This is a genomic window from Streptococcus suis (assembly GCF_002960445.1).
Classification (GTDB): Bacteria; Bacillota; Bacilli; order Lactobacillales; family Streptococcaceae; genus Streptococcus; species Streptococcus hyiners.
The window spans coordinates 1-57,671 of record NZ_POJD01000075.1 but is presented as its reverse complement, the minus strand read 5'-3'; the positions used below and the strand labels follow the sequence as shown (position 1 = coordinate 57,671).

The following is a 57,671-nucleotide window of genomic DNA, read 5'->3' as shown; positions in this document are numbered from 1 at the left end:
AATTGCATCAAGGATTGGCTAGTTTTAGGATCAAGAGCGGCAGTATGCTCGTCCAAGAGCAAGAGCTCTGGCTGCTTCAAGCTAGCCATTAACAAACTCAAGGCCTGTCTTTGCCCACCTGATAAAAGCCCTGCTGGTGTGTCCAAATGCTTTTCCAAACCATTTCCCACTCTCGGCAAGAGCTGGGCAAATTCTTCCCTTTCTTGGACCAATCTACGTGGCACCAAGCCCCGCCCCTCACCACGATACTTGGCGATAAGCATGTTTTCTGCCACTGTCATCCGCGGAGCAGTTCCCATTTTAGGATCTTGGAAGACACGAGCCAGATACTTGGCCCGTTTTTCAGCAGGCCAGTTGGTCACATCCTCACCAAGTATGTGGACCGAACCACTGGTCAAGGGCAGGGTACCAGCAATGACATTGAAGAGGGTTGATTTCCCAGCACCATTGCCACCTAAAATAGTAATAAAATCCCCTTGGTAGATGGTCAAATTGACATTGTCCAAAATCACGCGCTCTTCATCAAAACCGTTGGTCACCACCTTGGTGGCATTTTTTAATTCAACAATTGCTTTCATCGTGACAGGCTGGCTCCTTTCAAGACTTTATTTTTCAACTCAGGAACCATGAGGCAGACTGCCAAAATCATGGCTGAGAAGATACGGAGGTAGCTGGTATTGATACCGAGGGAAATAACCACCAAAATCAAGAACTGATAGAAGATGGCACCCACTGCAATGGCCAAGAACCGTTCCAACATGGTCAAATTTCCATACAAGACCTCACCGATAATCAAGCTAGCCATCCCAACTACGATGACCCCGATACCACGGGATACATCCGCATAACCTTCTTGTTGAGCAATCAAGGCACCCGCAAGAGCAATAATCCCATTGGAAAGAATCAACCCAAGCAGCTCCATTCTGCTGGTATTGATACCAAAACTGCGAGCCATATCTGGATTGTCCCCCGTCGCGATAAAGGCTTGACCCAGGCGAGTATAGAGGAAGAACATCAAGGCTCCAATGACTAGGGCAACACTTCCCAAACCAAGCAAAAGACCATTTACTTGCTCGGAAAATGGAAGCAAGTCCTGTAAGCGACTGGTATTTAACAAACCCAAATTTGCCCGACCCATGATAAATAGAATAATGGAGTGACAGGAAGACATGACCAGAATACCAGCTAAAAGTGTAGGGATTTTCCCCTTTGTATAGAGCAAGCCTGTGACCAAGCCTGCCAAACAGCCTGCCAAAACGGCTGCCAGGGTAGCCAAGACAGGATGAACTCCCTGTGTCAGTAAGGTCACTGCAACTGCGCCACCAAGCGGAAAAGAGCCCTCTGTCGTCATATCCGGGAAATTCAAAATCCGAAAGGTAACGAATATTCCCATTCCTAGTACAGCCCATAAAAGAGCCTGTGATACTGTTGATACAATCATAACTTTCCTTTGTTTTATTCGATAACCTTGCTTGCCTTATTGATAATCTCTTCTGACAAGCTGATACCTAATTCTTTTGCAACTTTCTGGTTAACAACGACCGTACCTTCATTGAAGATTTGGACTGGTGTATCCCCAGGATTTGCACCGTCTAAGATTTTCGCAGCCATTTTACCAGTTGCCACACCCAAATCATATTGGCTGAGGGTTACAGATGCAATACCTCCACCTTCGACCATGTCTTCTACACTGGTGAAAATCGGAGTTTTGGTTTTATTTGCCACAGATACGACAGTTGAAAATGCTGATGCGACTGTGTTATCAACTGGTGTGAAAAGAACATCTGCTTTGCTGGTTGCCACTTCTACTGTAGCTGCCAATTCATTGCTTGAAGCAACTGCATATTCAAGGACAGTATAGCCTGCTTCTTCCGCTGCAGCCTTAAATTCTGCTACTTGAATTTTTGAATTGTCTTCGTTAGAAGAGTAGAGCACACCGATTGTTTTTGCCTCTGGTGTGATTTCCTTGATGAGGGAAACAGCGTCTGCTACAGGTGTCTGGTCAGACACACCGGTGATATTGCCACCAGGATTTTTCAAGTCTTTGACCAAGTTGGCACCAACTGGGTCTGTTACCGCACCCATGATAATAGGCAATTCAGTCGTTGCGTTTGCCAAACCTTGTGCAGCTGGTGTCGCGATACCGATCAAGAGTTCATTGCCATTGTCCACCAATTTTTTACTCATGGTCTGAACTTGTGACTGGTCTGCCTCAGCATTCATAAAATCAATGTCCAAATTATCCGTCGTTGAATAGCCTCCCTCTTCCAGTCCAGCCTTTATCCCCTTGTAAATCTCATCTAATGAATCATGGGTTACAAACTGAAGAACCCCAATCTTAACTTTCTCTGTTGATGTAGGTGAATCGCTCTGCTCTTTTTGCGTCATAAACAGAGCAGCAACCACCATAACAGTAAGAGCAACAATTGTAGCTAGTAAATTTTTATTTTTCAACATATTCATTCTCCTCGTAAAATACATAATATCCAATTTCTACGTCATCAAAATTTTATTCCACCATCGCCATCGTTTCATCATGATTACCTCGTCATTTCTATCATTGTCAAAGTAGAATGTAATGATCAGTATTTCATTTTTCATTTGAACGCCAATCTACCAAGACAATGGAAAAGCCCCCGCAGGAAAAAACATCCTGCGAGGGCGTCAATGACACGGTGCCACCTCACTTATGGGAATTGTCTAGAATCCTCCCATATCTCATCTCCTCTAACAAGGAGTTGCACTGTAAGGTGTGCCAACCGAACTATCATTGTTTTAAGTTCATTTGCGTGACTGTTTTGGCTGAAACCTTCGTTAGCTCTCCTTGCTATACCGCCAGTATAAGCTGCGTCGACCTGCCTCGTACTCAGCCAAAACAGTCTACGCAAAGTATATTACACCAAACAATCCTTGTGAATTTAGGTCATAAAATAGACATAAATGCACATCAGCCCATTTCATAAAACTCCGCCACCCGTTCTCAGTACCACAGGCTCCCTGAAGACTTCTGCTTTACTACTTCTTCTGATTACAGACGATTATACGGCATCCCAAAGACTTTGTCAAGACTTTTGATTAAATTTTCTGAAAATTTTTCTACTCCCATTCTGCAACTCTCATCAAAAAATCAACGAAGTGTGATATACTAGACAGAGTTAGACCAGTTAGAAAGAGGAACACCATGTCTTTTGACGGATTTTTTTTACATCACATGACAGCTGAATTAAAGGCCAACCTAGAGGGCGGGCGGATTCAGAAAATCAACCAGCCCTTTGAACAGGAGATTGTCCTCAACATCCGCAGCAACCGCCAGAGCCATAAGTTGCTCCTGTCTGCCCACTCAGTTTTCGGACGGGTTCAGCTGACCCAGTCGGATTTTACCAATCCCAAGGTGCCTAATACCTTTACCATGATTTTACGAAAATACTTGCAGGGTGCTATTATCGAGGATATTCGCCAACTGGACAATGACCGCATTTTAGAATTTTCGGTGTCCAACAAGGACGAGATTGGCGACCATATCCAAGCAACCTTAATTGTGGAAATCATGGGCAAGCACAGCAATATCATCTTGGTTGATAAGTCTGAACAACGGATTATCGAGGCTATCAAGCACGTTGGTTTCTCGCAAAATTCCTACCGGACCATCCTGCCAGGTTCCACCTACATTCGTCCACCGGAAACACATTCTCTCAATCCTTACACAGTGTCTGACGAGAAATTGTTTGAAATCTTATCGACTCAGGAACTGAGTCCGAAAAATCTCCAACAGACCTTTCAAGGTTTGGGTCGGGATACAGCTTCTGAACTGGCCAGTCACTTACAGACAGACCGCCTCAAGAACTTTCGTGCCTTTTTTGACCAGGCTACACAGCCTAGCCTAACGGACAAGTCCTATGCTGCTCTGCCATTTGCCAATAGCCCTGAAAACCAGCCACACTTTGAGAGCCTGAGCAGTCTGCTGGACTTCTACTATCAGGACAAGGCGGAGCGGGACCGAGTGGCCCAACAGGCCAATGAGCTGATCAAGCGGGTGGCCAGTGAGCTGGAGAAAAATCGCAAAAAGTTGGTCAAACAGGAGCAGGAATTGGCGGATACAGAAGGTGCGGAGTTGGTGCGGCAAAAGGGTGAGCTCTTGACCACCTATCTGCATCAGGTGCCCAATGACCAGGCTAGTGTGACCTTAGACAACTACTATACGGGCCAGGAGTTGGAGATTGAGTTGGATGTGGCTCTTACTCCTAGCCAGAATGCCCAACGTTATTTCAAGAAATACCAGAAACTCAAGGAGGCGGTCAAGCACTTGACCAGCTTGATTGAGGAAACCAAGGCGACCATTGTCTATCTGGAGTCCGTTGACACCATGTTGGGACAGGCTAGTCTGGCAGAAATCGACGAAATCCGTGAGGAGTTGATTGAAACAGGCTACCTCAAGCGTCGCCACCGTGAGAAAATCCATAAGCGTCAGAAACCTGAACGCTATTTGGCGACGGACGGGAAGACTATTATTCTGGTAGGAAAAAATAACCTGCAAAATGATGAATTGACCTTCAAAATGGCCAAGAAAGGCGAACTTTGGTTCCATGCCAAAGACATTCCAGGCAGCCATGTGGTCATCACAGATAACTTGGACCCAAGCGACGAGGTCAAGACAGACGCAGCTGAGTTAGCCGCCTATTTCTCCAAGGCAAGGCATTCTAACTTGGTTCAAGTTGATATGATTGAGGCCAAGAAACTCCATAAGCCAACAGGTGGCAAACCAGGATTTGTGACCTACCGCGGTCAGAAAACCCTCCGTGTCACCCCAACTGAAGACAAAATAAAATCCATGAAAATCTAGTTCATGGATTTTTTTGCTACTTATAACTACTCCGCCTTATCAATATCTTCCCTGACTTCCTTGGCATTGAACTTAGCAAACAGATACTGGCGGTCCTGAACTGGAAAGCGTTGATCCAGCTGATCGACTGGGCCAACCTCGATATTTCCTTGTGAAATGATATAGTCCATGACATGGCCCCCAAAGGTCAAATCGTCTGAGATAAAATGCAAATGGTAACCTGCCACACTGACCCCATGAAAAATCTCTGGTGTCCAAATACCAACAATGGTTCCAGAAATATTCTCAGCGGTATACTCAGGCTGGCGACTAGCCACTTCCGCAAATCGAACATCCGAAGCCGATTTAGGAATCATACGAACATGCATACGCGAAAACATCCCTTTGATTTTGATAGAACGAAAAAGATTTTCTCCATCATAATAGGATTCAATCCGCTGGTGCAATTCATCGCTGGTCATTTCAAAGCGTTGTTTGAAAATCACTTCTGCCTCATGGAAAATAACCGCTGCATAGGGAACCTTCATATCAGCAGGAACCTCCACCACTTCTGGTTTCTCCCCAGCCCCCTTGGCCTGATAGGCCTTTCCATCCAAGACAATCAGCTCACCATCAATAGAATCCAGTGTACCTAAACCCAAATCACCATGTTCCAGCAATTCGCCCACCGTCAAAGAACCGTCATATAAACCTGCCATCAAGGCACCGAGTGTATTGTATTGAAATAATCGATTTACTTGCATAACCTACTCTTCATTCAAAAATTCTTGCATGGCTAAGTCATCTGGCACCAATTGGATATAACGGCTAGCTTGCTCTTTTGCCTCCTCCAAACGACCAAGTTGACGTAATAACCCTACATAATCAGCCAAAAATTCAGGATTTTCCGCCAATTCACCAGCTAATTCAGCGTAAAGCTCACTTGCTTCCTCATCTCTTTCCAGAGCTTGATAGGCCTTAGCTACATTCCAACGCGCCAAGACATTGTCCAGCTCCTCGTCAAAGAGGGCCACAACCTCATCAAACCGCTCCTGCTCCAAATAGAGATTGGACAAGCGGAGGGCTAATTCATTGCTGTCATCTGCCACTTCCCTTGCTTTGAGAAGATAGTCTTCAGCAGCTGCCTCATCGTGCATTTCATAGGCATACTGAGAAGCTTGAAGCAAGAGATTGGCATCAAAATCATTTTTGGCCAAGCCCTTTTCTGTCATTGCCAAGGCTTCTTCAATCTTATGTTCGGCATGAAGGGATTGGGCGTAGGCATATTCATAGCCCTCAAAATCAGGATTGATGGTATCCAGCTGCTTGAAGTAGAGATTGGCCTTTTGGTATTCTTCGCTTTCAAATAGCAGAGCAGCTAACTCAAAAACAGTCTGGTCATCGTATTCCAACTCGACAGCTTTTTCAAGAAATTCAATGGCCGCTTCAAATTTCCCCAAACTTGCATAGGCCAGACCAATTCGCTGGTAGGTCGATACCCCTGTCAACTCGAAGATTTCACGATTATCCAGCTGGGCATAGTAAGAGATGGCTTCATTAAAAAATTCCAACTCCATATCCAACTCTGCTAAGCCAAAGAGAATAATGGGTTCATCAGATATATGACTAGCTTCTAACAATTTTTCACGCGCCACATCTGACAATCCTTCTACCTGATACAAATCTGCCTTGACCAACAAGGCTTCTAGATAGGCAGGACTGTCTTCTGAAATTTCCTCCAAGTATCCGAAAGCTTCTTCTACCAGACCATCCTCAAAAGCAATCTGAGCTAGTTGCAAGGCTAACTCAGGAAAGTCAGGTAAGAGCTTGATATAGATATCCCGTGCCTGATGAAAGAAACCAATACTTTCCAGATAAGTGGCCAAGGATAAGAGCGTGTCGCTGTCATCTTCTGCCAAGGCACGTTTGAAATACTTATCTGCCTTCTGTAAATCCTGCTCTTGCAGGCAAATCAACATTTTTTCACTATTATTCATCTCGAACCGTCTGTTCCCTTTCCTCAACATATAAACCGCTATACTCTCTATACCAGTCAAAAGCCGCCTTGACCACTACCTTAATAGAGGCATAAATTGGAATTCCTAACAAGACCCCTAACACACCATACATCTGACCAGCAGTCAACAAGACGAACAAAATGGTAATGGGGTGAATACTCAAAGAGCTACCAATAATAAGTGGAGTTACAAAACGACCTTCAATGGTCTGCTCCAACATGAAAACAATCAAAACCTTGACCAACATGACAGGTCCAGCAATCAACCCTAACACTACTGCAGGAATCATAGCCAAAAATGAACCCAAGTAGGGTATCAGATTAAGGAAACCAGCCATAACCCCCAAGGTTACAGGATAACTAAGTCCAATCACTGAAAACATGACAGAAAACATGAGTGCAACAATAATAGCGACCGTCACCTGACCACGAACATAGTTAGACAACTGAGCATTGACATCTGTCAAAACCTTGCTGACGGATGAACGCCATTTTGTCGGCAAGTACTGGGTGACATGACGATTTAAATGCTGACCATCTCGTAATAGATAGAAGAGAATAAAGGGCATAATCAAAATAGCCACGATAATCTGCGATGCCGTTGAAATCAAGCTACTAGCCCAGTTTACCGCACTGGATGAAAATTTCTGCGCATAGGAAACAATTTGGTCATTGACCTTATTCAAAATTTCCAAGGCAGTTGGACGGAACTGTTCAAATTGTTCATTTTCCAATAAGGTCGTCACTTGACTTTCAATCTTTTGAATATTAGACGGCAGATTTTGTGCGAAAGAAACGACCTGCCCTTGAATACTTGGAATAACAACAGCCAAGCCCCAGACCAAAAGCATGCCAATCAATACAAATAAGACCGAAATAGCAGCTGTCCGTGTAATCTTATATTTCTCTAACCAATCCACAATAGGATTTAAAAGATAATACAACAAACCAGTCAATAACATAGGTAGGAGAATAATTTCAATAAAACTCCCAATCGGCTTCAGCAAAAAGCTGACCTTAGTAAAAACAAAAATAGTTAATAGAACCAATAAGGTTACTAGAAAAAAGGTAACAGCCTGATTGTTTACAAACCACTTAAAAAACCAGGACATTCTAAATCGTTGCTGCTGCTCATCCATCTCGCTCACTCCTCATTCTTTTTCTCTATTGTATCATGTAATGGAGTATTTTAGACAAATAAACCATAGGCTTTCTCAGACTTTACAGGAGAAATATGGTATAATTTTAGCAATCATTTTCAAAGGAGATAAGCATGGCTGTCTATTTCGGTACTTACACCAAACGTGAATCAAAAGGTATTTATAAGGCACAATTTAATAGCGAAACTGGGCAACTCAGTAACTTAGAATTGGTTGCTGAAGAACCAAACCCAACCTATCTTGCTTTTGATAAGGCTGGACGACTTTATTCAGTCGGAGCTGAGAATGAGCAGGGGGGAATCGTAGCTTTCGATACAGATTTCAGCTTACTAAACCATGTGGTTAGCGAGGGGGCCCCGCATTGCTATATAGCCGTAGATGACGAACGAAATCTAGTTTATGCTGCCAATTACCATAAGGGGCAAGTTCTGGTCTATAAACGACTAGAAAATGGCTCCCTAGAACTTGCTGATATTGCTCAGCACCAAGGTTCTGGTCCACATGAAAATCAAGCATCCGCCCATGTTCACTTTTCTGATTTGACACCAGATAAGTTCTTGGTGACCTGTGATTTAGGTGCTGACCAGGTTGTGACCTACAAGGTTTCAGACCAAGGAAAAATAGAGAAACTTGCGACCTATCAGGCCGCTGCTGGAAGTGGTCCGCGCCACATCGTTTTCCATCCGGTCGCGAAAATTGCCTATCTCATCTGCGAACTTAATTCAACTATTGAAGTCCTTATTTACGATGGCTGGGGAGAGTTCGAACACCTACAAACTATCTCTACACTTCCACAAGACCATACAGGCTTCAATGGCACAGCTGCTATTCGTATCACCAAAGATGGAAAATTTGTCTACGGTTCTAACCGTGGTAACGACTCAATCGCCGTCTACAAAACACTTGGTGATGCCAGTCTTGAATTGGTCCAAATCGTGTCAACCCATGGCAAGACACCCCGTGACTTTACCCTAAGCCCAGACGAGAAACACCTAATCGCCGTCCATCAAGACTCTGATAATGCGACTGTTTTTTCAAGAGATATAGAAACAGGTCGACTGACGGAACTTTCTCATGATTTTTACCTACCAGAAGCTGTATGTGTCACGTTTTTTGAAGACTAATCAGTTGTGAAATCGCTCTATTTTTGGTTTAATATTTGTATAGGAGGTGAATTACATGAATCCAGTAGATCTTTTCAACGAAGTTAAAGACTTAATCGCAAACAAAGACTTTGACGGAGCTAAACAATTTATCGAAGAAAACAAAGACAACTTCGGCGAATACTTGGAGCAAGCAAAAGGCTTGTTGTCAGGTTCTGAAGGCGTAAGCGGTCTTTTGGACAAGGTTAAAGGCTTGTTCTAATACATGTAAAAAACTAGGCTGAGAATGTTCAGTCTAGTTTTTTTGTTTCTTCAAAAATATTTGTTATCTCTTGCAATGAAGTAATTACCCAATCACTCTTCAATCTTTCATTTTCACTTGCTCTTACTATAGCCCTCGCTATACTAGCTCGGGGATAAAACAGTCCCCCAGACATTGAAAAACAAGTCCGAATATTTTCGGACTTGTTCTTACTATATCCCTCGCTATGCTAGCTCGGGGATAAATTAGTACACTGTACTACGAAAAACAAGTCTGGAAATTTCCAGACTTGTCCTTATTATGACCCTCGCTATGCTAGCTCGGGGATAAAACAGTCTCCCAGACTGTTTTATTTTTTCAAGTTGTAGAATGAGTTCAAGCCTTTGTAGACTGCAACTTCACCAAGTTGATCTTCGATACGAAGCAATTGGTTGTATTTAGCGATACGGTCTGTACGTGACAATGAACCAGTCTTGATTTGGCCAGCGTTAGTTGCAACTGCGATGTCAGCGATTGTTGAATCTTCAGTTTCACCTGAACGGTGTGATACAACTGCAGTGTAGCCAGCTTCTTTAGCCATTTCGATAGCTTCGAATGTTTCAGTAAGAGTACCGATTTGGTTAACTTTGATAAGGATTGAGTTAGCTGCACCTTCTTTGATACCTTTTTCAAGGTAAGAAGTGTTTGTTACGAAGAAGTCGTCACCAACCAATTGAACGCGTTTGCCAAGACGCTCAGTAAGAGCTTTCCAGCCATCCCAGTCGTTCTCATCCATACCATCTTCGATAGTGATGATTGGGTATTTGTTAACCAATTCTTCAAGGTAGTCGATTTGCTCTGCAGATGTACGAACAGCAGCGCCTTCGCCTTCGAATTTAGTGTAGTCATAAACTTTACGCTCTTTGTCGTAGAACTCAGATGACGCACAGTCGAAACCGATCATGATGCCGTTTTCGCCAGCTTCGTAACCAGCAGCTTCGATAGCTTCGATGATTGTTTCAACACCGTCTTCAGTTCCTTCGAACTTAGGAGCGAAACCACCTTCGTCACCAACAGCTGTTACCAAACCACGAGCTTTCAAGATTTTCTTCAAAGCGTGGAATACTTCAGCACCCCAACGAAGACCTTCTTTGAATGAAGGAGCGCCAACTGGCAAGATCATGAATTCTTGGAAAGCGATAGGAGCGTCTGAGTGAGAACCACCGTTGATGATGTTCATCATTGGAGTTGGCAATACTTTAGTGTTGAATCCGCCAAGGTAAGTGTAAAGTGGCACTTCAAGGTAGTCAGCAGCTGCACGTGCAACAGCGATAGAAACACCAAGGATTGCGTTTGCACCCAATTTACCTTTGTTAGGAGTACCGTCAAGAGCGATCATAGCACGGTCGATAGCTTGTTGATCACGAACGTCGAAACCGATGATAGCGTCAGCAATCACGTTATTTACGTTGTCAACAGCTTTTTGAGTACCAAGACCAAGGTAACGAGATTTGTCACCGTCGCGAAGCTCAACTGCTTCGTGCTCACCAGTAGAAGCTCCTGAAGGAACCATACCACGTCCGAAAGCACCTGATTCAGTATAAACTTCAACTTCAAGTGTAGGGTTACCGCGTGAGTCAAGGACTTCGCGAGCGTAAACATCAGTAATAATTGACATTATATTACTCTCCTTTGAGTTTAAAATAGTTACACTGCTATCATACCCTAAAATAAGAGATTTTTCAAGAAAAAACAGGCTATTTTACTGAAAGAAATAATGTAAACGCCTTCTTTTGCGTTTTTACTAGGATATGCTATACTAAAACTATGACTAATTTACATACTACTATCCTACAAAAAGCCTCTGGTGAAACCCGTCTAAATCCTGATGAACAGCGCTTATACATGGGCACCTATCGCGAGCGCGTTGTCCTTCTTCTCACCTTCGAAGACTTAGCAAATGAGTTTGTCATATCGGCATTCGACACCATCTGCCAAAAGCTAGCAAATAGCTACATACCTCTCTTTCTTAAACTCTCTCCCTCCCTGGCGGACAAGCAACAAATTTCCCTGATGAAACTTGCTCAAGCCCATGGAATTACTACTTCCATCATCGATGAGAAAATTGGGCAATCTCCCTACGCTCTGGTCTTCCATACAGATCATGTAGTTGATTTAGAAGTTGTTGACCTAGAAGCTATCTTTCCAAATCTTGTCAAGAAGGAAGAAAAAAAGGAAGATAGCAAACCTTCCTTCTGGAAAAAATTATTTGGTTAAACTTATTTATCGATAAAGCAGTATTAATATTAAAGCAAAAATAATACAGGTTAGACAAAGGATTCCTAGCAATCTGCCTCTTTCATTTTTTTCATTGAAAAAGAACATTGTTCCATTTGCCTTTATTACATTCGTTTCCATTCCTCTTTCTTTTTCGGAAAGTCTCAAAACGGATACTAGCTTTGCAAGACAAATAAAAATAAATAAGGTAATAGCCACATATTTCACTAATTCCATCTTTGTTGCCCTCCCAACTGAAGAATTCTTGCCACCTGTTCTGCTGTGCGGACCAGGTTTTTTTCTCCCTTTTTAAGCGTATTTTCTAAGTCATCAACTTCAGCAATAATGGGAAATGCGGCGCAGATATTTTCAAAAGGAAAATCAGGTAAATCATCCTTCAAACTGCCACAAATAGCGATGATCGGAATATGAGCTAGGGTCCTTCGAGCTACACCGATTGGCGTTTTGCCTGCTAAACTCTGGGCATCCATTCGTCCCTCACCGACAATAACTAGGTCAGCCTCAGCTACTCGCTTGTCAAAATCTAATTGATCCAGAACAAAGTTTATACCTGTTTGGATGCGGGCACCTGCAAACTGCACCAAGCCTGCCGCCATCCCACCGCCTGCACCAGCACCAGCCAGTGTCAAGATTGCTGGATTGACAAGCTGATAAAATCTTTCCATCTCTCTATCCACTTGCTCAAACTTCGTGGCTTCCAGCCCCTTCTGACCAGCAAAAACATAAGTGGCTCCCTGATGTCCACAGAGAAAATTATCCACGTCAGTTACCAAATCAATCTGAACAGACGACAAATCAATACCTATGTCATCTTGGGAAAAGTCCGCAATCTTACCCAGATTGGCACCGATGGCTTCCAGTTCCTGCCCCTCTCTGTCATAGAATTTCACACCAAGACCTGCTGCCATTCCAATGCCGCCATCATGGCTGGCAGAGCCACCAATTCCGATGAAAAACTGGTTGGCACCTTTCTGCACCAGTTCAACCAGCAGTTCACCCACTCCTCTAGTAGAAACTAGCAAAGGATTTCTTTTTTCTAGCGGAATGCTGGCAAGTCCCACTATCGCAGCCATTTCAAAAACAGCAAGACCATCTCGCATTGCATAGTCAACACATATCCTATCCCCAAATGGTCCTGTCACTTCTGTCTGGTATTTCTCTAAATCTAAGGCTTGCGTCAAACTGTCGAGGGTTCCTTCACCTCCATCACCCAAGGGAAGCAAATCATAACTTGCCTGGGGATAGACCTTTGAAAATCCTTGCTTTATGGCTTTAGCAACCTCTGCTGCTGAGAGAGATTCTTTGAAGGAATCTGGAGCAATTAGAATACGCATAGATATCCCACCTTTCTATATAATTGTAGCACTCCTTTCCAGGTCTTTCAAGAAAAATTCGAGTATTTCCTTAAAACATGATATACTGGACAAAAGGAGGCTTCTATGTATCAAACTATTTTATTTGACCTTGACGGTACCTTAACAGATTCTGGACAAGGTATCCTAAATTCCGTCGCCTACGCCCTGGACCAAATGGGGATTGAGGAGCCGAACCCAGAAAACTTAAAACGCTTCATCGGTCCTCCGCTCTACGAATCCTTTGCCCGTTTTTATCAACTAAATCCAGCAGATACCCAGGCAGCTGTTGATGCCTTTCGAGTTTATTTTAAAGAAAAGGGCATGTTTGAAAACCAACTCTACGAGGGTGTTATTCCTCTTTTAGAAGCTCTGACGGAAGCAGGTAAAACCTTGGCTATTGCCACCTCTAAACCCGAAGTATTTGCCAAGCAAATTCTAGATTATTTTGGCATTGCTCATTATTTTGATATTATTACTGGAGCCAGTTTAGATAGCAGCCGTATTCGTAAGTCAGATGTCATCACCTATGCCTTAGCCCAGCTGGACTACAATCCACAAACAACCATTATGATCGGGGACCGTGAACACGATATCCAAGGGGCCCAGGCTAACCAGCTAGCTTCTATCGGCGTCCTATATGGCTACGGAACGAAACAAGAACTAGAGGAGGCAGGGGCTACAAGGATCGCCCAAACGGTAGTTGACCTGAAAGAGCTCTTGCTATAAGCATATAGAAAAAGCCAGCAACCAGCTGACTTCCTCATTATTTACCATCCAAAATCTCTATTAGTTTATAGAGATTTTTTTCATTGATTTGATAAGGTGCCTGTTCTTGCACAATTGGCTTGGCACAGAAGGCCACACCAATTCCTGCTCTTTGAATCATCGGTAGGTCATTTGCCCCATCCCCCATAGCAATAGTCTGAGATAGAGCTAGGCCATTTTCAGCCGCCCAGGCTTCCAAACAAGCCTTCTTGGTATCCTTGGTCACAATATCTCCCAAAACTTGACCTGTCAAAAATCCATCAACTACTTCTAAACGATTGGCACGAACATAATCTAATTCTAACTGACTAGCAAGACGATCCACTGTTTCATGAAATCCACCTGATACGACTGCAATCTTGAAACCACGATTTTTTAATTCCGTAACCAATTCCACTGCCCCTGGTGTAAAATGAATTTTTTCCATGATTCGATCAAAAACAGAAACAGGCAGTCCCTTTAACAAGGCAACACGCTCGCGTAATGCTTCTTCAAAATCCAATTCCCCACGCATAGCACGTTCTGTAATGTCTGCAACCTGCTCCCCTACACCCGCTTCCTCACCAAGAAGGTCAATACCTTCTTCCATGATGAGTGTTGAATCCACATCCATAACCAATAAACCTTTTGTCATTTTCATATCCTTTCTTGTATAAAAATAAAAAGCCAAACGGCTTTTTATTTAGTAACGAATTGCTTCGCGTGTTTTTTCATAAGAACGAACAAAGCGTTCTGTTACACCAGGTTCAACTGTTTCCAAGGCAAATGAAATTTCTTCAAAAGCTGCTTGGTAGTCAAAATCTCTTTCAAAAATTTCTAATGAGCGATTGAAAGCACGTTGAATACCTTCCTCCGTCGAACGATAACGGTTAGAATACTGCAAGAGTTGCTCTGTCAGGGTCGCATTCTGGACGATGAGATATGCAAGCTCTTCTAATTGATTCATATCGTAGGTCGCATTTTCCAATAAACGATTAACAATTTCAATATTGATACGCTTATAGTCCAGTTCAGCAATCAAGGCCTCGACATGATCACTTGTTCTAAAGAAGTTTGTTAAGAATTCTTCAGGTATACCTGGAAGATTACGTTTCTCCATATAGCGTTTGAGAGTGTGCAACTTATTAATATAAAGGGTTGCTTGCTTACGTGCCGTACTTTCTGATACTTCTTGTGATTTGAGGTACTCAGCCAATACAAGCTGCTCTTCTTCAATTTCTTTCAAACCTGAAAGTGAGTGATCTAAACGTTCCTCTAAAATAGAATAGGCTACCTGTGGTGTTTCAATACCTTCAATACTTTCAGCTACAACTATTTCAATGGTTTCCAAACGTTTTTTCAGCTGGTTAATTCGAGAAAGCTTGCTGTCTGCCAATAGATAGTTGGCATTTAAACGCTGACTTTCTTCATCCAAAAGTTGGGTATTTTGTACCACATGCTCCAAAAATTTTGGTAGGTTCTTACTAATCTTATTAGCAGACTTGTTAGCCTCAATTTCCCGATTAAAGAGCTTATACAAGTGGTCAATCTTAGCTTGAATGCCCTCATTTTCAGCTTCTGCCGCATCCAAATCAAAGGATACAATCAAGGCAGTATTTTCACGAATAGAAACTCGGATATTTTGGAATTGGGATTCGATATTTCCTTCTGTAAACAAGTAGTTTTGCTCTACAAGTTTACGGTAGCCTGATTCCAAGTCTTCCAACTGCTCTGGAAAATCCTTACTAACACGTTCAATCAAATGCGGAATACGATCCATAATCTGATTGAGAGCAATCATGTGCTCCTCTGTCTTATCAAGAATTTCAGATGCTTCAATCGGATCACCAGATGAGTTGAGCATAACAAACTCAGAAAATTCAACTTCAATATTTTTCAGTTGTTTTTCAAGTTCTGGCAAGGTTTCTCCATAACTTTCAGAATTGTCACGAACAGAGGCTTGCAGATTTTCGAACAAATCCAAGGCATGTTTGACACGACCTGAGTTCTTCTCCTCCTGTTCCTTCAAATCCATCAAACCATGGCGGATAGAAGAAATGTCTTCTTCAATTAGGTCAATCTGACTTTCAATGCTATCAATAGCGTTCTTAGCACTGACGAAACGGAAAGAATTGTTGAAAGCTTCTGCTTCAAAAATATGATTTTCAATATCTGCAAATGAATTGAGGGATAGATCAACCCATTTTTGATTCCACTCACGGAAGGAAACCTGGCTTTGACCAATCAAATGAAGGGCCTTTACCGCTTCAACTTCTTCATTTACAGGGAGGTTAAATAGCTCTTCCTTGCGCTCTTCTAATGCAACCAAGAGGTTGTCATTACGTTTGCGAACAATCAGGCAGGCTACGTAGGCAACGATTAAAATAATAACAATCGAAACGATTAAGATGATTGTTCCTGTAGGCATGTAAATCTCCTTAGTTCATAGTAATTACTAGAAAATATCGCTTTATTATACCATAAATCTCTAGCTTATGCACTTGTTTTCTCAGTTTTTAGACATCTAATGTCGAATATACCGCATTTTCTTCGATAAACTCACGGCGAGGTTCAACCTTGTCCCCCATCAACATATCAAAAATCTTATCTGCTTCTGCAGCATCATCAACTGAAACACGCGCCATCAGACGATTCTCTGGATTCATGGTTGTTTCCCACAACTGATGGTCATCCATTTCACCCAATCCCTTATAACGTTGGATGGTTGGTTTAGAACGTCCAGTACTATGTCTTTCTAAGGCTTCTTGCAATTCTTGTTCCTGATTGGCACCTGGTTGAATGTATTCCTTGATTTCACTTCCAACCTTAACCCCATAAATTGGTGGCTGGGCAATGTAAACATAACCAGCTTCTACAATCGGACGCATATAACGGTAAAATAGGGTCAAGAGTAGGGTACGAATGTGGGCTCCATCGACATCGGCATCGGTCATGATGACCAATTTCTGATAACGAGCCTTCTCTACGTCAAAGTCCGCTCCAAAGCCAGTTCCCATAGCTGTAAACAAGCTGCGGATTTCCTCGTTGGCCAAAATCTTATCCATGCTGGCCTTTTCCACGTTCAAAATCTTACCACGAATTGGCAAAATAGCCTGAAACTCACGGTCACGACCAGATTTTGCTGAACCACCCGCAGAATCTCCCTCCACGATGAAGAGCTCTGTCTTAGTCGCATCATTTGATGAACAGTCTGCCAACTTGCCTGGCAGGTTAGAAATTTCAAGACCTGACTTCTTGCGAGTGACCTCACGAGCACGTTTGGCAGCAATCCGCGCCTTGGCCGCTACAATACCCTTGTCCACAATCCGACGAGCAATCTGAGGATGCTCCAAAAGGAATTCTGAAAATGCATCCGAAAATAGACGGTTAGTGATTTTGACAACCTCGCTATTTCCCAGCTTGGTCTTAGTTTGTCCTTCAAACTGAGGACCAGGGTGTTTGACTGAGATAACAGCTGTCAAACCTTCACGCACATCCTCACCAGTTAAGTTGTCATCATTTTCCTTGAGAATTTTATTCTTCTTAGCATAATCATTGATGACACGCGTCAAAGCTGTACGGAAACCTTGTTCGTGGGTACCGCCTTCGTGGGTATGGATATTGTTGGCAAAGCTGACCACATTTTCATGGTAGCTAGTCGTGTATTGCATAGCCACTTCGACTGTGATGTCATCCATTTCACCCTCTGTGTAAATCGGCGTGTCAAAGATAACATCCTTGTTTTCATTGAGGTATTCCACATATGAAGCAATACCACCTTCATAGTGATATTCCTTGGTTTGTTCCATTCCCTCACGCTTGTCTGTAATCGAAAGATTTAAACCGCGGTTTAGGAAGGCTAGTTCTTGGATGCGTTTGTTTAATTTCGCAAACTCAAACTCTGTCGTTTCGGTAAAGATTTCTGGATCTGGTGTAAAATGTACAGTCGTACCAGTGCGGTCCGTTTCTCCCACAACCTTCAAATCAGCAACCACCTCACCACGACGGTATTCTTGGAAATAAACCTGACCATTTTTATAGACATGGACATCCAATTGGGTCGAAAGGGCATTTACTACGGATGAACCTACGCCATGCAGACCACCTGAAACCTTGTATCCGCCTCCGCCAAATTTACCACCAGCATGGAGAACTGTGAAAACTGTTTCTACGGCTGGTCGACCTGTTTTTTCCTGAATATCGACCGGGATACCACGACCATTGTCCACAACTGTAATGGAGTTATCGGGCTCGATATAAACTTCAATCTTGCTGGCAAAACCGGCCAAGGCCTCGTCAATCGAGTTATCGACAATTTCCCAAACCAGGTGGTGAAGTCCTTCTTTAGAGGTTGTTCCGATATACATACCTGGACGCATACGAACAGCTTCCAGACCTTCCAAAACCTGAATCTGACTGGCATCATATTCTTGTGCTTTTTCTTGTAAATCTTTGATTTCTTCTGTCATTCTTATTCCTTTATTTCTAAGCTCTACTCTCAAAAACGTTAAACCATCCGACAAGATTTGAAGTATCTGGATAGGAAAAACAAGAGTATAAAAACTTTACAATCGTACCCAACATTATACCATATTTTTCATAAAATTCCCACCAAAAAGGAGCTGAATTTTCTCCTTCAGCTCCCTACTTTTTAACACTCTATTCCTCTAATTTTTATGAACCATGACCCTTGCCAGCCCCTGACCGTCACCACCAAGTAAGTCAACCAATTTGTAAGCAAAGTCCAGGCTAGTACCTGCACCGCGACTGGTAATAATCGGTCCATCAACGACTACATTGTTTTCAACATGAATACCTGAAGCAACATCTGCTTCTTTTCCTGGGAAACAAGTATAGCGACGCCCAGCCAGTAAACCAGCCCTGTCTAGAACGATTGGGGCCGCACAGATAGCCGCAACCCGTTTCCCATTTGCAACAGCCTTTTGCAATTCTGCAATCAAACGGTCATCATCACGGAGATTTATTGAACCAGGCATCCCTCCCGGTAGGACAATCAAATCATACTGGCTCAAATCCCCATCAAACAAACTGTCTGCTTCAACCTTGATAGCATGGGAACCTTCCACACGAATACTGGTTAAACCAATCATATCGCATTGAAAATCTGCTCTTCGAAAAATATCGACAGGGGCCAAGGCTTCAATTTCTTCAAAGCCATTTGCCAACATAACTGCAACTTTTACCATAGTAACCAACTTTCTAACGTTCTAACGTAATTTTCCTGTATTTCCGTGATCTCACTTCTTCTTTTTCATCCGCTAGATGCGACTGGTAACTCATGGATAGTACCAAGCCAATCCCAATCAGATTGGACACTATAGAAGAGCCACCTTGAGAGATGAATGGAAGTGGGATACCTGTCAGAGGTAGTAAACCAGTAGCTGCCCCGATATTTTCAAATACATGGAAGAGGAGCATCATAATATAACCTGTAGAGATGTAGGTATAATAACGATTATTGGATTTTAATGTAATCCGTAACATCCGATAAATCAGCAGGAGGTAGAGGCCAATCAAGACTGTCCCGCCGATAAAACCAAAATCCTCACCGATAACTGTAAAAATCATATCACTTTCTCGAACCGGAATGAGCAGATTTGTTTTATTGAACCCTAGACCTTTCAGACCACCGCTACCGATAGCAATCAAACTTTGAGCCTGCTGATAGGTAGTTGATTGTGCGTGTTTAAAGGGGTCTAACCAAGCTGAAATACGGTTGATTTTATAGGTATCCATTCCCATATTATGCAAGAAGGTTGTCCCACCTGGCGATACGAAAATCAGCATGAAGCCTCCAGCAAGAACCAAGACCATTAAAGCTGTTGGCAGAAGGATTTTCCATGACACCCCCGACAGGAGAAGCATCCCGCTGAAGATGGCCACGAATACCAAAGAAGTTCCCAAGTCACTCTGCAAGGCCAGTAGTACCAAAACAGGAAGAGTAAAGAGAGTCATATAAGCAATCAGCATAAAATCTTCTCGAAGACCTCGTTCAGTATGGTGCTTATGGAAGGTGACAATAACCCTTGCAATCATGACAATATAGGATATTTTCATAAATTCCGACGGCTGAAAAAGGGTCATTCCTCCAATGGTTACCCAGTTTTTCGCACCTGTCGAAGCCACCAGGTCCGGACTGTAGAAGAATAAGGGCAGGACCATCAATCCTAGGCCAAGTACATATAAAAATGGAGTTATCTGCCAGAGAAATTTGGTCGAAAAGAACATCACCAGGAATGCTGCTCCGATTCCAATACCTATCCAGGCAATTTGTTGCCCCACCATTTGCAAAACACTATTGGGATAGTCCTGGCTCACTGCAATAAAAAGAGCTAAGATGCCTACAACCAATAAAAAAAAGACTGGTAAAATAAGAGAGTAGTCAATTCGACTATCTATCGTTCCTCTGTATTTCATAGATTACCTCATACTTTCATTTCTAAGAACTGGTATTCACAAGTAAAGTGCTAAACTGTGAATACAGCACTAAATATAGCTTCTAACATTATAGCAAAAAAAACGAAAAGGCTCTAGCAGGAAGAAAAAATCGTCTGGTCAACACACTAAAAACTCGAACATTTATCTACAATGTATATTCAGACAAATGGCAATCATTTTGGCAATCACTCACCAAAAAAGTCCTCTTTTATTTCTAGAGGCAAAGAAAAAATGGTCCACTGGACCATAACTCGCTCTTTTGTTTTCAAGCTCGTGAAAAACAACCCGTTGGGGTTGTATTCGCCTTTTCGTATTTAAAGATGCGAAGAAAAAACAACCCGTTGGGGTTGTTTTTTTACTTGAGACCGTATTTTTTGTTGAAACGATCCACACGTCCATCTGCTTGAGTGAACTTTTGACGTCCAGTATAGAATGGGTGTGAGTCTGATGAAATTTCCACACGGATCAATGGGTAAGTTTCACCTTCGAATTCTACAGTTTCGCTAGTTTTCTTAGTTGAACCACTAAGGAACTTGTAGCCAGTAGTTGTGTCCATGAAGACAACAGTGCGATATTCTGGATGGATATCTTTTTTCATTTTAAAAATTCCTTTCTGCCATGGACTCTTTCCGAGCCATAGATTATAACCATTTAAGTTTACCAAAACTTTTTTCTTCTGGCAAGTATTTTTACCGATTTTTTAGAGATTTTTAAGAGATTATAGAACAGAAGCACCTGATGCCAGGTCAGAAGTTACTCTTGCTCCAAATCCCCCTCTGGATGGGCTCCCCAAACTATCTGAGATTCGCTCCCTACCTGACAGTATTTTTTCTGTAAGTCCTGAGGTCACAAATATCTTCCCATCGAGACCTATCAAGACCGCCTCAAGACCATCCGTCTCTTCGACTTCTTTCAAAGTCTGATTTATGGTTTGACCGAACAGTCTGGTCGTCCAAATCTCACCATCGACAGAGTTTTTAGACACAATGGTCACACTGGCCAGCTGACTCTGGATAGGATAACCCGTTTGCGAACTTAAAATATGGTGGTAGGTCTGACCATCTACCGTGAGGCTTCGTTCGTAAATACCAGAGGTGACAACCGACTCTTCGCCTATCTTGAGGACGAGGGCATTTTCACCACGTGGTTTCTGAGGATCCTGTATACCAATTCGCCAATAGCCATCTGGATTATGTGGAGCCTGTCCAAATGTCAAAACATTGCCTCCCAGGTTAATCAGTCCAGCCTCTACTCCAATTCTTTTTAGAAAATCAACAATCCTATCTGCTACATAGCCTTTGGCTAGGGCACCCAGGTCAATAGCCATGCCTTCTTTTTTTAGATAGACGATCTGCTCTCGGTCATCGAGTTCGATATCCCTTGGATTGATGAGCTGGAGTTTTTCTGAGATGACTTCGGGACTAGGGAGCTTAGCATCACTAAATCCAATCCGCCAGGTTTGTACAAGGGGACCGATGGTAATATTCAAAAAAGATCCCTGAGCCAGACTGTGTTCCTTGCCCAATTTAATCAATTCATACAGGTCATCGGCAACAGGAACTGCTTGAACACCCGCGTTGAGATTGACCTCCATCAATTCAGACGTCAAATCATTGGCAGAGAATCGGTCCTTATATAGATACAGCAACTCTTCGACCTGATCCAAAATCGGTTCTGCATCTGGGTGCCATATTTTAGTTTCTATGATGGTTCCCATTAGACGAAGGGAGCGACTACTTGCTTGCATTCCTCACGACCTCTTGAATTTCTTGGTAGATTTGCTCATTTTCGGAAAGGGAATAAGAGTTAGCACCGCTGGCTAGTGGGTGGCCACCGCCATCGTGGCGCTTGGCAATCTCGTTTATCGGAATGTACTTGCTGCGTAAGCGAACCCTGTAATTTCCGTCAGTTTGTTCCACAAAAATCCCCCAAGATTGTACAGTACCAATCCGTCCTGGAGCCCCAACGATAAAGGAAGTATCCGCATCGGTCACCCCGTATTTTTTGAGGATATCCTGAGTCAAAATGACCCGTGCCGCACCGTGCTCATCGACTTCCAAGTTGTCGTAAACGTAACCTGTCAGCTTGGCAATCTTGAAATCAATGGTATCCATCTGGCGGGACATTCTTGCGAAGTCAAAATCTTCCTGACGAAGTCGAGCAACAATTTCAAAAGTGCGTGAACTAGTCGCAGGATAAAGAAAACGTCCCGTATCGCCAACAATACCAGCATATAGCAGACGAGCAGTTTCCCCATCCAATTCCAACTGGCTTTGAAGGGCCAAGTCTGCAATCATTTCACTGCATGAGCTAGCCTCAGTATTGACCCAGAGCAAGTCGCCGTATGGCTCTTCATTTGGATGGTGGTCGATTTTAATCAGGAAATCACCCTGAGTGTAGCGGTCATCATCCACACGCGCCGTATTGGCAGTGTCTGTCACGATAACCAAGGCCCCTTGATAGTCTTGGTCGGAAACCTGATCCATTTCTGCCATCCAGGCAAGATTTGGTTCCTCAAAACCGGTTACCTTGATGGTTTTTTCAGGAAAATTCTTCTGCAAGAGCTTTTGCAAGCTAACCTGACTGCCAATGGCATCTGGATCTGGTCGTTGGTGACGATGAATGATGATGGTGTCGTATTCGCGAATTTTTTCAATAATTGTATTGTAAATAGTCATAGCAACTCCTTTTTCATCATTTTAGCATAAACTTCCCCTTTTGAAAATGATGGGAGTATGGTATAATAAGATTACTATGTAATTTGGAGGAAATTATGGCACTAGCAAAAATTGTTTACGCTAGTATGACTGGTAACACAGAAGAAATTGCTGATATCGTCGCCAGTAAGCTAGAAGAGTTGGGTTTGGAAGTACAGGTGCACGAATGTACGACCATTGAAACAGAAGAAATCTTGGATGCTGACTTAATTGTCGTAGCCAGCTACACTTATTCTTATGGTGGTGATGGTGAGCTTCCAGATGAAATCGTTGATTTCTATGCTGACCTAGCGGACTTGGATTTGACTGGTAAGGTGTACGGTGTTTGCGGTTCTGGTGATACCTTCTATGATGACTTCTGTAGTGCAGTAGATGACTTTGATGTCATGCTTGGTTCACGTGGTGCAGTCAAGGGTGCTGAAAATGTCAAGGTAGACCTTGCTGCTGAAGACGAGGATATCGTAAACCTAGAAAAATTTGCAACTGACCTTGCTGCCAAAGTAAATGAATAATCAAATCAACCAGTAACATCTGTTACTGGTTTTCTTAAAAGGAGAAAAAATGAATCTAGATCATATCCGGGAAAATATTAACGCTATAGATAGTCAATTAGTTGACTTGCTTGAACAACGTATGGAGCTAGTTGATCAAGTCACAGCCTTTAAGCGAGCAACTGGCAAACCTGTTTTGGACACTAGCAGAGAAAACGCTGTACTTGAACGAGTTGGAAACCTGGTTCAAAAGGACGACTACCGCTCAGCTATTCAAGCGACCTTTAGCGACATCATGGCCCAGTCCAGAGCCTATCAAGCTGGAAAACTAGCTAGCGATGACCAGTAAAGGTAAACAAATACTTCAACTCCTGCTCTTTTCTGTCCTCATGGGACTGTTAGCTGGACTGGTCACCACATTCTTCGGGAAGATTTTATTAGAAATTGGACAAGTACGGTCAGAATATTTCGATTATCTTGTCCCTTTTCTTGCATTGGCTGGACTAGTAGTTGTATTTGTCTATCAAAAATGGGGCGGAGAAGTTCAAGCTGGGATGGGGTTGGTTTTTAAAGCTGGTCAAGGTGAGGATGCACAAATTTCACCTGTTCTCATTCCGCTAATCATTTCTACAACTTGGCTCAGCCATCTTTTTGGGGCTTCCGTTGGTCGTGAAGGTGTGGCCGTTCAGCTTGGAGCTAGTCTTTCGCATTGGCTACAGAAGCATGGTTTTTCAGACTTGTCCAAAGATATGGTGACGAAGATAGGTATGGCAGCAGGTTTTGCTGGGCTCTTTCAAACACCCTTGGCTGCCAGTTTCTTTGCTATCGAAGTCTTGATTGTTGGCCAATATGCTTGGAGAAATTTGGTCTATTGTTTAATAGCTGCCTTTACAGCCTCTACTACTTCACATTTATTGGGCTTGGAAAAATTTACTCATACCATTTCGATTCCCACTTTCCAGCTTACAGATAGTTTCAAATGGATTTTTATTGCCCTATGCTTTGGGGTTATTGGTAATCTTTTTGCCTGGCTTTTAGAACAAGCAAAAAGGTATTCGTCTCGCTGGTTGCCAAATCCTTACATTAAAATAGCTATCATGGGAGTTGGACTATGCGTTCTACTTTTCTTCTTCCATCAAGGTCATTATGCTGGTTTGGGAACCAATTTAATTGATGTCAGTTTAGCTGGGGAACAGGTATTTGCATATGACTGGCTACTCAAACTTCTGCTCACTTGCTTGTGTTTAGCTGCAGGTTTTCAAGGTGGTGAGGTCACTCCGCTCTTTGCTATTGGCGCTAGTTCTGGAGCTCTTTTAGCTGGATTACTTGGCCTACCAGTAGAACTTGTTGCAGCCCTTGGCTATTGTGCTGTGTTTGGTTCTGCAACCAATACCTTACTGACACCGATTTTAATCAGCTACGAGGTATTTGGTTGGAATATCATCCCCTATGCCATTCCAGTGCTTGCCCTAGCTTATCTTGTAAACAGAAAACAAACGATTTATGGAATGCAGGTGAGGTGATATCTTCCTCTCTTTTTCCAAATTAAAAATGCTCCCATCTCACTGATAGAAACATGGTATCATCTTAATTGGCTTTAATCGAAAATCCTCTCTGCTATCCATGCAGACGCAGGAGTTGATAACGATGAATAACTTGCCCCCTTTTTGCCCCTCGGTCACTTTTTAGACTAAACAAAACCCTTGAAAATATTGATATTTCAAGGGTTTTTGTTATTTTATCTATCTCCCCTGCCGGAATCGAACCAGCAACTAATTCTTAGGAGGAATTTGTTATATCCATTTAACTAAGGGAAGCTACTCTTCTATTTTAACTCATAAAATAGAAGATTGCAAGGTCGGGCTAGTCCTTACTTGATATTCGATATTTTTCCATTTTCTTTTTAAAGAGTTCGGCATTGCTGGGAGCAGTATAGGAAATGGCATTGGCTCCTGCTTCGATAACACGACGGATGGATTCTTCAGTTGGACCTCCTGTCGCAATGATGGGAAAATCTGGAAGAACTTCACGTATTTTTTTCACTACGTTGGGAGTTTCTAGTCCACAAGAAACATTTAAAATATCTACGCCAGCCTCTATTCGTGATAACAAGTCTGCCTTCTCTGAAACGACTGTGTAGATAATGGGAATATCCGCCATCTTGTTAATTTGCTCAATCGTTTTCACGTTAGTAGGACCATTGACCACAACAGCGTAAGCTCCTTCGGACTCAGAAAGTAAACTCATATTGGCCGACCGCATTCCTGTCGTTAGTCCACCACCAACACCAGCTAAAACCGGGACAGAAGCAACCATCATAATACTTTTAAGGATGGCTGGACTAGGAGTAAATGGATAAACTGCTAAAACGGCATCTGCATTATGATTGGCAATAATCGCCACATCCGTTGTAAATAAAACCGAGCGGATACGACGACCATAAATACGAATACCACTACATTCCTTTATGATGTCAGGCACCTGCACAATATCCTGGCGTAAATCAGACAAAACAGACGGAATAAACTGCTTACTCATTCGGGACCTCCTTATATCTATAGACATAGTATAACATATTTTTTATGTTAATAGCTAGATAATTCCACTCATCTTGAGTAGCACTTATAAACATAGGATACCATCTATTAGAAGCAAAAAAAGAAGCAACTTTCGCTGCTTCCTCCCATCTTAGCGACGGATTTCTTTGATACGCGCTGCTTTACCTTGCAATGCACGTAGGTAGTACAATTTAGCACGACGTACTTTACCGTAACGTACTACTTCAATCTTATCAACACGTGGAGTGTGGATTGGGAATGTACGCTCAACACCTACACCACCAGAGATTTTACGTACAGTGTACATTTCTGAGATGCCTTGGCCTTTACGAGAGATAACAACACCCTCGAAAATCTGGATACGTTCGCGGTTACCTTCGACAACCTTAGCGTGAACACGTACAGTGTCACCAGGACGGAATGAAGGGATGTCAGTACGAAGTTGACCTTCTGTCAAACTTTGGATCAATGGATTCATTTTATTCTCCTATCTTTGTCAATCATAGGTGCTTTTAAACCCAGCGGATAAACTGTATTTTTGTGCGTCCATTACACACAAAATAGATTATACTAAAATCCTCTTTTCTTGTAAAGAAAAATACTCAAAATATTGAAAAAAACAAGCGAAACTTCGCCTGTTTTACAATCTTATTTAGCAGCCTTATAAAGTTCATCAACCTTAGTCCCACTCCTCAGCTACAAGGGCCTTGCTCCTTGTAGCACGGAAAGCCCGATTAGCTTTCCTAGAGGACTGACTAGTTTTTTCTCGGAAAAGGATCGTTTCCTCGAAAAAACGTCGCAGTTAGCTAGTAGATTAGTTGCTGAGAGCCTCTTTATACAGCTCATCTACCTTATTCCAGTTAATCACTTCAAAGAAAGCTTTGATGTAGTTTGGACGAACGTTACGGTAGTTGAGGTAGTAAGCGTGCTCCCAAACATCCAGTGCCAAGATTGGTTTCAAACCTTGCATGATTGGTGTGTCTTGGTTAGCAGTTGAGATAACTTCCAACTTGCCTTCTTTGTTGACTACTAAGAAAGCCCAGCCTGAACCGAAGCGAGTTGTTGCTGCTGTAGTGAATGCTTCTTGGAAGGCCGCAAATGAACCGAAGGTCGCATCAATATCTGCTGCCAATTCTGCTGAAATTTCTGTTTTTTCTGGTGAAAGCAATTCCCAGAAAAGTGCGTGGTTCAGGTGACCACCACCGTTGTTGATAAGGGCTTGACGGATGTCAGCTGGAATTTGCTCCACATCTGACAAGAGTGCTACCAAGTCCTCACCGATTTCTGGGTGTTTTTCAAGGGCTACATTAGCATTTGCAACATAAGTCGCATGGTGCTTGTCATGGTGCAGGGTCATTGTTTCTGCATCAATGTGTGGTTCCAAGGCATCGTATGCGTATGGTAGGTCTGGTAAAATAATTGCCATTTTTGTACTCCTCTGTCTATATGATAATCTTATTTTACTCCATTGTGAGAGCCTTTTCAACTTATTTGTCTGACTATATACTTGAAATTTTTAGCAAAGCTAGGTCAAAAAGATAGTCTTTTTCAAACACACCTGTTTTAATTTGGTAGTCTGTTTCAATCAACAATTTGACCACCTTTTTCAGAAATCCAAGAGATAAGTAGCGCGAATCCCGAAGTGCAAATTTGATTTGATAGGGATTGACCTTTCGCCCCATGATTTCTGACAATTCTGCTACCATTTGTGGCTCACTCTTGCCTTGTTCTCGAAGAAGTTGAACCTGTAAATAAGTACGGAATTGGGTCAACATAATGGCAATCAGCTTGATTTCATCCTCACCCTGTAAACGTAAATCACGAACAAGTTGACGGGCTTCATCGATTTTGGATTGAAGAACCAATTGGGTCAGGTCAAAAATATTATCCTGTAAGGTCTTAGGGATGGCAGCATCAATATCTGCCATAGTAATCAAATTTTGTCCTTTATAAGACTGCAAGAAGGCTAGGTTTTTACTGACTTCCGCAAACTCAAAATTAGATTTTACCAACAAATACTGAAAGACATCTCCATCCATATTCAAACCTAGACGCCCCAGTTCTTTCTGGAAATACTGTCGCAAGTCCGCTTCCTTCAAGGGATTGGTTTCCAGTACCAGCCCATCTCGTTTGAGGAGTTTGACCAGACGTCGCTTGCTGTCTAGCTTTCCTGGGGCTAGGATAATCAAACGGGTTGTTTCGACAGGATTTTCCAAATAAACCTCAAATTGCTTGAGTTCGTCATCTGTCAAATACCGCTTTTTATCCGTCGTCAAATCGGCAAAATAGTCTAATATGACTACTTTTTCATCTGAAAAAAATGGCAAAGATACCAAATCCAAATCGACCTGACTATAATCAGCCTCAGACATATCAAAATAGGCAAAACCCAAATCTGCGGGATCAAAATCCACCTGCCTTAAAAGTAAGTCCTTGGCAATCTGATATTGTCCGACATCCTCACCGCATAAGACTGTCAGAGAGCCCAAATTTTCTTTTCTTAATTTCTCAATCTGTCCAATAATTGTCATATCATCCTCTACTTCTCTCTCCATTTTACCATAAAAAGACACCCAGTAGGTCACTGGGTGCTGGCTAACCAAGTTTTTTAGCAGTAGGTGGGATCATCAGCTTCCTGTCTTGCTGATTTGTAAATGGGACAAGGGGAGGACGCGGTCTTTCCATATAAGCCATTACTTCTTTCCCTTCTGGTGTAAATTGTAGCAGGGAATAAAATGAATCATGATAAAAAAGGAAAATATAGCCATTTTCATAGGCTTCTTTTATCCACTTGGTCTTAGCCGCAATACTGTCCATTGGATAATCATCCACAGCCGCAACCCATAAGGGATTACGATGGGCATGCGTTAGAAGTAAGTCTGCCATGTGAATAATGGTCTGCTGGTCTTGTTTTAATAGAATGATAGAATGCCCCTTGCTGTGTCCACCTGTCCTGTGCATCTCAATACCTGGGATGATTTCAATAGATGGACCAAAGGTTTTGACTTGAGATTGAATAGCTTGCCAATTCTCCTTGAGATAGGTTGCACGGGTACGAGGATTTGGAAGACGGACTTCATCCCATTCAATTTCATTGATGTAAATGTTGGCATTGGGAAAGGTCGAAACAAGCCCGCCTTCTTCAAGACATGTCAAGCCACCCGCATGGTCATTGTGCATGTGGGTCATCAGCACTCCGTCAATATCCTGTCGGCTATAGCCCAATTCAGCCAAACTTTCTAACATTCTGTTCTCAGAAACAACCCCTAAATTTCTAACTTGTTTGGCATCTAATTTTTCAGTCCCCAAACTGCTATCAATCAGAAATTTCTTTCCCTTATATTCAATGAGTATAGGATCTGTCAAATCAGCTACCAAACCGTCGGCTGTTGTTGGATAATATCTGGACCAAACAGCCTTGGGAACAGGCCCAAATAAGGTACCTGCATCTGTATATTTGTCGGCTCCCCGTAGCCAGGTAATCCTCATTTCTCCAAATTCAAATGCTTGTAACATGGTTTCTCCTTTATCCGACTGGTACATTCAGACTGCTCATGCAATTGCAACCACCCGTTTGCTCTTCACTAGTTGGGACATGAAACTTCAGTATTTCCTCATAGATGAAATTCTCTGCCTCCCCCACTCGTTTACGATGCGGTCGACACAGCCAGACATTAAAGGGTAGGGCATCACGAAAGTGAACGACCCTAAACTGACTTTCATCAATCAATTCTTCGACACTATTCGGCAACACACTAACGATATCATTTCCTGCTGTTGCAGCGACCATATAGTCCCAAGAAGAGGAATGATGTAGACGTTGAATATCTATATTCTCATCCTTCAACTTCTGCATAATATTGCTATAGCTGGTAAAGTTTTGATTAAAGGTCGTTATGGGATAGTCCTGCAAGTCGCTCCATTCCAAATATTCCTTACTGGCTAGCGGATGGTCTTTATCCATAAAAGCAACGTACTCATCTTTGTGGATTAGGTGCTGTTCATATTTTTTGCTATCCAACTTGGTCGGCTCGACTAGGAGAGCTATATTTAGCTCATTGTCCACAAATTTTTTCCATATTTCCAAACTACCCCCCTCTAAAATTTCGATATTGATAGTGGGGTAATTGACATAAAATTTGGGCAAAAGATGAGAAAAATAAGCTCTCAAAATGATGGACGGAAGACCCAGTCGGATAGTTCCTTGCTGTTTGGCAGCTTCTTTTTGAATAACATCCTGCATTTCTTCGTATTTGGCAACAATTTCTGTCGCAAAACGATAGACCATACGACCCGCTTCTGTCATACCATCCAAGCGCCCATTTTTACGATTAAATAATTGAATGCCTTCACTTGCTTCAAAATGCGTGATAAATTGACTTAAGGCAGACTGGCTAATATGAATTTTCTTAGCTGCAAGGGATAAATTACATCTGCACTCCACGATATTGATCAGGTATCCCATTTGTACAATATCCATGCCCATTACACTACTCCTTCTATTACAAGGACCAATTTTAAGAGAAGTGCTTCCCCTTCTCTTCTTTTACACGTTTTATTTATATCATTATACCATATATACTCTATTTTGCATACTTATTGATTGGAAAAGTCAATTGTTTTTGAGCAAGGCTAGCACTCCTTGAAAAAAGAAAAAGAAAACGAACAAACTATCTGCTCTTGTAATTCCAGATGTTTGTCCGTTTCTGATACTAATTCTTAAGCAAAATCTATTCCGCTTTATTCAGCTTTTTTGCGACCAATCCAGAAACTAAAGCCTAAGGATGCAAGTAAGAATCCTAGAAGACTTAGATTGTTTCTCTCCCCTGTTTCAGGTAAACGATTGGAAGTTGACGTGGCTGAATTGCTACTTGTCAAGGTGGCACTTAACTGGTCTGCCTGCTTCTGAGGTACGGCTACCAACGGTAACACAGCTGGCTTGGTCTCCGTATTTTTCTGCCGTTGCTGTAACAATGAAACGGCTGGCATTGCCGGAGTATAAGCTTCACTTCTTGTTACTGTTAGAGGCAAGGTACCACTTGGAATAAAATGAGTAACCCCCTTGCCTTTTGCAGTCACCAATAATGGCAAAATCCCTTCTGGCAAGAAGTGGCTGATACTTGCCCCTTTGGAAGTTACCATCAATGGAAGTGTTCCCTCTAGTAACTGATGATTGACAGAACTACCTTTAGCAATCTCCAAACTTGGTAAGCTATGGTCTAGACCATCACCTGTAGACCAAATTGCTCCATCTAATAGACCAAGTGAAATCTTATGACCAGCATTCAGGAGTTGGACAATAGCGTCTACAGAGAAAGTCGGAAGACTGTGCAATAAGGCTCCACCATTTGCCGTTTCAAGAGGTGGGAGAATTCCGACTGGCAATTCATGGGTAACTCCCTTGCCTTTGGCAGTAACCAACGGTTCTAAAACACCTGCTGGCAATTCATGACGAACACCGCCTCCATTTGCCGTTTCAAGAGGCGGAAGAATTCCGACCGGCAATTCATGGGTAACTCCCTTGCCTTTGGCAGTAACCAACGGTTCTAAAACGCCTGCTGGCAATTCATGACGAACACCGCCTCCATTTGCCGTTTCAAGAGGTGGAAGAATTCCGACCGGCAATTCATGAGTAACTCCCTTGCCTTTGGCAGTAACCAACGGTTCTAAAACACCTGCTGGCAATTCATGACGAACACCTCCTCCATTTGCCGTTTCAAGAGGTGGAAGAATTCCGACCGGCAATTCATGGGTAACTCCCTTGCCTTTGGCAATAACCAACGGTTCTAAAACACCTGCTGGTAAGCTGTGTTTGGCAACTTCTCCATTTTTTATTGTGAGGATATGAAGAGGTACTACAAGCTCTTCTTGGCTACGGTCGTCATAGACCACACGAACAGTCATGGAGTGGTCGCCACTAGACTGTGGAATAGGAGTGACTACTACAACATCAAATTGACCTGCTTCAGCTAGTAGACTGATTTGCTTCACAATTTCAGCTGTTGTTTCCTCACTACTGCTTGCCGGCAGAACATGGGCTTCCCCATTAACGTGAGGCTGGTAGCGACTTGCTTTTGGCAGAACCAAGACTACTGGAATCTCAATCGTTTTACTGCTAGTGATAGCTGTCAACACCGTTCTGTCAAAGTTTGGATCCAACTGATAGGTTCCCTCTGTTGCTATAGGCAAATCGTTCTCTACACCTGTGATAGACTGCCCATTATCAACTTGCACCTGCTTCTCTTTTAACAACTGACCTGACTGGGTGAAGTGCAAGGTTACTGTATGAGTTTGAACAGGCTGTTTTAGCTCTACCAAGCGATAAACAATTTCATCTTTGACCAGGTCAAAACGATTATAGCCTTTCTCCAAGGTAATACGAGCTGTAGGAGATAATAGTCCCTCAACCTTTATATATTCCTTGTCTATATTCTTGGATAGATCTTGTTCAAATCCTCTAACCAGTACCTCAACATTTCCCTCAATATCTCCTATTACATTGAGACTGGATTCCACTGGAATAATGACTGTTCCCTGACCAGATAAGCTACCTAAGGTGACTGGATCATTGGCAATAGTCAACTGAGTACCCGATTCTAGCTCTACACCAGTCGAGATTTCAGATACCTGACTAGCTAAACTAACATCCGCCTTATTGACCAATTCAAGCGTTTGGATGTTCTGTAGATTGAGTCCGTAGATACGTGCAGTATCAATAGTAACTGTATTATCCCAACTTCCGTTGCCGTCAATTGACTTCAGACTGCTAGATTTTGACGTAACCAAAACTGGCCCCATCACATCTTCTCCATTGACACCTGACAGTTTGATTCCTTGGTCTACACTAACAAAATCCGACAGGATAGAAATGGTTACTGGAATGTTACTTACTGAATCAGCATTTCCAGCATAAATGGTGTTAAACCGAGTGTCTGAATTTCCATTAAGAATGGTAATTTTCCCATGACTGCCTGCTGGTTGACCTGAACGAGAACCGGCAATTAGAGTTGGACGCAAGTCACTTTGTGCCTGACTCATTGTTGTAGATACCTGATCCAAGGTCAAGTGATAGCCATTGGCATAAATATTGGGTTGTTTACTACCATCTGCCAACATATTTAATGTTAGATCCGCAAAGGTCACATCAGCCCCTAGCTCCACATCAGGTCCACGGAAGCTTAAACGATGACCTTGACCATCAATGGTAACAGCCTTATCAAGGAGGAAAGGTTTATCCTGCCGGTGCATGATATTGTCAACAAGCTTGATCCTATCCCCGTTTTTTGCTTGGGCAAGAGCGTAGGAGAGGCTCTGGTAAGGGCTATCAAGAGTGCCGCGACCATCTTGGGATTTCTCATCACCATTGGTTACATACAAATCACGCGCCACTTGTTCCTGATAAATGCTAGTACGGAAGTCATCTGTATCCTTCAAATAAGCCTGGAAGATGCTCTTTTTCAAGTCTTGAACAGCCGAAACTCTGGTGGACAAGGGAACCTTATTAGCAGCATTACTTTTCAGTCGTTCTAAGTCTTTGGCAATGGCTTCATCCATCAAACTCTGAATAGCAGCGAAATCGCTGGCTACACTAGTGGATTTTAGCTCAGTAACCTTGGCGATGCGACGGTCAAACATAGCCTTCTTAAAGGTTGCTAGGTCTCCTCCATATTCTGGCATAATGGCAGTAAGAGCTGCCTGATCATTGGCATATTGGCCAGAAACATAGGCTACCATCCCCTTTTCATAACCGTATTCACCTAATAGTTCATAGGCATTCCGTTTAAAGCTAATATCACCTCCGCTACCCGTATCATTTTGAAGGGCAGCATAAATTGGTTCAAAGAGAGGAATGGTATAGTAGGAGTTCGTACGGGCAGTTCCTCTGGTTTCCATACCATTGAACTTATACCGTCCCGAAATTAAGCCTTGATCTACAAAATCAGCAATCGTCTGTAAGTTTGCAGCTGAAGCTGTATCAATTGAGTTGACGATTTCAGTCGTTTTTCCTCCGCCATTATTGGCTGGATTTGGAATGAGGCTGATTTTATTAAGCAGAACAGCCCTTTCATCAGGAGCCTTCTTCAAGATTGACTGGGCCTCTGCATAGTCCAGAGTGTAAATCACATCCAAAATACCCTGCATATAGGTCTTGAGGTCATCACTTGTTTGGAAACGGTCTGGACTAGCATTTTGTGTCCGATTGTCCCCCATGCGATAGGCTGTATTGATAATAAAGCTCGGGTCTTGATAGGGTGTTTTAGCAACATCCATAGACTCAAACATTCCTCTGGCAAAAACTTCTTGTAACTGGCCAGCTCGTCTATCATAGCCATTTAACCAAACGTTCTTATCCAGCATATGGGTCAATTCATGAGTATAGACAGACTGACCTGCCTCAGACAGGGATTTTTTCAAAAAGAGATTAATGGAAGTCTTTCCATTGGCCTGACCATCAGCTTGTAAAAAGTTGGCATAAAGGCTGAGCGGTCTGATAAATTTCTCGACCCCTTCTAAAACTCCTGAACCATATTTGGGTGAATAAAGTTCTTGAACGCGCTGAGTAGCTGTCCCTAGTTTCTGCGGACTATCAACCACAATAATGGCTTCATGATTGGCTAGAATATCCCTGTTCTGACTGATGCGATGCCAGAATTTCAAAAAGCTTTCCTGGTCATCAGCGTAGGATTGTAAGTTAGCTTTAAACGTTGCCATGCCGGTCTGGTCACCTGGTCGGACATAGGATTCCGTTAAACCGTAGTTGACTGTGTTTGAAGTGCTAATGGCATATACGAGATCACTAGGTAGGGTCAGGAGAGGAATGAAATGGTTGTTCAGACGTACATTGCTCTTTAATTTCTGATAGAGCGAGGAGTTCCCGTAAGGAGATTGGGACTCTGCCAGATGAGCCTTGCTAGTATCCTTAAACCATTGCTCACCTGTTTTGCCTGGTTCAAACAAGCTTACTCCCTTCTCCACAAAGGAGAAAATATCAGCTTGATTTGTAATTGGAGCTAGTTTAGTTTGGTAAGCGGTCGCTGACTGACCCAAAGTCAAATCACGATAGGTTAAAGTGTTCAAAATACTAAGTGTATTTAAGGGGGAGCCTCCACCTCCGAACACCCGGGGATAATGTAATATCAAATCCTTTGCCTGATATTGACCAAATTCAAAGGAATATTGGCGATCCAGATAGGATAAACCTGCTAAGATTTTCTCTTTATTGCGACGGATATCCTCTACATTGACCTGACTTGATTTCTCAAAAATACCTGTCAGCGTCGTTTCAATCTTAGCCTTTACTCGCTCAAAACTCTCCCTCATATCCAGCATATCCATATAGGCTGTCTGCTTGAGAGTTTGTAGCTGGTCAACTGGTAAATTACTTCCACCATTTTCCTGACGAATAGCCTTTTCCAAGTCTATTTTTTCAAAAAAATTTTCTTGATGAGATAAATGAGGATAGAGTGATTCGTAGGTCACACCTGCAAAGTCATCTTTCAGCGAAGCGACCTGTTGAGCAACTGTTTCACTGGTCTGGCTTGTAGTTGGCTGAGCCGTTGCAGAAACCATCTGACTGCTGCCATCTGAATTGACTACTAGGTATTGATGAACAGTAACTCCACTGACTGAGGTCATCAGCTTTCCATTGGCATCTAGCGGTAATTTAGCCAACTCCTGAGCTGCCACACTGCGAGCCATTCGAGCTGAACGTAACACAGGCTGAACGACTTCTTCTACTACTTGATTGGTCGGAGTAGCTTCTTCTACTAATGTTTCGGATAGTTGAACTGGTTGACTAACCTGATCCGGTGAAGCTACTACCGGTTGTTCTACTTGACTTAGATCCATATCTGCATCCCCAGTAGCTGAAGAAGTGCTTTCAGTTGGCTCAATCGACGGAGAAACTTCTCCAGCAACTTGCGCACTCTGTTCTCCCCCTACTGTCTGATTTTGCACTGGTTCCGCTTGACTTGGTACAACTGTTTGACTGACTGCTAGCTCCTGATTGGTAGCACTATCTTGTACTACTGGTTCTGTTTCTACCAGTCCACTATCTTGAGATGGCGTTTCTTGAGGACTAGTCGTAGCCGATTGAGAACTAGCTACTTCCTCTACTACCTCAGTCTGCCCACTAACAGCTTGTACTTGTGTGGCTTCCTCTGTCACTGTCGGACTAGTTTGACTGGTTGCAAGGCTACTAGTAGGAGCTGTGCTTGCCTCTTGGGCCGCCGCTACTTGCCCTCCAAGGACGCTAAAACTAACTGCCAGGGCAACTGACACGACACCGATGGAAAACTTCCGTATGCCAAAATGCTGCTTCTTTTGTAAAAAATGTAAATTCATTAAAATCTCCTTTTGAGGCAAATAAAAAATCTACTACAATTATATAAGTAAGAAGCACGAAATGCAAAGAAAACGGTAGAAATCTTACATAAACAAGAAAATTTCCTAACAATAGCCGTCAGGAAACTAAATATTATCGTAATTTTATTGTGAATTCTTCAAAATTTACTCCCTCACCGTTTCAATCTTCCACTCCTTCCAGCCTCTAAATCGAATAGCTCCTTGCTGGTCTGTGCGATAGACTTGAATATTGTGACTATCAAATCGTTCCAAGGTTTCTTGGTGTGGATGCTTGTAGCGGTTATTTTCTCCTGCTGATACCAGGGCAATCTTGACTCCGATATGGTCTAGAAACTCAGGATAGGAGGACCCTTTGGAGCCATGGTGACCAGCCTTGAGAACATCGACAGGCAGGTCGGGATAGGTTTCTATCAAGTCCTGTTCCCCCTGCTCCAAGTCCCCTGTAAAGAGAAAATTGGTTTCCAGCAAGCGACCGTAAAGGACAATAGAATCATTATTACCACCGTCGCCTGTCCCGTCTGGATAAAGGACTTCCAGATAGGAGTCAAACATCGGCAGGCGGTCGCCCACTTTTACCACATGGACAGGCACATTGATTTTTTTCAGAGTTGCTACAAAGTCAGGCACCGTCAGACTTCCCGGCGACACGACAATCCGTCCAATTTTCACCTGCTTAGCCACTTCCAGCACATCGCCCACATGGTCTGTGTCGGTGTGGGTCAGCACTAGACTATCAATCCTATCCACACCCCGACTATGCAGATAGGGAATCAAAGTCCGCTCTGCATTTGCCTGCGAAGACCGCTCCTGCCAGGCTTCCTTGGCCGCGAAATTGACTCGTCCGCCCACATCAATCAGGACCGTCCGCCCCCGCATATCCCGCAAAAAGATGCTGTCCCCCTGCCCGATGTCCACCACCGTCACCTCGTTTTCCAGCGGGTGTTTGGTTATGAAAAATAGCAGAGCGAGGACCAAGCTCAGTCCTAGAAGCCATTTCTTTCTCCTGTGGAAATCGTAGAGCAAGAAGAGGCTGACCAGCAAAAGCAAGAGGACCAGCTCAGACGGCTTGCCCAGTATCCAAGGTCGCAAGCCCAAATCCGCCACCCAGACAATGATTTTTTCCATAAAGACAAAAAATCCGTTGACCCAAGTAATCTTAACCAAGGGCGATAGAAGAAAAATGACCGACAAGCCTGGCAAGAGCAGGACATCAAAGACAAAAGAAAAGGCAAAGGTCAGGAGGATAGATAAGGGCTGGAAGGCATAGAAATAGGTCATAAGCACTGGCAAAATCCCCAGCGAAATACTGAAACTCTCCACCGCGGTCTTTTTGACCTGCCCCAAGTCTTCAAAATCAAAGACCGTCAGCAAGAAAGCATAGGTAAAGGTCAAGACACCACCAGCTGTCAAGAGAAATCGGGGCAACATCAACATACAGACAAAGACCGTCGCTGCAAAGTTGTGCAACTTCCGCAAGCCCAGATTACCCAGAATTTTCTGGACCAAGGACCGCACAACCGACACCGAAAAGCCAGTTAAGCCCGCATAGACAAGGGAAAAGGGAATCTGCAACTTATCTACGGTTTCCTTGGTCAAGCCCAAACGCAGTAAAATCCAGCGAAACTTATCGGTGAAAAATCCAACTTGCATACCAGACAGGGCAAAGAGATGAATGATGCCCAGACTAGAATAGAGGTCACTCATCTGGTCAAACTCACTATCCAGCTCCCCAAACAAAAGCCCTGTCATGTAGTGGCTCATAGGAGCTGGAAAATTGGTTTTGACATAGACCAAGGCTTGCCTCCGCCAGCTTGACAGCCAGTCAAAGACATTCCAAGACTGGACTGGGACAATCTTCTTGATTGCCGTAATCGTGACTGTCCGGTAAATTCCCTGCGTTTTCAGATAGGCCTGGTAGTCAAAACCCTTGAAATTCCGCTGACCAGCTGGCAGGCTGACCTCTGCTTCCACTTCTAGCTGGACCAGGTCTGCCAGCTTTTGAAAATAGACTTGCTCCTCCTGACTGGTTAATTTATAGAAAACCTGATAGGTTTGTCCGTCAGCCCGACCGCGGAAGGACAGGCTGTCCCCGTTGACTTCAATGGTATCCGGAATGACCTGCACAGTGGTGACTTGCTCTGGAGCTGTCTGGTCTGCCCGCTCCCATTGGACCTTTTGGCATCCGAAAAACAGGCCAAACAGGGCTAGAAGCGGCAGCGTTTTGATGAAAACTGTCTTACCTTGCCGAAACCCAAAGACAGCTAGCAACAAACTCAGCAGGCCCATTGTCAAGAGGGAAAAAGAATGGACTGCAAAGTAGGCCGCCACCGCCAAGACTGCCAGGTGAATGGGCTGGCAGGGGAGCTTACTCAACCGTGACATAAGGTCGGATGCTTTCCATGGTCTTGTCGCCGATGCCCGATACATTGTTGAGGTCATCCACCGACTTGAAGCCACCGTTGGCCTCACGATAGGCGATAATGTCCGCCGCCCGCTTGGCACCAATACCAGAAATGGTCTGTAGGTCCGCCTCAGTCGCCGTATTCAGATTGACCAGACTGGTGCTTTTTTCTTCTGGGGACATAGCAGAGCTGGCAGTCGTGCTGGCAACCACCGAGATATTTTCATCCTTGCTGGCCACATAGACCACCGCCTCGTCGCTGAGCTTCTGAGCCAGATTGATAGATTTGGGATCTGCCTGACTGGTCAAGCCACCAGCTGCCGCAACTGCGTCATTGACACGACTACCTACTTCTAAAGTATATAGCCCAGGCTTTTCCACCGCTCCTTTGACATCAATGACTAGCTGACTAAGCTCCTCGCTCTCTTCTGTACTGACTTCTTCAAGCTGCTCCTGACTACTTGAAGTTTGTTCGGTCTGGGGAAAATCAGTCAGACCTGTCTGGTCAGACTTATCTGGTTGGCTGAAAATTAAGAATGTCGCCATAAGCAAACCAGCTGCCGCAGGCAGGGCAATCTGCCACTTGTATTCTTTTAAGCTTTCTACATAGGTTTTAATCTTGTTCATAAAGTACCTCCACCTATATAGTGCGTAAAAAATATGAAAATCCCGGCCCTATAAACCGAGATTTTCATATTTTGTTCGATAGCCAATCTGCAAGATTTTTCCATCTTGAATCAGCAAGGGACGCTTAATCAGCATGCCATCATTAGCTAATAAGTCTAATGCTTGGTCCACAGTCAAACTATCAAATTTATCTTTCAGACCAAGTTCACGATAGCTATTGCCGGAGGTATTGAAATACTTCTTCAATTCAAGACCAGTTGCAGCCATCCAGGCTTTGAGCTGATCTGCACTGGGAGGCGTTGCCTTGATGTCAATAGCTTCAAATTCCAAGCCCAAACTCTTTAGCTCTGCCTTTGCTGCCCGACAGGTCGAGCATTTAGGATACTCATAATATAAAATCATTTTTTCACCTCAAAGTGTGGATTTTCATGTTGCAAGAGCCAGATTTTCTTGTCCAAGCCACCTGCATAACCTGTCAACTGTCCCTTTTGATTGAGAACACGATGACAGGGAACAATGATAGAATAGGGATTACGCCCAATCGCTCCCCCCACAGCCTGACCAGACCCAAGACCAAGTTGTCGAGCAAGCTGCCCGTAGCTAGTGGTCTGGCCATGAGGGATTTCTTTCAATAATGCCCAAACTTTTTCCTGAAAGTCAGTCCCAACAGGCTCTAAGGGGAGGTCTGAAAAATCTACCTGCTCACCTGAAAAGTAGGCATCTAGGAGCAGCCTTGTACTGTTTAAAATGGGATGTGAGCCTAGTACAACCTCTTCGTTTAAACCTGCTTCAAAATACTTCTGGTCCTCAAACCAGGCTCCGCGCAAGCCTTTATCACCGGCCACTAGGGACATTGCCCCTAGCGGACTCTGGTAGATTGTTTTTACATACATACTTAGTTTTTATTTTTGATTACACGAACCTTGACAATAGCATCCGTTGCTTCAAAATTAGTAACCAACTGGTCAATTTTGGTCTTATCCGCCTCATCCAAGTCTAACAGGGTATAGGCATAGTCACCTTTTGACTTGTTGATGATATTGTCAATGTTAATGCCCAATTCAGACACGGCTGTGGTGATTTTTGCTACCATATTTGGAATATTCTTGTTAATCAAGGTGATACGATATGGAGCATCTAAGAATTGTTTGACATTTGGGAAATTGACGGAGTTGATAATTTCACCTGTTTCCATAAAGTGACGAATGGTTTGACCAGCCGCAATGGCACAGTTAAGTTCAGCTTCTTCTGTTGAGCCTCCAACGTGTGGAAAGACGATAATATTGTCCTTATTAAGCACTTCTTCGGTACCAAAGTCAGTAATGTACTTCTTGATAACACCTGCTTCAATAGCTTCAAACAAGTCGGCATTGTTGACCAATTCACCACGAGCAAAGTTGATTAAGGTTGTCCCTTTTTTCATTTGACCAAAACTGTCCGCATTGAACAAATCACGGGTCTTATCCGTCAAAGGAACATGGACAGTGATATAGTCGGCATTGGTAAAGATTTCTTTCAAATCATCCACACGCTTGACGTGACTTGAGATACTCCATGCTGTTTCAATCGATACATAAGGGTCGTAGCCAAGAACATTCATCCCTAGACGGCGAGCATCGTTGGCAATACGAGCACCGATAGCACCCAACCCGATAACACCAAGTGTCTTACCTGAAATCTCAGTCCCTGCAAACTGTTTCTTACCTGCCTCCACTTGCTTTGGCACATCATCACCTGAAAGCGTGTTAGCCCAGGCTGTCGCTCCGATATAGTCACGCGCAGACAAGAGGATAGAAGCAAGCACTGCTTCTTTTACTGCGTTGGCATTGGCTCCAGGAGTATTGAAGACCACAATCCCTTTCTCAGTCGCTTCATCGATTGGGATATTGTTGGTCCCTGCACCCGCGCGGGCAATAGCCTTGAGATTTTCAGGAAAATCAAAGCCGTACAAGTTTTCAGAACGGATGATAAAGGCATCTGGATTTGCTGCATGATCACCATCAATCTGGAAACGATTGCCTAATTCCTTTAGACCAACTTGGTTAATATTGTTAAATGTTCGTACGCTAAATACCATTATTCTTACCTAAAAAGGCGGAAGAGCCTCCGCCTGACTTTCTTTCATATTTTTAATTATTTCCAAGCAACCAACGATCGTCTTCACTAATCTCCTGATAGAGACTGCGTTCGCTCTTATGCTTGATTTTTTGGTAGGCTAGGCGTTCTCCGTCCAAGGGAATTTTCCCACAATAGACGAAGCCTAGTTTTTCCAGAATATGCTGCATGACCAGATTTTTCTCATGGGTGTCACATCGGAAGTCTGGTCCCTTTTGCCCTTCAATAATCCCTTGCAGGAAGGTCTGAACCACACCTTGACCCTGATAGTCCTTAGCTACTGCCACACGGTGAATGGTCGTATAGAGGGGATTGTTGTGTTGCCACTTGCCATCATAGATGGCTTCATAGGCAGCCTCTGTCCCACGAAAGACAGCCGCATAAACCGCAGCCTTACCGTCCACCAGACCAACATAGCCCTTGCCACTTAAAATATCATCAATAATTATTTCTTGGTCAGGATAGACCCCTTGCCATTGGCTACTGCCAGAAGCTGCCAGGAAAGCCTTGGCCTGTTCCATAATCTGACAAATTGATCCTACTTCATTGGGATGCGCAAGACGGATTTCCATTATGCATTCTCCGCTGCAAATTTTTTCATAAAGTCAATCAAATCGACCACACCTTGGCGTGGGAAGGCATTGTAAAGCGAAGCCCGCATACCGCCAACAGAACGGTGTCCCTTAATATTCTTAAAGCCTGCCGCTGATGCTTCTTTAACGAACTTGGCATCCAATTCCTCGCTAGGTGACACAAATGGAATATTGGCTACTGAACGCTCTTCTTTTTTACGAACAGGGTTTTTGTAGAAATTAGACTGATCAATGTAGTCATAAAGCAAGCCAGACTTTTCGCGGTTGATTTTTTCCATTTCATCCACACCACCGATTTCCTTGACCCATTCAAAGACTAGCTTAGAAATGTAGATAGAGTATGCAGGCGGCGTGTTATATAGTGACTCATTTTCTGCTTGGATACGGTAGTCCAACATACTTGAAAGCATTGGTTGGTCGTTGAGGAAATCCTCACGCACAATGACAACAGTCACACCAGCAGGACCAATGTTCTTCTGAGCCCCTGCATAAATCATGGCAAAATCTTCTACATTGTAGCGAGCCGCCAAGATATTGGAAGACATATCTCCAATAACCGGAACGCCATTGGTATCAGGTATATTGTAAACAGCCGTACCTTCGATGGTATTGTTGGTTGTCAAGTGCACATAAGCTGCGTTTGGATCGATATCGTTCTTATCAAAGGTTGGCAATTCTGCATAGGTAATATCTTCTGTGGAGCCCAACAAAATTGGTTCAAAGTCAATAGTCTTAGATAATTTCACAGCCTCTGTGTAGGCTTTTTTGCCCCATGAACCACCTGCTAAATAGTAGGCTTTTTTACCTTGGGCAAAGTTTAGGGGAATCATGGTGAATTCCAAAGAAGCCCCACCTTGTAAGAAGATTACCTTATAATTATCAGGAATAGCCATCAATTCACGAAGGGTCGCTTCAGCACCTTTAATAATATCATCGAAGTCTTTGGAGCGATGGGACATCTCCAAAACACTCATTCCCGAACCATTGTAGTCCAAGAATTCAGCTTGAGCGCGTTCAAGCACTGGTTTTGGCAATACTGCAGGACCTGCAGAGAAGTTGTAGATTGTCATAAATTCCCTCCAAAATTAGAATTCGTTCATTATATCACAAGTATTCTGAAAATTCCATAAAATAAGCTACATTCTCAGAAAAGGTACGGAAAATGAGAAAAGGACTAGACTCAGCCTAGTCCATGATATAGATCATATACTTCTTGTTTTTTGAGTTGGTAGCGTTTAGCTACCTCCTTGATGGCCTGGTTGGGTTTGCGGCCCATTGCGATTTCCTTTTCCACCTCTGCCTTTAGATCCACTTCGTCTGCAGATGGTAACTCTTCTTCACCAACACCTGCAACGATGATTAAACACTCGCCCTTAAGGGGATTTTCCTTCAGATAATCTAGAACTTCTGTGATACTTCCTCGCTGGTACTCTTCATATAGCTTGGTCAATTCCCGAACGATAGTCACTTGACGATTTCCATAGACAGATAGCATATTTTCCAAAGTATCCGCTACCCGATAAGGAGATTCATAGAAAATCTGTGTTTCAGGGTAGGCACGTTTTTCTTGGAAAAAGTCCTTTTGTTGCCCTGCTTTTCTCGGTAAAAAACCATAGAAAATATGAGGCTGGGGAGCCAAGCCAGAGGCAATCAAGGCTGTAATACCTGCTGAAGCACCAGGTAGGGCTACAACTGGGATATTTTCTTCAATCGCCACCTTGACCAAGTCATGACCAGGATCCGAGATAGAAGGCAGGCCCGCATCCGATACCTGGGCAATGGATTGACCCGACTTGAGCCAGTCTATCAGAACTGGAATTTTTTCATGAGCATTGTGCTCATGGAAAGAGGTTTGACGAGTTTCAATCTCAAAATGTTTGAGCAGAAGTCCTGTATTGCGAGTATCTTCCGCTGCAATGACATCTACTTCTTTCAAGGCCTGGATAGCTCGAAAGGTCATATCCTGAAGGTTTCCAATAGGGGTAGGAACCAGATATAAGGTCCCAAAGCTAGTCTGTCCCTTAAATGATTTTTGTACTTTCATGCTATTCTCGATTCAATAATTCAATGCAGAACATACAGGGTTCATCATTTTCCCTGCGCTGTCCATAAGAGAAGGTACAGATATGGAAGCCATCTTCGTAGATATGTTCCAAGTTTTCCTTACCAAAGTTGGATGACTTATGGCCTATCTTATCTTCCTTCTCAAGACGCTCGCGCAATTTGGAATTTTCCAAACGCAAGGTCGTATTTTCATCAATGACACCCTGTAAATGCTTCTTTATGGCATCTACCTCTGCTAAGGTGGTCAAGAGATTTTGTGAAAAATCATCTAGGGCATCAAAAATTTCTTTCTTATCCATGGTCTTCCTTTCTGCTTATTTTAATGTCAGATACTCCAAACTATTCTGTAGGCTGACATTGGCCTGCCACATTTCCTTGGCTCTTAGTAGGTTATCCATTTTTTCAATTACCTGTGGCTCCAACATTCTTTCTGCTAATAATAGACTGAGTAAATCAAACAATCGTCCTTGCTCTACCTTTTCCACAGCCAAGGAAAGCAAGCTCCCTACCTGCAAATAAGCCCGATTGCTGTCAGTCAGCAGCAGGTCGATAAATTTCCTAGCCTGACCCATTAGCTCCAGAAAATTCTTATTCTCTGCTAATTTTAGGGCCTCTTCCTGACTAGAAACTAGTCGCGCTAGCAGGTTGGCCTGGTTTTTCAACAAACCTTCTTCCTCCAGCAACCGCTCCAAGAGGGACAGATTTTTAGGAAAGCCGATAATCTGGGTTCGACTTTTAATGGTCGGAAGCACTGCTTCTTCCTGATTGGTCAAGAGAAAAATATGGATATCCGACTGAGGTTCCTCAATTACTTTCAGGAGAGAATTGGCTGCATTGGCATGCATTTTCTCAGCATCTCGAATGATAAAAACCTGTTTGCTAGATTCAAAACCTGACTGAGAAAAATTCTTGACCAATTCACGAACAGTTTCTGTCTTGATGATATTGCCCTGGGGAGCTAGCAAGGTCACATCTGAAAACTCATCCGCTTCAATTAAACGACAAGTTCGACAATTCTGACAAGGTAACACACCTACTTTTTCCCCACAAAATAAGGACTGGCTGAGAAAAATAGCCATGTCATAACTGGCAAAATCACCAGAAAACAGATAGGCATGGGCCAGACGTCCTTGCTCCAAAATGGTCACAAATCGCTGGAATAGGCCAGGTTGTAACTGTCTTAGTTCTTCAATTTTCATGCTCTTTCCGCAAACCGTTTCTTAATGACTGACAAAGCATCCGCAACAACAGCTTCTAAAGGCTGACTTGCATCAATCTTGACCAAACGCTCTGGCTCTTTTTCTAAAATACTGAGATAGCCCTGCCGAACCCTTTTATGCATATCCGCCTTTTCCATGTCCAGACGGTCCACATCTCGATCCGCATTACGAGAAATCCGAGCTAGGCCCTCTTCTGCGTCAATGTCAAAATAGAGGGTCAAATCAGGTTTCAAGCCATCTGTCGCAAACTGATTCAGCCAGTTAATATCAGCCACATCCAAGCCCCTTCCAAAGCCTTGATAGGCAATGGAAGAATCGATAAAGCGATCAATTAAAAGCAACTTACCTTCAGCCAAGGGAGGTAAGATTTTTTCTTTCAAGTGCTGACGACGGGCTGCGATAAAGAGTAAGAGCTCCGTCTTATCATCCATTTCCGTATTGGCTGGATCCAAAATAATAGAACGAATGTCCTCAGCAATGGCCACTCCGCCTGGTTCTCTAGTTGTCACCACTTCTGGACCTAGCTCCTGCAAGGCTGGTAACAATTCCTGCAAAACCGTTGTCTTCCCAGCCCCATCTGGACCTTCAAATGTAATAAAAAAACCCTTACTCATCCTTCTCCTCATTCTTTGAACCTATATTCACAGTTGGCAGTTCCATCTAGGACCATCTTTTAGGCTAAGCATTGTTCGTTTTTCAACAAGCACTTACTAGACTAGCAAAAAATATCACTGGATATTATGCGCTTTACTGGTGAAAATAGGCTCTGAGATATTCATTCCATTTTACCAAAAAATAGGCAAAAAATCACTTGAAAAATAGACTTGTTTTTTATATGAAAATCTTTTACAATTGATATATAGATTTCTTGGGAGGGCCCTATGATTCGTATAAAGAATATAGTCTTGATTTTGCTTGGTGCTGGTCTATTTGCCTTTGGACTAAATTACCTCATCATGCCCAATCGCTTGTTTGAGGGAGGAGCGACTGGACTAGCACTCATTATTTATTACCTATTCCATATTCAACCATGGATAATGAACATTGTGATTAACATTCCCTTGTTTATTCTTGGTTGGAAAATATTAGGTAAAAAAACTCTCTATCTCAGTATTTTAGGGACCTTGGCTGTTACTGTTTGGCTGGCCATTTTTGAAAAAATCCCTTTCTCCATCAATCTCCAGCAAGATTTGATTTTGGTCAGTATCTTAGGTGGCATTCTGATGGGGCTGGGCCTGGGAACCATCTTTCGTTCAGGGGGAACAACTGGAGGAAGTGATATTATCGCCCGTATCGGTCATAAATACACTCCATATTCTATTGGACAAATTATCCTAGCCATTGATATCCTAATTCTAACCTTAATTGTCATTGTCTTTAAGGACCTACGAACTGTCCTATATACCTTGATGATGGTAGCCATCGCTTCCCGTGTCATTGACTTTGTCACTGAGGGTGGCTACGGTAGCAAGGGCGTGATGATTGTTTCACAAAAATCCGATCAGCTTGCCCAGGCCATTGATAGCGAGATTGAACGTGGCGTCACCTTTATCAAGGCACAAGGTTTTTACAGCAAGACCGATGTCAATATGATCTACTCGGTCATCTATAAAAGTCAATTACAAGAAATGAAGGAGCTCATCCATCGAATTGACCCTCACGCCTTTATCACCATAACAGATGCCCATGAAGTGCTAGGAGAAGGATTTACACTCGACCGAGATAAAAAGCCACTAGAACGGCATTGATAAGAAAACTAAAACTGCAGATTCAAATGTCTGCAGTTTTTTGCATTATTCAGTTGTTTCAAGTGGCTGTTCAGCTTCGGACTGTGCTTCTTTTCCTTGTTCTAGCAAGGCAGCGATAATCTTCTGATCACGCAATTTTACAGAATCATTGATGGTTTCAGCAGATCGGATAATGGCCGCTTCCAGCTCACGACGTTTTTGACGACCTTCGCCAATAGCCGCAATAATACCATTGTTCTGGGCGACCAAACTCTCTGCCAACTTGGTAACAGAAGCCACTGAAAGGGTAGGATTTTGTGCCGTGCGTTCCATCATCGGAATGGCTTCTTTTGATGTATCCGCCAGCATTTGAAGAGCTGCATTGTTGGCATTGACAATGGCATCCGCTGTCTGACTAGACTTGATAGACTGTTGGAGGATACCCAACTGGGCAATAGACAGCTTCATTGTCGGAATGGTATTGCGGCGCAACATACCCAGACGTTGTTTCATATCTGACGAAACTTTGACAAGGTTGCGCATTTGTGGCGTTGTTGTCCAGGCAACATAGAGGCGGCTCATGTATTCTGAGTGTTGTTGTTCCAGAATATTGGCAACTTCCGTCACACGCGCCAGCTTTTCAGAAGCAACTTGATAGTCTACCGTAGTCGGTTGCAGACCTGCCAAGCGTTCCTGCTCTGCTTTTGCTCGCTGGGCAGCCTCTTGACCAGTGGCTTCGATAAAGGCGATGACACCGACTAGATTTTCAATAGACTTGGTATTGTTCTCAATCAAGAGCTCCGCTGATACAATATTGCGGGACAAGACCTCTTCTTGCTTGACCACGCTGGCTGCCATGCTGTCCATTTTCTTCTCAATGGTCTGCGAATCAAAATAAAATTCCTGCAAGTCATTTTTGGTCTGCTTAAACAAGCGTTGGAAGAAACCTGGTTTCTTTTCCAACTCAGCAGTTGTCGAAATGTCCTTGTACTTAGCCACAAAACCATTCAATTCACGGTTGGTATTGGCCAGAAGCTCATCCACCTGTGGAATTTCAATCTTTTTCTGTTCAGACAGAATATGGTTGACCGTTGCATTGACTTCTTCCACGGCTTCCTTGCCGAAATCCAAGAGTGTATTCTGGTTGGCCAAGAAATTATCTACCAATTGCGGTGCTTTAGCACGAATGCCTGTCTGTTGTTCTGGTGTCAACTGGGCCAAGAAAGATACCTTGGTCGTATCTCCAGCTGGTGTTGCTTGAATGATCTCTGTGGTCTTGTCCTTGGTTGACAAACTATTGTTAGCAATCTGATCAATATCGAAATTAAATCCTGACATCTTATCCCTCTTTCTTCTTCATCATGCGCAGGCTGATTTCAAAATCCTGCATATCTGCTTCGTTAAATTGTTTAATGGTATGGTCCAAATCCCTGTCAAAGGTTTCCAGAGCCAGCTTAGCCTGGGCCAGTCGCTCTTCTGCATTGAAATAATCTTTGGGTGCTTCCTTGATTTTCAAATAACCTTGTAAGATATCCCTAAAGCGATTCATATTGGCTTCATGGATGGCTGTCAATTCTTCCCGCTTATCCGGTGCATTTTCAAGTTTCTCTAGAATAACCTGATTGTCCCTTTGAATATTGCAATAGGTTTCAAGAATTTCAGGAGCCAATTCTGCAATATAGGCTTGCTCGTCCCCAGGTTTAGCTTGCCTAGGAGAACCCTCACTTTTCAGATTATCATGACTTTCAGTAAAGGAGGAAGTCTGCTCAGGCATTTTTAATTGATATTTTAGTTGCAAGGTATCGACAATTTCCTTGCTTTGAAAGGCATCCAGGTATTTGCCGTTCTTTTGATAGAGCTGGTCTAACTCAAACAATTCTCCTAAGATGCGGCTACGCAAGCTTAAAACTGCTTTATCCTCACCGCTTTCCGCCAACAATTGCTGGTGTTTCTCAAATCCAGACCGAATACTGAGCTGGAGGGTCTGCAAGCGGTTGATTTTGTCCCCATGCAAAAAACGGTTGATATTATCACGCTGGAAAAGCTTACCAAGCATTGGTAAGACAACTTTTCCAAGAACTTTGAACAAACCGAGTACTAGGACAAGCAGGATACTCTCTATATCGTCATCTCTATACTTCTTATATTTCTTATAACCCATACTTCCTCCTCTTGTAATCCCTTATATTATACCATATAAGTATTTTATCTAGTCAAAACTTATTTACAAAAAGAAGAAAAAGCCGAGTTAGCTCGACTTTTATATATTTTTTGCAACGGTAGGGACTAGACTATCAATCTGTAAGCCCCCCCCTTCAAATAGATTGCGAACCTCATCGACATCTACCTTACCATCAATTTGGACTTCGATAACTGCCTTACCTGATTTGGTCACCAATTGAACAGTTGAAGCGATATTATAGTCTTTATCAGCAACCAAGCGAATAATCTTCTCTAACTCCCCTGCCTTGTTTTCCACAAGGAAACGAGCACGCACTCCCTCTTCGCCATAGCCTGAAACATGGAGAAAGGCTGCAAAGACATCACGGTCAGTAATGACACCATAGAGCTGTCCATTATCCACTACAGGCAAGATACCGACCTTGTTTTTGTACATGAGGTAAACAGCATCTTCCAAACTAGCATAGCCTGAAACAGTGATGACATTTTTGATCATGACATCCTTGACCTTGGTCTTGTTCAGAAGATAGTTCATCTCGTAGATAGATAAACTGGTTGCCTTTGATGGACTTGCTTCAGCAATGGTTCCTTCTGTCACTAAGCCGACTAATTTGTCATTTTCAATAACAGGCAAACGGTGCAAGCCTTGCTCACGCATCAAATCAGCCGCATGGGCAATGGTTGTATCTGGTGAAATGTAAACAACTTTACGGGTCATAAAATCTTTAACTGACATAGGATTTCCTCCTCGATTTTTCCTACCTCAATTATAGCACAATGCGAAAACGATTTCAATATTTTGTGAAAAGATATGAAAGTCAGAGACCTTAATCAACAGAAAGAATATCTAAACCAAGCCTCTATCATTGAAGGGTGATTAGGCAACCATCGTTCTACCATTTTGACTTCCTCCTAGAACTCATGCTCTTGTGAAAGGGAAGCCAACTGTTCTGAGGTTAAACCAGTGATTTCTAAAACATCTTCTATGCCAAGACCTCTGTTTAATAAGCGCTGAGCAACTTCTAATCGACCTTCTGCTAGACCTTCTTCCCTACCGTTCCGTCTGCCACGTATAAAAGAACTTTCCAACTCTCCAAAATGATTGGAAGCGTTGCGCAACCATTGATCTACCATTTTGACTTCCTCCTCTGTCCATGTATTTCTATCCAGCAGGTGTTCTGCCTTTTCAATAACATCTGATGTAGCTTGACTAAATTCTCGATTGGCAAAAAATTCAATCCATTGGCGCTGACTTTTCTCAAGCCGACCCTTACGGAATTTTTTCAGTTCAATAATGACCATCTCAAACGGCTTTTTCAATTCCTCATGTTCGCCAAATGGCAATTCCAAGATTTGACCCCCATCTTTTTCAGTCAATACAAAACTATGAATAGGTTGGTCGTCATCAAAATACCTGCTGGCTACTAAGGCAATCGAATAAATCGGTGAAATTTTGTCATACATATCATGTGTCTGCGCAACTTTCTCACGAACATTGGGCAAGTCCTTGACCAGATGTTGACAGGTATAGGTCCACAAACGCTTGATAAAACTATTCTGATAGGCAACTTGTATCTCAATGATTACCTGTGTCCCATCATCCATACGAGCCAGAATATCCACAGTAGTGCTAAAGTGACCGGTCCTTTCTTTTTTTACATCCGCTATGGTGCCATTCAAAATTTGAACCGTCTTAGGGCGAAAACCTAGAAAGGTATTGATAAAATCAATGGTTATCTCATGGTCATTAAAAATCTTTTTTGCAAGAACATCAGCCATGGGACTGACTGACTGCCGACGTTTAGTCATTTTTTATCCTCCAAATAAAGTGATTGAGAAATATTCTCTATCTATTTATTCGAAGTTCCTAGTTATATTATAGCATTTTGGGAAACAATTTTCAAAACCAAAAAGACGAAAAAAAGCAGAGCTAGTAATCCAACTCTGCTTCTCAGTATATAAGTGTGTTCAGTCAGTCAGGAATAAGGTTGCTAAATTAAGTTCCTTCTCCTATTTCAACTTCTCCAGAAAGGCTGTCAGCTCTGCCTGTGCTTCTGGTGTGGTACCGACTAGCTGACCAAGCATGCTTTCAAGTTGGGCTGTGGTTGCTGCGATTTCCTTATCGGTCTGGGCCAGCTTGTCCGCAAGCTCTGTTAGTGGAACAACTGGCTCTTCCTCAAAGGTATCGACATAGCGAGGAATGTTGAGGTTGTAGTCATTTTCCACAATCTCCTCAAAGCTAGCTAGGTGGGCAAACTTGTCTAGATCTTGACGGTCTTGATAGGCTTTCAAAATCTTGGCGATATGGTCATCGGTCATGATATTTTGGTTTTTGCCCTTGTCAAATTCTTTAGATGCATCGATAAAGAGAACATCTTTACTGGTGCGGTTTTTCTTGAGAATGATGACTGTAGTTGGAATGGAGGTATTATAGAAGATGTTGGCTGGTAGACCAATCACGGTGTCAATGGCTCCTTCTTCTAGGAGATGCTGACGAATTTTCTGCTCTGCATTTCCCCTAAAGAGAACCCCGTGAGGGAGAACAATGGCCATAACACCTGAATGCTTGAGGTGGTAGAAACCATGAAGGAGGAAGGCGAAGTCAGCCTTGGATTTGGGTGCCAGAACACCATAGCTGGAGAAACGAGCGTCTTGCAAAAAACCAGCGTCCCCACTCCACTTCTGAGAATAAGGTGGGTTCATGAGCACCCCGTCAAAGTCTGTCGGCTCAGTCGTTGGCCAGTCCGCATCAAGGGTATCGCCGACATGAAGTTTTTGGTTTTCGATAGCAACCCCGTGGAGCATCATGTTCATGCGGGCCAGGTTGTAGGTCGAGGTGTTAATCTCCTGACCGAAGTAGGAAACGGTCGAAGCCTCTTTACTGTAACGTTTGGCGTTAAGAAGGAGGGAACCTGATCCCATGGTTGGGTCATAGAGGGTCATTCCCTTTTGATGTTCCCGTCCAAGAAAGACAATCTGGGTCATGAGGTGGGAAACGGCTTGAGGCGTATAGAACTCCCCTGCTTTCTTACCTGAATCGCTGGCAAACTGACCAATCAGGTACTCATAAGCATCTCCCAAAACATCTCCATCATGGTTACTGAGATTGAGTTCATGGAGTTCTTTGATCAGGGCTGAAATGACCTGATTCTGCTTTTGTGGTGTTGGACCTAGCTTTTTAGAGTAGAGGTCGATGTCTTCAAAGAGGTTTTCAAAAATCTCGTTGGACTGCTCAATGTCACGGAATCCTTGTGCTAAATCTTCCAACTGGAAGTTGCTGGTGTGGACTTTTGCCACCAAGGCCGTAAAGGTCAGACCAGGCTCGATAAAGTAACCCAGCTCATCATCAAGGACATCTAGCAAATCTTCCTTAACATCTGGATCCGCAAAATTTTCTTCATAGAGTGCTTGAGCCTGTGACAAACTGTCAAAAGATTCATCAAGGTTGTCACACACTGCCAAAAGTAACTTATCTGATAGGTATTTGTAGAAAATCAAGCCCAAAAGGTAGGACTTGTATTCGTTAGCGTCCATCTTGCCACGGAGAATATCCGCCGCATTCCAAAGGGACTGGTAAAGGGATTGTGAGTTGTTTGAATTGTTCATGTCTGTGATTCTTTCTAAACTAATTTTCTAAATTATTTATTTATGTTATACTAACTTGGTAGAAAAGTGTTGTTACTTTAAAAGTTGAAGTAACATGAGACGGTGGCTCTCATTTCTAAAAAGGGAGGTGATGCCTATGGGCATAACTGAACAAATCTATTTAGAAAGGATAAGCTAGTTTTTTGACAGCTTTTGAGGTTGTTCAAACTATTCTAGGCTTTGCAAGTTTTGTCATAGCCCTGATTAGCTTGTGTTACAAACTCTTTAAAGATAAAAACAAAAAATAATCCGTCCCCACTTTCGGCAAGTTGAACGGATTATTTCTGTAAATATGAGCCACCGTCTTAAACGGTTCTACTGAGAGTTGGATTGCCGTCCAACTCTTTTTCTATGCTCATTCTATCAGAATATCAACCGTTCGTCAAGAAATATAATGGGAATTAGGAGGTCGAACCTGTCTCCCAGACAGGTTGAATTATACAAATAATTTACGGAGTAGGGTCTTTTTCATCTCTTTCAAGCTAGCCAGCTTGTCCTCCACCTGAGCAATCTCTTGATCGAGGGTTTGGAAGAAAGTGCCGATAGCTTCCTGTTCGGGGAGGGAGGGGAGGGAGATTTTTTGAGTTGACAACGATGTTTGATTTATACTCGCTTGATTCACAGCTTGATTAGCATGTGCTTTAGACCAATTTTTCTTCGATTCCGTCACTAACTGATAATAAATGAAATATGGATTTATTAAGTCTTTATTTGGAACTAGTCTTAATAAATTGATTCCATGAAATACTTCTTCCATGGTATTAAATATTGCTACTTTACCAATATGAACCAAAGAATTTATGTTACTAAAAAGAATATCTCCGAAATTTAATCTATACTTCTCATCAGGTAGTTCATTTGAAAATCCTGTTCTTGATACATCTACCTTTCCTTCGGAAATTGTTTCAATCCTTGTTAACTTATATTTTCCGTTATTCAATGTTGCATCCCCAGTATAACCAGATGAGATAGACACAACTTCCCCCAACTTCACTTCTTCCCAGTCGTCTTCAAAGCCTTGGAAGCGGAGAGCTGGTTTAGTTTGTCCCTTGGCTGGAAAGAGGAGTTTGAGATAGCTCTTCTTCTGCTCCTTGAGTGTGTCCAACTTATGCTGATGAAGGGTGATTTGTTGGTCCAGGGTGGAGAAGAATGTGCCGATGGCTTCTTGTTCGGGGAGGGAGGGGATGAATAATCTAGTTTCGAAGAAATCATTAGGAGCTATATTCAATAACCCATGATTTCTTGCCCCTTCAGCCGCAATCATAGATACTTCTTTATACCAGTTTACAGTATCGTAGTAACTCACTAGATAATCAGAACAAATCAAAGAAGTCGGTTTAAATACAATATAAAGTGTGGAAAGCACTCCCATTTCATACCTATCTAACCTTTTTATTGCTCCCCACGGATAGCCATTTGAATATGATTTATTATAGGCGAATTCACCCTTCTTAATTAGATAGTAACTCGATACATCTTTACTTGCAACTTGCTTATTAAAAAACTCTTCTTGGTCTACTAATCCATGTTGTGCGGAAATAGTTAGCGGTAAACTAGAGATCAACTCTTTGTTTCTTCTAGTAACTCTTTTACTAATCTCCCCCAACTTCCGCAGTTCCCAAGCGTCAGTGTAGCCTTGGAAACGATAGGCTGGGATATTATTGTTTGTTTTCATTTAATTTAATAACTCCTTTCTCATTTGTTCAGTATTATTACTTTGAACAAATTTTATTCGTTCCTCACCAGTCAGTCGAACTAATTCACTCTTACCTAAAATAATTGCTAGATTTCTAACAATTGCTCGTTTTGCATCCAAGTTATAATATGTAAAAATGAAACGATAGTCCCATCCTTTAATTTCCGATAATTCAAAACACTTCTTGAATATTTCTTTATCGAGAGGATCAACAGAATGTCCAAACACGACAATATTTAATGCTGTTGATTGTGTATAAAAATCTCCACCGTCATGTGAAGAACCCCAAAATTTCTCATAAAAATTACCTGTTTCTTTAACTACACGTTGATAGAATTTCTGATAAGGGATTAAGTCTTGATTGATATTTTCAGCTTCTGCTTCCTTATCTTCAATACCAAAAACCATGGTATTGATATCATCGTCCGAACGTTCAAAACTACATTTTCCATGAACGAAGTGAGTATTGTCCTCGGTTACACCCAATATTTCACTAGCAGTATTCGTATAATTAAAGGTAATAACTTTAGAATTTTCAATATTTTGAATAGCATCCAATACTGTTGAAGCAGGGCTAATCTTTTGCATTTCAAAATCAACCTTATCCAAATAGGTTAGATAAAATTCAAGGTAGCTTGTTAAATCATCCAAGGCTTTTATAAAATCGTCATTTATATTATCCAAAACCTTTGAGCGAACAATACTTGAATATCCTCCAAATTTTTGTCTCATAATAAAGTATATGTATTTGATTGCAACATAATTATCCTCATCACGCAAAGTCAGCTCTGCATTAGGTCCAAGTAAATTTGGTATTTGATTTAAATTATGTTTTATAACCTGAATTCCCTCTGCTATATCTGAAATTGCCAATTCAATTCCTGACCAGTTTTTACCAAGTTTATCTTTATACTCTTCAATATAGTTAATGTACAAATTATTTGGGAGTTCTAATAACCATTCAATATTTCTGTTTTCGGAGCTTTTTGTTAATTCAAGTACACAATCTATGTTAAAGAATCTATTACTGATGCTAGTGTCATTTTTAAGTTCTTCCCTAATTTGATTTAGTAAATATCTTTTAGTTGCACCACTATTGAGTGAATTTAAAGCTACTAGGGTTATACAATCATCTTTCAATATTGCTAATTTCTCAAAAATATGTTCTGAAATTAGTAAAAATTTTTGGTCTGCTTTCAACTTGTTATAAAAATTTTGTTCTTCTTCTGATTGTTTAGTCTCATCGTACTCATGATTTTCCCAGAGCTTATCTATGTCATCAATAAAAGCAGAGAATGCTTCTTGAATATCTTTTGCATTGTAATGTTGCAGAATATGGCAACCTAAAACCTTTATTTGCCTAGCAAATTTCAAAAAATCCCCATAGCTAGTCTTTCTCCCCATCGCAAGGTCAAAACCATTTCCTAAGATTAAAATATTTTCTGCCATTCCCTTCTCCTTTCTATTTTCATTTCCATCAAATACCGCATTTAGTAGAAATAGCTCTCAATTATTCAATTCTATTTTGACAAAATGCTGATTTTGATAAAATAGACTCATGTTTTTTCATTCTAATTTGACAAAATAGCTTTTTTGTTAAATTAGAATGGATTTTTTGTGGTATAATATGTCAAAATACCACAGATGAGGTTTTTGATATGAACTATACTGAGTTAAGAAAAATTTATTACAGTGATTTTGATAACTATGAAAAAGAGTATCACAATCGCCTAAACGGTTACAGTAGCTTGGTCACGCAACTTTATCCCCGCTTGATGAAAAAAGACCAATTTCATAGTTCGCGTTACCCCTTGTTTGCTGTCCTACACTTGGATATTCAGCTTCTAACCCAAAACATTATTGAAACATCCGACAAAATAAAAACAATCGCAGCCCAATTACCTGAGGTCGCTCACCAGCAGTTTTACACCGAGCAAATGTATCAGTCCATTATTTCTACTAATGAAATTGAAGGTATTGCAACAACTCGTCAAGAGCTGAGGGAAGCTGACAAGATGGTTAATTTGAAGATAGGAACTGATAAAAAGACAAAACACCTTTCCACCCTACGCATGTACAAGGACATCCTAAACGATGACTTTCTCCATATAGAAAAATTGGAAGATATTCGTGCTATCTATGACCAGCTGACAAGCGGAGAGATTGATACGGATGACCAATTGGATGGCCGACTATTCCGTAAGGAGCAAGCATTTGTTAGAGATGAACTATCTGGAAAAGCTGTTCATATTCCCCCAGTGGATGAAGAGCATATCCAGCAGATGCTTAGGGATTGGATTGTCTTCATCAATTCTTCACAAGTTCCTTATCTTATCAAGGCTAGTCTGGGGCACTACTTCTTTGAAAATATCCATCCATTTTATGATGGAAACGGTCGCTGTGGACGCTATATTCTATCTAAATACTTAGCAAGACGGCTAGATAAATTTTCTGGTCTGGTTGTTTCTCAAAAAATAAATGAATACAAAAATGACTATTACAGAGCCTTTAAGACTAGTGGACATTACCTCAACTGTGCTGATGGAACCTTTTTTGTCCATTATCTATTGAAGTGTATCTTGGAAGGTCAGGAAGAAATTCTGCTGACCTTGCAAGAAAAACACTCTGATTTACAAGATTATCAGACTAAATTGGAGGAAAACCAAGACTTATCTGATGTGGAAAAATACGTCATCTATCTTTTGGCTCAATCTAAACTATTCGTTAATGAAGAGGATGGCTTGGAAGATAGAGAGATTTTAGCCATTGCTAGCCAGTCTCAGCACCACTTTTCCCAGCGTTCTATCAAGGACAGCATCCTTAAACTGGAGGAAAAGGGTGTTCTGCAGGTGATCACTAAAAAACCACTCAGGCATAGCCTGTCCGATAGTTTCTAGCTACCTCCCCCTCAATGGTAGGATTTCTTCCGCAATCATGTTCATATAGTCCTCTTTAAGGGCTTTTTTCTACCATTTGTCAAGTCTATCAAGGTATTTGATGAAAAATATGTTGAGTTCAATAGTCAAAATAAGAAAATTGTTTTCTTTTGGACTAAGGTTTCGTGTAAAAAAGAGT

Annotated in this window: 53 protein-coding genes, 1 tRNA gene and 1 pseudogene (1 of these 55 running past the window's edge); 11 read left to right on the top strand and 44 right to left on the bottom strand. The window is 42.4% G+C overall.

Going from position 1 to position 57,671, the window contains the following annotated elements; translation table 11 throughout:
- The 3 genes in view from C1G53_RS01620 to trpX are tightly spaced (at most 14 nt apart) and all read right to left on the bottom strand, a layout consistent with a single transcriptional unit that may run on beyond the window.
- Window positions 1–578, bottom strand: partial view of an ABC transporter ATP-binding protein gene (locus tag C1G53_RS01620; protein ID WP_105117427.1) — the 5' portion only. It extends 181 nt beyond the left edge of the window; only the first 578 of its 759 coding nucleotides appear in the window; the start codon lies at window positions 576–578; its stop codon lies beyond the left edge, outside the window.
- Window positions 575–1,441, bottom strand: coding sequence for an ABC transporter permease (locus C1G53_RS01615; RefSeq protein ID WP_105117426.1), 867 nt, complete (start codon window positions 1,439–1,441; stop codon window positions 575–577). Before C1G53_RS01615 ends, C1G53_RS01620 begins: the two co-directional genes overlap by 4 nt.
- 14 nt (window positions 1,442–1,455) lie before the next feature.
- Window positions 1,456–2,454 (bottom strand): tryptophan ABC transporter substrate-binding protein, encoded by a 999-nt coding sequence (gene trpX, locus C1G53_RS01610; RefSeq protein ID WP_269087978.1) that lies wholly within the window; start codon window positions 2,452–2,454, stop codon window positions 1,456–1,458.
- A 727-nt stretch (window positions 2,455–3,181) separates the two neighbouring features.
- Here trpX and C1G53_RS01605 point away from each other — a divergent pair.
- Window positions 3,182–4,840 carry an Rqc2 family fibronectin-binding protein gene (locus tag C1G53_RS01605; RefSeq protein WP_105117424.1) on the top strand — a complete coding sequence of 553 codons (1,659 nt, stop codon included), beginning with the start codon at window positions 3,182–3,184 and terminating at the stop codon, window positions 4,838–4,840.
- A gap of 26 nt (window positions 4,841–4,866) precedes the next feature.
- On the opposite strand, the gene budA is transcribed toward C1G53_RS01605, so the two are convergent.
- From budA to C1G53_RS01590, 3 genes are read right to left on the bottom strand one after another with little or no spacing between them, the layout of a single operon-like run.
- Window positions 4,867–5,583 carry an acetolactate decarboxylase gene (gene budA / locus C1G53_RS01600; protein ID WP_105117423.1) on the bottom strand — a complete coding sequence of 239 codons (717 nt, stop codon included), beginning with the start codon at window positions 5,581–5,583 and terminating at the stop codon, window positions 4,867–4,869.
- A 3-nt stretch (window positions 5,584–5,586) separates the two neighbouring features.
- Complete coding sequence (locus tag C1G53_RS01595) at window positions 5,587–6,816, bottom strand: tetratricopeptide repeat protein (protein ID WP_105117422.1); 1,230 nt, start codon at window positions 6,814–6,816, stop codon at window positions 5,587–5,589.
- Window positions 6,809–7,975 carry an AI-2E family transporter gene (locus C1G53_RS01590; protein WP_105117421.1) on the bottom strand — a complete coding sequence of 389 codons (1,167 nt, stop codon included), beginning with the start codon at window positions 7,973–7,975 and terminating at the stop codon, window positions 6,809–6,811. Before C1G53_RS01590 ends, C1G53_RS01595 begins: the two co-directional genes overlap by 8 nt.
- 134 nt (window positions 7,976–8,109) lie before the next feature.
- On the opposite strand from C1G53_RS01590, the gene C1G53_RS01585 reads away from it, so the two are divergent.
- Together C1G53_RS01585 and C1G53_RS01580 are read left to right on the top strand one after the other, a co-directional pair.
- Entirely contained in the window at window positions 8,110–9,120 is a 1,011-nt protein-coding gene (locus tag C1G53_RS01585) for a lactonase family protein (protein ID WP_105117420.1), read from the top strand.
- A gap of 55 nt (window positions 9,121–9,175) precedes the next feature.
- Window positions 9,176–9,361, top strand: a complete 186-nt coding sequence (locus C1G53_RS01580) for a hypothetical protein (protein WP_105117419.1) — start codon at window positions 9,176–9,178, stop codon at window positions 9,359–9,361.
- A 28-nt stretch (window positions 9,362–9,389) separates the two neighbouring features.
- On the opposite strand, the pseudogene C1G53_RS13585 reads toward C1G53_RS01580, so the two are convergent.
- Together C1G53_RS13585 and eno are read right to left on the bottom strand one after the other, a co-directional pair.
- Window positions 9,390–9,482 (bottom strand): annotated as a pseudogene (locus C1G53_RS13585) (haloacid dehalogenase); the annotation flags it as partial.
- Window positions 9,483–9,710: 228 nt separating this feature from the next.
- Window positions 9,711–11,018: a surface-displayed alpha-enolase gene (eno, locus tag C1G53_RS01570; protein ID WP_099831185.1), complete on the bottom strand. Its 1,308-nt coding sequence runs from the start codon at window positions 11,016–11,018 to the stop codon at window positions 9,711–9,713.
- Between the two features lie 149 nt (window positions 11,019–11,167).
- On the opposite strand from eno, the gene C1G53_RS01565 reads away from it, so the two are divergent.
- Window positions 11,168–11,617: a DUF1694 domain-containing protein gene (locus C1G53_RS01565; RefSeq protein WP_105117418.1), complete on the top strand. Its 450-nt coding sequence runs from the start codon at window positions 11,168–11,170 to the stop codon at window positions 11,615–11,617.
- A 6-nt stretch (window positions 11,618–11,623) separates the two neighbouring features.
- Here C1G53_RS01565 and C1G53_RS01560 read toward each other — a convergent pair whose 3' ends face one another.
- Together C1G53_RS01560 and C1G53_RS01555 are read right to left on the bottom strand one after the other, a co-directional pair.
- Complete coding sequence (locus C1G53_RS01560) at window positions 11,624–11,854, bottom strand: hypothetical protein (RefSeq protein ID WP_105117417.1); 231 nt, start codon at window positions 11,852–11,854, stop codon at window positions 11,624–11,626.
- Window positions 11,845–12,972, bottom strand: a complete 1,128-nt coding sequence (locus C1G53_RS01555; protein ID WP_105117416.1) for a glycerate kinase — start codon at window positions 12,970–12,972, stop codon at window positions 11,845–11,847. Before C1G53_RS01555 ends, C1G53_RS01560 begins: the two co-directional genes overlap by 10 nt.
- Window positions 12,973–13,077: 105 nt before the next feature.
- Here C1G53_RS01555 and C1G53_RS01550 point away from each other — a divergent pair, with 105 nt between their 5' ends.
- Entirely contained in the window at window positions 13,078–13,719 is a 642-nt protein-coding gene (locus C1G53_RS01550; RefSeq protein WP_105117415.1) for an HAD family hydrolase, read from the top strand.
- A 37-nt stretch (window positions 13,720–13,756) separates the two neighbouring features.
- On the opposite strand, the gene serB is transcribed toward C1G53_RS01550, so the two are convergent.
- The 8 genes from serB to C1G53_RS01510 form a co-directional block, all read right to left on the bottom strand.
- Complete coding sequence (gene serB, locus C1G53_RS01545; RefSeq protein ID WP_161941341.1) at window positions 13,757–14,398, bottom strand: phosphoserine phosphatase SerB; 642 nt, start codon at window positions 14,396–14,398, stop codon at window positions 13,757–13,759.
- A 42-nt stretch (window positions 14,399–14,440) separates the two neighbouring features.
- Entirely contained in the window at window positions 14,441–16,165 is a 1,725-nt protein-coding gene (ezrA, locus tag C1G53_RS01540; RefSeq protein ID WP_105117414.1) for a septation ring formation regulator EzrA, read from the bottom strand.
- Window positions 16,166–16,253: 88 nt separating this feature from the next.
- Entirely contained in the window at window positions 16,254–18,206 is a 1,953-nt protein-coding gene (gyrB, locus tag C1G53_RS01535) for a DNA topoisomerase (ATP-hydrolyzing) subunit B (protein ID WP_105117413.1), read from the bottom strand.
- Between the two features lie 198 nt (window positions 18,207–18,404).
- Entirely contained in the window at window positions 18,405–18,944 is a 540-nt protein-coding gene (locus C1G53_RS01530) for a DJ-1 family glyoxalase III (protein ID WP_105117412.1), read from the bottom strand.
- Window positions 18,945–18,957: 13 nt separating this feature from the next.
- Window positions 18,958–20,175, bottom strand: coding sequence for an FtsW/RodA/SpoVE family cell cycle protein (locus tag C1G53_RS01525; RefSeq protein WP_105117411.1), 1,218 nt, complete (start codon window positions 20,173–20,175; stop codon window positions 18,958–18,960).
- A gap of 376 nt (window positions 20,176–20,551) precedes the next feature.
- Entirely contained in the window at window positions 20,552–20,794 is a 243-nt protein-coding gene (locus C1G53_RS01520; protein ID WP_029944240.1) for a type B 50S ribosomal protein L31, read from the bottom strand.
- Between the two features lie 120 nt (window positions 20,795–20,914).
- Window positions 20,915–21,943, bottom strand: a complete 1,029-nt coding sequence (locus tag C1G53_RS01515) for an FAD:protein FMN transferase (RefSeq protein ID WP_105117410.1) — start codon at window positions 21,941–21,943, stop codon at window positions 20,915–20,917.
- Window positions 21,930–22,874, bottom strand: coding sequence for a DHH family phosphoesterase (locus C1G53_RS01510; protein WP_105117409.1), 945 nt, complete (start codon window positions 22,872–22,874; stop codon window positions 21,930–21,932). Before C1G53_RS01510 ends, C1G53_RS01515 begins: the two co-directional genes overlap by 14 nt.
- Window positions 22,875–22,969: 95 nt before the next feature.
- Here C1G53_RS01510 and C1G53_RS01505 point away from each other — a divergent pair, with 95 nt between their 5' ends.
- The 3 genes from C1G53_RS01505 to C1G53_RS01495 are packed head-to-tail and all read left to right on the top strand — an operon-like array spanning window position 22,970 to window position 24,927.
- Complete coding sequence (locus C1G53_RS01505) at window positions 22,970–23,425, top strand: flavodoxin (protein ID WP_105117408.1); 456 nt, start codon at window positions 22,970–22,972, stop codon at window positions 23,423–23,425.
- A gap of 49 nt (window positions 23,426–23,474) precedes the next feature.
- Window positions 23,475–23,753 (top strand): chorismate mutase, encoded by a 279-nt coding sequence (locus tag C1G53_RS01500; protein WP_105117407.1) that lies wholly within the window; start codon window positions 23,475–23,477, stop codon window positions 23,751–23,753.
- Complete coding sequence (locus C1G53_RS01495) at window positions 23,743–24,927, top strand: chloride channel protein (RefSeq protein ID WP_105117406.1); 1,185 nt, start codon at window positions 23,743–23,745, stop codon at window positions 24,925–24,927. The genes C1G53_RS01500 and C1G53_RS01495 overlap by 11 nt, the downstream gene beginning before the upstream one ends.
- A 222-nt stretch (window positions 24,928–25,149) precedes the next feature.
- On the opposite strand, the gene C1G53_RS01490 is transcribed toward C1G53_RS01495, so the two are convergent.
- From C1G53_RS01490 to tmk, 19 genes are all read right to left on the bottom strand, one after another.
- A tRNA-Arg gene (locus C1G53_RS01490) sits at window positions 25,150–25,221 on the bottom strand.
- Window positions 25,222–25,267: 46 nt separating this feature from the next.
- Window positions 25,268–25,942: a hydrolase gene (locus C1G53_RS01485; protein WP_105117405.1), complete on the bottom strand. Its 675-nt coding sequence runs from the start codon at window positions 25,940–25,942 to the stop codon at window positions 25,268–25,270.
- Window positions 25,943–26,092: 150 nt separating this feature from the next.
- On the bottom strand, window positions 26,093–26,440 hold the full coding sequence (gene rplS / locus C1G53_RS01480) for a 50S ribosomal protein L19 (RefSeq protein WP_011921928.1): 348 nt from the start codon (window positions 26,438–26,440) through the stop codon (window positions 26,093–26,095).
- Between the two features lie 336 nt (window positions 26,441–26,776).
- Complete coding sequence (gene sodA / locus C1G53_RS01475; protein WP_105117404.1) at window positions 26,777–27,388, bottom strand: superoxide dismutase SodA; 612 nt, start codon at window positions 27,386–27,388, stop codon at window positions 26,777–26,779.
- Between the two features lie 73 nt (window positions 27,389–27,461).
- Entirely contained in the window at window positions 27,462–28,493 is a 1,032-nt protein-coding gene (gene holA / locus C1G53_RS01470) for a DNA polymerase III subunit delta (protein WP_105117453.1), read from the bottom strand.
- A 64-nt stretch (window positions 28,494–28,557) separates the two neighbouring features.
- Window positions 28,558–29,478, bottom strand: a complete 921-nt coding sequence (locus C1G53_RS01465) for an MBL fold metallo-hydrolase (RefSeq protein WP_105117403.1) — start codon at window positions 29,476–29,478, stop codon at window positions 28,558–28,560.
- Window positions 29,479–29,488: 10 nt separating this feature from the next.
- Entirely contained in the window at window positions 29,489–30,442 is a 954-nt protein-coding gene (locus tag C1G53_RS01460) for a LysR family transcriptional regulator (protein WP_105117452.1), read from the bottom strand.
- A 260-nt stretch (window positions 30,443–30,702) separates the two neighbouring features.
- Window positions 30,703–36,306 carry a ZmpA/ZmpB/ZmpC family metallo-endopeptidase gene (locus C1G53_RS01455; RefSeq protein ID WP_105117402.1) on the bottom strand — a complete coding sequence of 1,868 codons (5,604 nt, stop codon included), beginning with the start codon at window positions 36,304–36,306 and terminating at the stop codon, window positions 30,703–30,705.
- A gap of 165 nt (window positions 36,307–36,471) precedes the next feature.
- Window positions 36,472–38,709 (bottom strand): DNA internalization-related competence protein ComEC/Rec2, encoded by a 2,238-nt coding sequence (locus C1G53_RS01450; RefSeq protein ID WP_105117401.1) that lies wholly within the window; start codon window positions 38,707–38,709, stop codon window positions 36,472–36,474.
- Window positions 38,693–39,355, bottom strand: coding sequence for a helix-hairpin-helix domain-containing protein (locus tag C1G53_RS01445; protein ID WP_105117400.1), 663 nt, complete (start codon window positions 39,353–39,355; stop codon window positions 38,693–38,695). The genes C1G53_RS01450 and C1G53_RS01445 overlap by 17 nt, the downstream gene beginning before the upstream one ends.
- A 48-nt stretch (window positions 39,356–39,403) precedes the next feature.
- Window positions 39,404–39,757, bottom strand: a complete 354-nt coding sequence (locus C1G53_RS01440) for an arsenate reductase family protein (RefSeq protein ID WP_105117399.1) — start codon at window positions 39,755–39,757, stop codon at window positions 39,404–39,406.
- Window positions 39,754–40,209: a methylated-DNA--[protein]-cysteine S-methyltransferase gene (locus C1G53_RS01435; protein ID WP_419579780.1), complete on the bottom strand. Its 456-nt coding sequence runs from the start codon at window positions 40,207–40,209 to the stop codon at window positions 39,754–39,756. The genes C1G53_RS01440 and C1G53_RS01435 overlap by 4 nt, the downstream gene beginning before the upstream one ends.
- 41 nt (window positions 40,210–40,250) lie before the next feature.
- Window positions 40,251–41,432 (bottom strand): 3-phosphoglycerate dehydrogenase family protein, encoded by a 1,182-nt coding sequence (locus C1G53_RS01430; RefSeq protein WP_105117398.1) that lies wholly within the window; start codon window positions 41,430–41,432, stop codon window positions 40,251–40,253.
- A 52-nt stretch (window positions 41,433–41,484) separates the two neighbouring features.
- Window positions 41,485–42,042, bottom strand: a complete 558-nt coding sequence (locus C1G53_RS01425) for a GNAT family N-acetyltransferase (RefSeq protein ID WP_105117397.1) — start codon at window positions 42,040–42,042, stop codon at window positions 41,485–41,487.
- Entirely contained in the window at window positions 42,042–43,133 is a 1,092-nt protein-coding gene (gene serC, locus C1G53_RS01420; RefSeq protein ID WP_105117396.1) for a 3-phosphoserine/phosphohydroxythreonine transaminase, read from the bottom strand. The genes C1G53_RS01425 and serC overlap by 1 nt, the downstream gene beginning before the upstream one ends.
- A 110-nt stretch (window positions 43,134–43,243) precedes the next feature.
- Window positions 43,244–44,107 (bottom strand): 16S rRNA (cytidine(1402)-2'-O)-methyltransferase, encoded by an 864-nt coding sequence (gene rsmI / locus C1G53_RS01415; RefSeq protein WP_105117395.1) that lies wholly within the window; start codon window positions 44,105–44,107, stop codon window positions 43,244–43,246.
- 1 nt (window position 44,108) lies between these two features.
- A complete protein-coding gene (gene yabA / locus C1G53_RS01410; RefSeq protein WP_105117394.1) occupies window positions 44,109–44,426 on the bottom strand; it encodes a DNA replication initiation control protein YabA in 318 nt (105 codons plus the stop codon).
- A 15-nt stretch (window positions 44,427–44,441) separates the two neighbouring features.
- Entirely contained in the window at window positions 44,442–45,326 is an 885-nt protein-coding gene (locus C1G53_RS01405) for a DNA polymerase III subunit delta' (protein ID WP_105117393.1), read from the bottom strand.
- The gene (gene tmk / locus C1G53_RS01400; protein WP_105117392.1) at window positions 45,323–45,961 is read right to left on the bottom strand and encodes a dTMP kinase; all 639 of its coding nucleotides are present in this window, start codon (window positions 45,959–45,961) and stop codon (window positions 45,323–45,325) included. The genes C1G53_RS01405 and tmk overlap by 4 nt, the downstream gene beginning before the upstream one ends.
- Window positions 45,962–46,228: 267 nt before the next feature.
- On the opposite strand from tmk, the gene C1G53_RS01395 reads away from it, so the two are divergent.
- Window positions 46,229–47,095, top strand: coding sequence for a YitT family protein (locus tag C1G53_RS01395; RefSeq protein WP_105117391.1), 867 nt, complete (start codon window positions 46,229–46,231; stop codon window positions 47,093–47,095).
- Window positions 47,096–47,140: 45 nt separating this feature from the next.
- Here the strand turns inward: C1G53_RS01395 and C1G53_RS01390 are convergent, their stop codons facing one another.
- The 5 genes from C1G53_RS01390 to C1G53_RS01370 form a co-directional block, all read right to left on the bottom strand.
- Complete coding sequence (locus C1G53_RS01390) at window positions 47,141–48,412, bottom strand: toxic anion resistance protein (RefSeq protein ID WP_105117390.1); 1,272 nt, start codon at window positions 48,410–48,412, stop codon at window positions 47,141–47,143.
- Window position 48,413: 1 nt separating this feature from the next.
- Window positions 48,414–49,235, bottom strand: a complete 822-nt coding sequence (locus C1G53_RS01385) for a hypothetical protein (protein WP_105117389.1) — start codon at window positions 49,233–49,235, stop codon at window positions 48,414–48,416.
- 99 nt (window positions 49,236–49,334) lie between these two features.
- Window positions 49,335–49,991, bottom strand: a complete 657-nt coding sequence (locus tag C1G53_RS01380; RefSeq protein WP_105117388.1) for a CBS domain-containing protein — start codon at window positions 49,989–49,991, stop codon at window positions 49,335–49,337.
- 176 nt (window positions 49,992–50,167) lie between these two features.
- The gene (locus tag C1G53_RS01375) at window positions 50,168–51,064 is read right to left on the bottom strand and encodes an Rpn family recombination-promoting nuclease/putative transposase (RefSeq protein ID WP_105117387.1); all 897 of its coding nucleotides are present in this window, start codon (window positions 51,062–51,064) and stop codon (window positions 50,168–50,170) included.
- A 201-nt stretch (window positions 51,065–51,265) separates the two neighbouring features.
- The gene (locus C1G53_RS01370; RefSeq protein WP_105117386.1) at window positions 51,266–52,861 is read right to left on the bottom strand and encodes a type I restriction-modification system subunit M; all 1,596 of its coding nucleotides are present in this window, start codon (window positions 52,859–52,861) and stop codon (window positions 51,266–51,268) included.
- Window positions 52,862–53,043: 182 nt separating this feature from the next.
- Here C1G53_RS01370 and C1G53_RS13580 point away from each other — a divergent pair, with 182 nt between their 5' ends.
- Window positions 53,044–53,148, top strand: coding sequence for a putative holin-like toxin (locus C1G53_RS13580; protein WP_105117385.1), 105 nt, complete (start codon window positions 53,044–53,046; stop codon window positions 53,146–53,148).
- A gap of 188 nt (window positions 53,149–53,336) precedes the next feature.
- On the opposite strand, the gene C1G53_RS01360 is transcribed toward C1G53_RS13580, so the two are convergent.
- A complete protein-coding gene (locus C1G53_RS01360) occupies window positions 53,337–54,575 on the bottom strand; it encodes a restriction endonuclease subunit S (RefSeq protein WP_105117384.1) in 1,239 nt (412 codons plus the stop codon).
- Window positions 54,576–56,045 (bottom strand): AbiH family protein, encoded by a 1,470-nt coding sequence (locus C1G53_RS01355; protein WP_105117383.1) that lies wholly within the window; start codon window positions 56,043–56,045, stop codon window positions 54,576–54,578.
- Between the two features lie 209 nt (window positions 56,046–56,254).
- On the opposite strand from C1G53_RS01355, the gene C1G53_RS01350 reads away from it, so the two are divergent.
- Entirely contained in the window at window positions 56,255–57,493 is a 1,239-nt protein-coding gene (locus tag C1G53_RS01350; RefSeq protein WP_105117382.1) for a Fic family protein, read from the top strand.
- The last annotated feature ends 178 nt before the right edge of the window (window positions 57,494–57,671 follow it).

Bases quoted from the DNA above. Each gene is read 5' to 3' on its own strand.
- C1G53_RS01495 (WP_105117406.1), top strand. From the start codon at position 23,743: ATGACCAGTAAAGGTAAACAAATACTTCAACTCCTGCTCTTTTCTGTC.
- C1G53_RS01550 (WP_105117415.1), top strand. From the start codon at position 13,078: ATGTATCAAACTATTTTATTTGACCTTGACGGTACCTTAACAGATTCT.
- C1G53_RS01465 (WP_105117403.1), bottom strand. From the start codon at position 29,478: ATGTTACAAGCATTTGAATTTGGAGAAATGAGGATTACCTGGCTACGG.
- C1G53_RS01370 (WP_105117386.1), bottom strand. From the start codon at position 52,861: ATGAACAATTCAAACAACTCACAATCCCTTTACCAGTCCCTTTGGAAT.
- C1G53_RS01395 (WP_105117391.1), top strand. From the start codon at position 46,229: ATGATTCGTATAAAGAATATAGTCTTGATTTTGCTTGGTGCTGGTCTA.
- holA (WP_105117453.1), bottom strand. From the start codon at position 28,493: ATGACAATTATTGGACAGATTGAGAAATTAAGAAAAGAAAATTTGGGC.
- rplS (WP_011921928.1), bottom strand. From the start codon at position 26,440: ATGAATCCATTGATCCAAAGTTTGACAGAAGGTCAACTTCGTACTGAC.
- C1G53_RS01585 (WP_105117420.1), top strand. From the start codon at position 8,110: ATGGCTGTCTATTTCGGTACTTACACCAAACGTGAATCAAAAGGTATT.
- C1G53_RS01390 (WP_105117390.1), bottom strand. From the start codon at position 48,412: ATGTCAGGATTTAATTTCGATATTGATCAGATTGCTAACAATAGTTTG.
- C1G53_RS01445 (WP_105117400.1), bottom strand. From the start codon at position 39,355: ATGAACAAGATTAAAACCTATGTAGAAAGCTTAAAAGAATACAAGTGG.
- C1G53_RS01385 (WP_105117389.1), bottom strand. From the start codon at position 49,235: ATGGGTTATAAGAAATATAAGAAGTATAGAGATGACGATATAGAGAGT.
- C1G53_RS01430 (WP_105117398.1), bottom strand. From the start codon at position 41,432: ATGGTATTTAGCGTACGAACATTTAACAATATTAACCAAGTTGGTCTA.
- C1G53_RS01605 (WP_105117424.1), top strand. From the start codon at position 3,182: ATGTCTTTTGACGGATTTTTTTTACATCACATGACAGCTGAATTAAAG.
- yabA (WP_105117394.1), bottom strand. From the start codon at position 44,426: ATGGATAAGAAAGAAATTTTTGATGCCCTAGATGATTTTTCACAAAAT.
- C1G53_RS01590 (WP_105117421.1), bottom strand. From the start codon at position 7,975: ATGGATGAGCAGCAGCAACGATTTAGAATGTCCTGGTTTTTTAAGTGG.
- C1G53_RS01380 (WP_105117388.1), bottom strand. From the start codon at position 49,991: ATGTCAGTTAAAGATTTTATGACCCGTAAAGTTGTTTACATTTCACCA.
- C1G53_RS01460 (WP_105117452.1), bottom strand. From the start codon at position 30,442: ATGGATATTGTACAAATGGGATACCTGATCAATATCGTGGAGTGCAGA.
- ezrA (WP_105117414.1), bottom strand. From the start codon at position 16,165: ATGCCTACAGGAACAATCATCTTAATCGTTTCGATTGTTATTATTTTA.
- sodA (WP_105117404.1), bottom strand. From the start codon at position 27,388: ATGGCAATTATTTTACCAGACCTACCATACGCATACGATGCCTTGGAA.
- gyrB (WP_105117413.1), bottom strand. From the start codon at position 18,206: ATGACAGAAGAAATCAAAGATTTACAAGAAAAAGCACAAGAATATGAT.
- C1G53_RS01595 (WP_105117422.1), bottom strand. From the start codon at position 6,816: ATGAATAATAGTGAAAAAATGTTGATTTGCCTGCAAGAGCAGGATTTA.
- C1G53_RS01530 (WP_105117412.1), bottom strand. From the start codon at position 18,944: ATGGTAAAAGTTGCAGTTATGTTGGCAAATGGCTTTGAAGAAATTGAA.
- C1G53_RS01485 (WP_105117405.1), bottom strand. From the start codon at position 25,942: ATGAGTAAGCAGTTTATTCCGTCTGTTTTGTCTGATTTACGCCAGGAT.
- serB (WP_161941341.1), bottom strand. From the start codon at position 14,398: ATGAAAATGACAAAAGGTTTATTGGTTATGGATGTGGATTCAACACTC.
- C1G53_RS01520 (WP_029944240.1), bottom strand. From the start codon at position 20,794: ATGAAAAAAGATATCCATCCAGAATATCGCACTGTTGTCTTCATGGAC.
- C1G53_RS01615 (WP_105117426.1), bottom strand. From the start codon at position 1,441: ATGATTGTATCAACAGTATCACAGGCTCTTTTATGGGCTGTACTAGGA.
- C1G53_RS01560 (WP_105117417.1), bottom strand. From the start codon at position 11,854: ATGGAATTAGTGAAATATGTGGCTATTACCTTATTTATTTTTATTTGT.
- C1G53_RS01580 (WP_105117419.1), top strand. From the start codon at position 9,176: ATGAATCCAGTAGATCTTTTCAACGAAGTTAAAGACTTAATCGCAAAC.
- C1G53_RS01375 (WP_105117387.1), bottom strand. From the start codon at position 51,064: ATGACTAAACGTCGGCAGTCAGTCAGTCCCATGGCTGATGTTCTTGCA.
- C1G53_RS01350 (WP_105117382.1), top strand. From the start codon at position 56,255: ATGAACTATACTGAGTTAAGAAAAATTTATTACAGTGATTTTGATAAC.
- tmk (WP_105117392.1), bottom strand. From the start codon at position 45,961: ATGAGTAAGGGTTTTTTTATTACATTTGAAGGTCCAGATGGGGCTGGG.
- C1G53_RS01360 (WP_105117384.1), bottom strand. From the start codon at position 54,575: ATGAAAACAAACAATAATATCCCAGCCTATCGTTTCCAAGGCTACACT.
- C1G53_RS01435 (WP_419579780.1), bottom strand. From the start codon at position 40,209: ATGTCCCTAGTGGCCGGTGATAAAGGCTTGCGCGGAGCCTGGTTTGAG.
- C1G53_RS01515 (WP_105117410.1), bottom strand. From the start codon at position 21,943: ATGCAAGCAAGTAGTCGCTCCCTTCGTCTAATGGGAACCATCATAGAA.
- C1G53_RS01505 (WP_105117408.1), top strand. From the start codon at position 22,970: ATGGCACTAGCAAAAATTGTTTACGCTAGTATGACTGGTAACACAGAA.
- C1G53_RS01405 (WP_105117393.1), bottom strand. From the start codon at position 45,326: ATGAAAATTGAAGAACTAAGACAGTTACAACCTGGCCTATTCCAGCGA.
- rsmI (WP_105117395.1), bottom strand. From the start codon at position 44,107: ATGAAAGTACAAAAATCATTTAAGGGACAGACTAGCTTTGGGACCTTA.
- serC (WP_105117396.1), bottom strand. From the start codon at position 43,133: ATGACAATCTACAACTTCTCTGCAGGTCCTGCAGTATTGCCAAAACCA.
- C1G53_RS01455 (WP_105117402.1), bottom strand. From the start codon at position 36,306: ATGAATTTACATTTTTTACAAAAGAAGCAGCATTTTGGCATACGGAAG.
- C1G53_RS01500 (WP_105117407.1), top strand. From the start codon at position 23,475: ATGAATCTAGATCATATCCGGGAAAATATTAACGCTATAGATAGTCAA.
- C1G53_RS01440 (WP_105117399.1), bottom strand. From the start codon at position 39,757: ATGATTTTATATTATGAGTATCCTAAATGCTCGACCTGTCGGGCAGCA.
- C1G53_RS01425 (WP_105117397.1), bottom strand. From the start codon at position 42,042: ATGGAAATCCGTCTTGCGCATCCCAATGAAGTAGGATCAATTTGTCAG.
- eno (WP_099831185.1), bottom strand. From the start codon at position 11,018: ATGTCAATTATTACTGATGTTTACGCTCGCGAAGTCCTTGACTCACGC.
- C1G53_RS01510 (WP_105117409.1), bottom strand. From the start codon at position 22,874: ATGACTATTTACAATACAATTATTGAAAAAATTCGCGAATACGACACC.
- C1G53_RS01525 (WP_105117411.1), bottom strand. From the start codon at position 20,175: ATGAAATACAGAGGAACGATAGATAGTCGAATTGACTACTCTCTTATT.
- budA (WP_105117423.1), bottom strand. From the start codon at position 5,583: ATGCAAGTAAATCGATTATTTCAATACAATACACTCGGTGCCTTGATG.
- C1G53_RS01555 (WP_105117416.1), bottom strand. From the start codon at position 12,972: ATGCGTATTCTAATTGCTCCAGATTCCTTCAAAGAATCTCTCTCAGCA.
- C1G53_RS01355 (WP_105117383.1), bottom strand. From the start codon at position 56,045: ATGGCAGAAAATATTTTAATCTTAGGAAATGGTTTTGACCTTGCGATG.
- C1G53_RS01450 (WP_105117401.1), bottom strand. From the start codon at position 38,709: ATGTCACGGTTGAGTAAGCTCCCCTGCCAGCCCATTCACCTGGCAGTC.
- C1G53_RS01565 (WP_105117418.1), top strand. From the start codon at position 11,168: ATGACTAATTTACATACTACTATCCTACAAAAAGCCTCTGGTGAAACC.